Annotated in this window: 39 protein-coding genes (2 of these 39 running past the window's edge); 8 read left to right on the top strand and 31 right to left on the bottom strand. The window is 46.2% G+C overall.

Translation table 11 applies throughout. From position 1 onward, the window contains the following. The 10 genes from FHS68_RS03240 to FHS68_RS03195 all read right to left on the bottom strand — a co-directional run. Positions 1-2,061: the 5' portion of a PVC-type heme-binding CxxCH protein gene (locus FHS68_RS03240; RefSeq protein ID WP_167267165.1), read on the bottom strand. Its footprint begins 1,542 nt before the window's first position; only the first 2,061 of its 3,603 coding nucleotides appear in the window; the start codon lies at positions 2,059-2,061; the stop codon falls past the left edge of the window. A gap of 219 nt (positions 2,062-2,280) precedes the next feature. Beyond that, positions 2,281-3,297 carry a T9SS type A sorting domain-containing protein gene (locus FHS68_RS03235; protein ID WP_167267163.1) on the bottom strand — a complete coding sequence of 339 codons (1,017 nt, stop codon included), beginning with the start codon at positions 3,295-3,297 and terminating at the stop codon, positions 2,281-2,283. Between the two features lie 45 nt (positions 3,298-3,342). Next, positions 3,343-4,446, bottom strand: coding sequence for a phage tail-like protein (locus FHS68_RS03230; protein WP_167267162.1), 1,104 nt, complete (start codon positions 4,444-4,446; stop codon positions 3,343-3,345). Positions 4,447-4,609: 163 nt separating this feature from the next. Next, positions 4,610-6,604, bottom strand: coding sequence for a glycoside hydrolase family 140 protein (locus FHS68_RS03225; RefSeq protein WP_167267160.1), 1,995 nt, complete (start codon positions 6,602-6,604; stop codon positions 4,610-4,612). A gap of 79 nt (positions 6,605-6,683) precedes the next feature. After that, positions 6,684-7,775 (bottom strand): phage tail-like protein, encoded by a 1,092-nt coding sequence (locus tag FHS68_RS03220; RefSeq protein ID WP_167267158.1) that lies wholly within the window; start codon positions 7,773-7,775, stop codon positions 6,684-6,686. Between the two features lie 152 nt (positions 7,776-7,927). Then, complete coding sequence (locus FHS68_RS03215) at positions 7,928-8,929, bottom strand: T9SS type A sorting domain-containing protein (protein ID WP_167267156.1); 1,002 nt, start codon at positions 8,927-8,929, stop codon at positions 7,928-7,930. A 33-nt stretch (positions 8,930-8,962) separates the two neighbouring features. Then, positions 8,963-10,030 (bottom strand): phage tail-like protein, encoded by a 1,068-nt coding sequence (locus tag FHS68_RS03210; RefSeq protein WP_167267155.1) that lies wholly within the window; start codon positions 10,028-10,030, stop codon positions 8,963-8,965. 146 nt (positions 10,031-10,176) lie between these two features. After that, positions 10,177-11,229 (bottom strand): glycoside hydrolase family protein, encoded by a 1,053-nt coding sequence (locus tag FHS68_RS03205; protein WP_167267153.1) that lies wholly within the window; start codon positions 11,227-11,229, stop codon positions 10,177-10,179. Then, on the bottom strand, positions 11,226-12,989 hold the full coding sequence (locus FHS68_RS03200; protein WP_208408147.1) for a hypothetical protein: 1,764 nt from the start codon (positions 12,987-12,989) through the stop codon (positions 11,226-11,228). The genes FHS68_RS03205 and FHS68_RS03200 overlap by 4 nt, the downstream gene beginning before the upstream one ends. A gap of 180 nt (positions 12,990-13,169) precedes the next feature. Continuing rightward, positions 13,170-14,897 (bottom strand): hypothetical protein, encoded by a 1,728-nt coding sequence (locus tag FHS68_RS03195; protein WP_167267151.1) that lies wholly within the window; start codon positions 14,895-14,897, stop codon positions 13,170-13,172. Between the two features lie 37 nt (positions 14,898-14,934). Here FHS68_RS03195 and FHS68_RS03190 point away from each other — a divergent pair, with 37 nt between their 5' ends. Beyond that, entirely contained in the window at positions 14,935-15,087 is a 153-nt protein-coding gene (locus FHS68_RS03190) for a hypothetical protein (RefSeq protein WP_167267150.1), read from the top strand. Positions 15,088-15,481: 394 nt separating this feature from the next. On the opposite strand, the gene FHS68_RS03185 is transcribed toward FHS68_RS03190, so the two are convergent. From FHS68_RS03185 to FHS68_RS03140, 11 genes are all read right to left on the bottom strand, one after another. After that, the gene (locus FHS68_RS03185; RefSeq protein WP_167267148.1) at positions 15,482-15,799 is read right to left on the bottom strand and encodes a hypothetical protein; all 318 of its coding nucleotides are present in this window, start codon (positions 15,797-15,799) and stop codon (positions 15,482-15,484) included. A gap of 457 nt (positions 15,800-16,256) precedes the next feature. After that, positions 16,257-18,026 carry a RagB/SusD family nutrient uptake outer membrane protein gene (locus FHS68_RS03180; protein WP_167267147.1) on the bottom strand — a complete coding sequence of 590 codons (1,770 nt, stop codon included), beginning with the start codon at positions 18,024-18,026 and terminating at the stop codon, positions 16,257-16,259. Positions 18,027-18,043: 17 nt separating this feature from the next. Next, a complete protein-coding gene (locus tag FHS68_RS03175) occupies positions 18,044-21,163 on the bottom strand; it encodes a SusC/RagA family TonB-linked outer membrane protein (RefSeq protein WP_167267145.1) in 3,120 nt (1,039 codons plus the stop codon). A gap of 36 nt (positions 21,164-21,199) precedes the next feature. Continuing rightward, on the bottom strand, positions 21,200-23,098 hold the full coding sequence (locus tag FHS68_RS03170; RefSeq protein ID WP_167267143.1) for a RagB/SusD family nutrient uptake outer membrane protein: 1,899 nt from the start codon (positions 23,096-23,098) through the stop codon (positions 21,200-21,202). 20 nt (positions 23,099-23,118) lie between these two features. Beyond that, positions 23,119-26,616 (bottom strand): TonB-dependent receptor, encoded by a 3,498-nt coding sequence (locus FHS68_RS03165; RefSeq protein WP_208408145.1) that lies wholly within the window; start codon positions 26,614-26,616, stop codon positions 23,119-23,121. Between the two features lie 20 nt (positions 26,617-26,636). Continuing rightward, on the bottom strand, positions 26,637-27,725 hold the full coding sequence (locus tag FHS68_RS03160) for a FecR family protein (RefSeq protein ID WP_167267142.1): 1,089 nt from the start codon (positions 27,723-27,725) through the stop codon (positions 26,637-26,639). An 88-nt stretch (positions 27,726-27,813) separates the two neighbouring features. Next, entirely contained in the window at positions 27,814-28,413 is a 600-nt protein-coding gene (locus FHS68_RS03155) for an RNA polymerase sigma factor (RefSeq protein WP_167267140.1), read from the bottom strand. 120 nt (positions 28,414-28,533) lie between these two features. Continuing rightward, entirely contained in the window at positions 28,534-28,665 is a 132-nt protein-coding gene (locus FHS68_RS26530; RefSeq protein WP_262889569.1) for a DUF6786 family protein, read from the bottom strand. Between the two features lie 55 nt (positions 28,666-28,720). Further along, positions 28,721-29,200: a DUF6786 family protein gene (locus FHS68_RS03150; RefSeq protein WP_167267138.1), complete on the bottom strand. Its 480-nt coding sequence runs from the start codon at positions 29,198-29,200 to the stop codon at positions 28,721-28,723. Between the two features lie 32 nt (positions 29,201-29,232). Continuing rightward, entirely contained in the window at positions 29,233-30,315 is a 1,083-nt protein-coding gene (rhaT, locus tag FHS68_RS03145; protein ID WP_167267137.1) for an L-rhamnose/proton symporter RhaT, read from the bottom strand. A gap of 105 nt (positions 30,316-30,420) precedes the next feature. Then, positions 30,421-32,670: a T9SS type A sorting domain-containing protein gene (locus tag FHS68_RS03140; RefSeq protein ID WP_167267135.1), complete on the bottom strand. Its 2,250-nt coding sequence runs from the start codon at positions 32,668-32,670 to the stop codon at positions 30,421-30,423. A 106-nt stretch (positions 32,671-32,776) separates the two neighbouring features. On the opposite strand from FHS68_RS03140, the gene FHS68_RS03135 reads away from it, so the two are divergent. The 3 genes from FHS68_RS03135 to FHS68_RS03125 all read left to right on the top strand — a co-directional run bounded on the left by FHS68_RS03135 (position 32,777) and on the right by FHS68_RS03125 (position 40,077). Beyond that, positions 32,777-34,084 (top strand): UDP-N-acetylmuramoyl-tripeptide--D-alanyl-D-alanine ligase, encoded by a 1,308-nt coding sequence (locus tag FHS68_RS03135; protein WP_167267134.1) that lies wholly within the window; start codon positions 32,777-32,779, stop codon positions 34,082-34,084. A 239-nt stretch (positions 34,085-34,323) separates the two neighbouring features. Further along, on the top strand, positions 34,324-35,640 hold the full coding sequence (gene ahcY / locus FHS68_RS03130; protein WP_167267132.1) for an adenosylhomocysteinase: 1,317 nt from the start codon (positions 34,324-34,326) through the stop codon (positions 35,638-35,640). Between the two features lie 195 nt (positions 35,641-35,835). Then, positions 35,836-40,077 (top strand): M4 family metallopeptidase, encoded by a 4,242-nt coding sequence (locus FHS68_RS03125; RefSeq protein WP_167267130.1) that lies wholly within the window; start codon positions 35,836-35,838, stop codon positions 40,075-40,077. Between the two features lie 113 nt (positions 40,078-40,190). Here the strand turns inward: FHS68_RS03125 and FHS68_RS03120 are convergent, their stop codons facing one another. From FHS68_RS03120 to FHS68_RS03090, 7 genes are all read right to left on the bottom strand, one after another. Then, the gene (locus FHS68_RS03120) at positions 40,191-40,967 is read right to left on the bottom strand and encodes an SHOCT domain-containing protein (RefSeq protein ID WP_167267129.1); all 777 of its coding nucleotides are present in this window, start codon (positions 40,965-40,967) and stop codon (positions 40,191-40,193) included. Between the two features lie 136 nt (positions 40,968-41,103). Then, on the bottom strand, positions 41,104-42,465 hold the full coding sequence (locus tag FHS68_RS03115) for a TolC family protein (RefSeq protein ID WP_167267127.1): 1,362 nt from the start codon (positions 42,463-42,465) through the stop codon (positions 41,104-41,106). 35 nt (positions 42,466-42,500) lie between these two features. Then, positions 42,501-45,626, bottom strand: a complete 3,126-nt coding sequence (locus FHS68_RS03110) for an efflux RND transporter permease subunit (protein ID WP_167267125.1) — start codon at positions 45,624-45,626, stop codon at positions 42,501-42,503. Positions 45,627-45,640: 14 nt separating this feature from the next. Then, positions 45,641-46,723: an efflux RND transporter periplasmic adaptor subunit gene (locus FHS68_RS03105; protein WP_167267124.1), complete on the bottom strand. Its 1,083-nt coding sequence runs from the start codon at positions 46,721-46,723 to the stop codon at positions 45,641-45,643. A 93-nt stretch (positions 46,724-46,816) separates the two neighbouring features. Beyond that, positions 46,817-47,092, bottom strand: a complete 276-nt coding sequence (locus FHS68_RS03100; RefSeq protein ID WP_167267122.1) for an ArsR/SmtB family transcription factor — start codon at positions 47,090-47,092, stop codon at positions 46,817-46,819. Positions 47,093-47,220: 128 nt separating this feature from the next. Continuing rightward, complete coding sequence (locus FHS68_RS03095; RefSeq protein WP_167267120.1) at positions 47,221-47,607, bottom strand: helix-turn-helix domain-containing protein; 387 nt, start codon at positions 47,605-47,607, stop codon at positions 47,221-47,223. 10 nt (positions 47,608-47,617) lie between these two features. Continuing rightward, positions 47,618-47,911, bottom strand: coding sequence for a type II toxin-antitoxin system HigB family toxin (locus tag FHS68_RS03090; protein ID WP_167267119.1), 294 nt, complete (start codon positions 47,909-47,911; stop codon positions 47,618-47,620). Positions 47,912-48,060: 149 nt separating this feature from the next. On the opposite strand from FHS68_RS03090, the gene FHS68_RS03085 reads away from it, so the two are divergent. Then, complete coding sequence (locus tag FHS68_RS03085) at positions 48,061-48,324, top strand: filamentous hemagglutinin (protein WP_167267117.1); 264 nt, start codon at positions 48,061-48,063, stop codon at positions 48,322-48,324. 12 nt (positions 48,325-48,336) lie between these two features. On the opposite strand, the gene FHS68_RS03080 is transcribed toward FHS68_RS03085, so the two are convergent. Further along, positions 48,337-48,882 carry an O-acetyl-ADP-ribose deacetylase gene (locus tag FHS68_RS03080; RefSeq protein ID WP_167267115.1) on the bottom strand — a complete coding sequence of 182 codons (546 nt, stop codon included), beginning with the start codon at positions 48,880-48,882 and terminating at the stop codon, positions 48,337-48,339. A 258-nt stretch (positions 48,883-49,140) separates the two neighbouring features. Here FHS68_RS03080 and FHS68_RS03075 point away from each other — a divergent pair, with 258 nt between their 5' ends. Beyond that, complete coding sequence (locus tag FHS68_RS03075) at positions 49,141-53,697, top strand: carbohydrate-binding protein (RefSeq protein WP_229211754.1); 4,557 nt, start codon at positions 49,141-49,143, stop codon at positions 53,695-53,697. A gap of 53 nt (positions 53,698-53,750) precedes the next feature. Here the strand turns inward: FHS68_RS03075 and FHS68_RS03070 are convergent, their stop codons facing one another. Next, complete coding sequence (locus tag FHS68_RS03070; protein WP_167267114.1) at positions 53,751-54,752, bottom strand: GlxA family transcriptional regulator; 1,002 nt, start codon at positions 54,750-54,752, stop codon at positions 53,751-53,753. Between the two features lie 162 nt (positions 54,753-54,914). Between FHS68_RS03070 and FHS68_RS03065 the strand changes: the two genes are divergently transcribed. Further along, positions 54,915-55,412, top strand: coding sequence for a DUF1579 domain-containing protein (locus FHS68_RS03065; protein WP_167267112.1), 498 nt, complete (start codon positions 54,915-54,917; stop codon positions 55,410-55,412). Positions 55,413-55,608: 196 nt separating this feature from the next. Further along, on the top strand, positions 55,609-56,805 hold the full coding sequence (locus FHS68_RS03060; protein WP_208408143.1) for a peptidoglycan DD-metalloendopeptidase family protein: 1,197 nt from the start codon (positions 55,609-55,611) through the stop codon (positions 56,803-56,805). Here the strand turns inward: FHS68_RS03060 and FHS68_RS03055 are convergent. Further along, a protein-coding gene (locus FHS68_RS03055; RefSeq protein WP_167267111.1) for an arylsulfatase crosses the window boundary here: on the bottom strand, positions 56,764-57,671 show its 3' portion. Its footprint extends 538 nt past the window's final position; 908 of the gene's 1,446 nt are visible here — the last part of the coding sequence; its start codon lies off the right edge, out of view; the stop codon is at positions 56,764-56,766. The genes FHS68_RS03060 and FHS68_RS03055 overlap by 42 nt on opposite strands.

The following is a 57,671-nucleotide window of genomic DNA, read 5'->3' as shown; positions in this document are numbered from 1 at the left end:
TTTAACCCCGGCCTGAATGGTCTTATATAATGATAATTGTATTTCAGGATCGTCGGCGAACTTCGCATTGATCAGATCAATCGCTTTGTCGAGCTGGTAGGGCGAAACATGCCTGCCTATATATTCCAAATTGTTAACCAAATCCTTGGAAAGCAAATCATGTCCGAGGGTATAATCAAGGACGAACGAGGCGGCGGCTGTCGACGGTACATCCAACATTGCTTTGGTCAGCAATGCCAGCTGGCTTTCGTTCCAGTTGATACCGGGTACTTTCCACATTACACTTGGGTCTTTAAGGTTATTTCGCACACCGAGCATGGCCGTGTATTTCAAATGGCTGTCCTCGGGATCTGCATTCTGATATACCTCCATCAAAGGCACCAGATTTTCGCCGTTTGGAAAACGTGAGAGGATTTCGGCAGCGGTGCGTCTTACAAATGGGTCCGTAGCAGATAATGCTTTCAAAACGGCTGGCCTGTTTTCTATTGTCAAAGATTTTCTTTCCAAAAGGATCCGGAGCGCATGTACCTGTACTATTGGATTATGATGATTCAGCGCCTTATACAATGCAGTATTATCCAATGCATTCAATCTGTGCAATACCCACAATGCGTGTACATTCGGGATCTGCTCCTCCGCATTGGACGCCAGCGATGCCATGACAGGATCAATCGCCTTTTCTTTCCAGGTATCAACCAGCCGGTCGGCTACTTTTAGCCGCGTGTTCAGTTGAGGGTGTTTTAAGCCCGCGATCAATTGATCAATCGTGGCCTTCGACCAATCGGTTACCGGCATATCCTGATGCGGCTGATCGCCTTTGTAAGTAATCTTCCAGATCCGTCCACTCAATCTGTCGCGGCCAGGGTGGTTTAATGCGACTTCATAATGGCCAATGATCCGGTTGTAGAAATCGGCGATGTACAATGCACCATCAGGGCCCAATTTCACGTCGACGGGACGAAACCAGGGATCTTTGCTGATCAGAAATGGTTCTTCTTTTTTGGAAACCGGTGTCGAACCTTTGTAGGAAATGGTATTGCGGTCCATGCGGCAGGTTACCACGTCGCCGGTGAAAAAGCTGTTTCGATATTGTTCCGGATATTGCGTACCGGTGTAGTAAACCAGCCCGGCCAATGCGGTTGAACCCAGGTCATAGCTCATCATTTCGGGTGCAAAGCCCAGCCCGACCGGTGCTTTCTTACCAAAATGCGGATAATCGCCGCCGAATATCAATTGAGTGATCGGCTTGGTATGGCAATCCACCGAATACAAATATCCTCTTTCATCGTAAGCGTAACCAAACGGATTAACCCTCCCGAATGTAGTCTGCTCCACATGACTGCCATCCAGTTTGACCCGGAAAGTATTCCCCGAAGTCATTTTAATGGTATCCCCATCCGTTCCGGCCACATTGGAAGTATTGGAAAAACCGTGGCATACATGCAGCCAGCCATCATACCCGCGCATGAGGTTGTTGACCATCCCGTGGGTGTCTTTATGCCCGAAGTTACCTAGCAGGATACTTTTGCTATCCGCTTTGCCATCGTTATTAGAGTCTTTGAAATGGTACAGATTGGGAATGCTGTACGCAATGGCCCCGTCGGAAACGGGCATAATGCCGATCGGGATATTGAGGTTATCGTCGAAATGCGTGAAAGTTTCAGCCTTACCATCGCCATTTTTATCTTCCAGGATCGTGATCCTGTCTTTTCCGTCCCCCATTCCAGCAGCAACCGGGTACTCCGAAGATTGGGTTACCCAAAGCCTTCCGCGGTCGTCAAACTCCATGTTGATGGGTTTGGTAATGTCCGGCTCGGAGGCAAAAAGTGTTATTTCAAATCCGGCTGGAAGCTGGAAAGAAAGCTTTTCCTGTTCAGGCGTCTGGAATGTGCTGGTGCGGATGTGCTCTGCGTAAATGTCGGCCGGAGGAGTTGCGCTGGTTTTGCCTGCGGCCGGTTTGGCCGACTTATTTTTGGGTGCGCTGCAGCTTTGCGCATATAAAATCAGGGACGCGGTAAAAAGGGCAACGCCAGCATCTTTAACGTTTCGTGCTGTAAGCATAAAATCCGGGAAAAGGTATTGATTCTGAGTGTTTAGGAATATTTCTTAACAAAATTGCATTGCTAACAAAACCCGGAATGAGATGATTTTTACTGTGAGAAGTCTCGAAAAACAATCGCCCTTCTTTTTTTCAATTGCCGTCGGCTTAAGCCAACGGCAATTGAAAAAAAGAGGGGCGATTAATAAGTTCAGCTTTGTAAAATATGCTGATGAAATGCCTCAGTTCTTCACAATTTGGGTTGTTTTAAATGTTCCGTCGGCCAAAAGCATTTTGATAATATAAACACCGGCTGACAGCGTTTGCAGATTCATCTCTTTTTTGGAAGCACTTCCGGTTTTTGCTACATCCAATGTCCTCACGGTCATACCCAGCGAATTGATCACCTCAATGGATTTTACTTTCAGCCAATCATCCGTATCAATTTGAATTAGTCCTGCCGCAGGATTAGGGTAAACATTAAATGCGGAAACACTCTCAAAATTCACATTTCTGATCTGGCTGTATGCAAAGCTGTTATCATGGTCGACCATTTTGAGGCGGTAAAGGTTAACCCCTGCAAGCGGATCAATGTCCCGAAAAGTATAGGAGAGCAATTTCTTGCTGACCCCGGCCGACTCCACCTGACCCAGCGCCTCCCAATTCTTCCCATCAATACCGCGCTGTATTTCAAAGAAATTGCTGTTTTCCTCTTCCGATGTCCTCCATTTCAACGTTACCCCATTTTCTTCTTTGCTAGCCGTAAAATCCGCCAGTGTTACAGGAAGCGACGTTTTGGCGCTGACCGCAGTCAGGTTTACAAAGGTTTTGCCGACCGTTTCAACTTCCCCGACTTCGTTCAAACCTAAAGACACTGCACTACTGCCGTTTGTTGAAGTAACATAATTAGCCCCGTCCGTTTCCTTAAATGCCAGCACCAATGCGCCCTCCGTATTCCCATTCAATTCGTCGGGATCAATGTAACGGATCCCCACGTATCCCAAAGTCGTTAATGGATTGGTCAAAGTATAAACCCGCTTGATGCTTGAAAAAGGATTGCCAGGAACCGGCACATCACTTACCGTTATGGTTGTCCCTGCCAGATCCATATCAGCAGAAGGTATTAATACCAGCCCATCAATAAATAACGATGTGCCACTTTTAACACGGAAGTCGCCCGAAGAAGTGAATTGCGCCTTGATGCCGCTTGTCAGAAGCAGGTAGAGGAGCAGGCTGTTTATAATTATATATTTTTTCATAGTTGTCGTATCGTTTGTTTAAGTATGTCTCAACCAAAGTCACTGCTATTGCTTCATAATAAGCCTACCGGAAAATCTGCTGTGGACTTCTGATGTCTTTAGGTTCACAATAGGTTTATCCGAGTTATGGTATACCGAAACACTTATTTGGTCATCTTTATGAAGCAAAAAATCATGCGATATACTAATAGATTGATGTTGCAATACTGCAACTGGTAACACAGAAATAACGCCTCCTTCGGAAAATAAATCGAAAGATGATATAAAATTATACGGCTTCTTAATAATCTTAAGATACGTTTGAAAGTCATCACCTAAATCATCAGTTGCGTTCCAACCAACCGATACGTCAAAATGATAAATCCCGGTGGTAGGTACTACGAACGTATTATTTGGAGTACCATTCATATTTTTATAATTTCCTCCGAGGTCATATTCAACATCCTTAAAAGCAATTTTTTGGTGAGTTGCTGCGGGGATTATGGAAGTCTCGTACACAAGGCCAGCCACCGAAAAAGCCACCGCTCCCTCCCAGGTCGCATTGCCACTCGCATCACTCATTAGCACTTTACCTAATCCAGGAGACTGCCCGGCTCCGGCTATCTTCATTTTACCGTCCACTTCCAAAGCATTACCGAGTCCAGAAACGTTTTTCGCAAGAACGCCTGTGCCTACGACACTTTCGCCTTGCACACCCGCTGATGCAGACGCAAAACCGCGGATAGCGCCGGAGGTAGCAAATGTTTCATAATTTTCGACAGTGAAATTGACCGTTGGAGAATTTAGTGAGTTGAAGTACGGCAGTTTCAATCCAAATGTGGGCGTCCAGTTGGGCAGTGCTGGTGTGCCTGCATTGTAATAAAGTCCTGCCCCGGAACCTAAGGAGTTGCTTGTATTAAAAACAAAAAGGTTAGTGGCTGGTTTGGGAACATTGCTGTCGTCAGTCTCACTATCAAGGTAAGTACTAGGAAAAAGCACTCCCTTGCCCTTGGCATCAATATGTAACGCTGCACTCGGATCGGGCGTTGTCGTCCCAATGCCAACATTCTGTGCCAGCAGGCTTGCCCGGCTTAATGCAAAAAGGGCAACGATCATGATGAATGATGTCGCCCCTTTTCTAATTGTTTTTGATAGATTCTGGTTTTTCATTTCTTTCCTTGTTTTGTGAATGTGTTATACGATTTCCTCTTTTGTAAAAAGTTGAGAATGAAAGTATAACAGCACAAGCAAGGGAGTAGAAACGATTGATCTGCCGGTCGTTGTGTATATCAAACGGTTAGTAGTGACCGGATGCTACCGCTTTTAAGCTAAGTTAGAAAGATGTTTTTTTGTTTTTCCTTCGTCTCATCCGCCACGAAGCGATCACTAATATTAGAATACCACCTGCAACCAGTATGGGCCAAAGCCTTTTGATTCTTGTGAGTTTTGACTCACGTACAATAGTGTATTCCTGGTATGTAATGTTGATGTCCCGCTCGCCTTTGTAGATTAATTTTAATCCCCAGTCTGTTGCAGATGGTAATTCCGGAAGTTTAATAATTCCTGTTTTTCCGGAGACCAATTGGCCATCCCCCACATTGATCCAAGTACCGTTGCGTGGATTGAACCACTGAGCACTATATACGCTGTTGAGCCTGCAACCCCGGATCTCTGCTTGCGGACAACCCTTTTCAAAATACACCATAAAAATATGCTCATCCGGCGTGCGGGCACAATAAGCCCAGCCTTCATAACTCAATATGTCATGGGTTTTATTGGGCGACACCAGGTCTGCCAATGGTACAAGCTCCTGGTACCTACGCCCGATAGAAAAAGCGAAGGTTTTCAGGTATTGCATTTCTGCAGCAGACCGCCATTTGAAGGCGTCCCACATGTGAATGGGCGCTGCTGGTTCTATATCGCCGCCCCATATTCCTTCTGCCCCATACACATGACCCGCAAGTCCGCCGGAAAGAAAGCTTCCATAAGTTCCTGATCGCACAATCTCATTATCATGCTCGGTCCCGCCGTCAGCGCCGCGGGTGTAATTCACACCATCCTTTCCTCTGTTGTCTTTATAGCCAGAATAATAAGGCTCGCCATTTAGCGCAGGTTTTGGATTTTTGAGATTATAGATTTCGGTCAGGTACCAATAATTATTGTGCTCCCGTTGATTGCCAGTCTGGTGCAATGTCACCCAAGAATCTTCGCCCCAATTTTCGAGCGTGGATGGGTTGGCGTTAGCGGATAACAGGTTTTCAAACGGAAGGGGGCCAAACCTTTCTTCAACGTCTTTGATCGAAGTAACAAAATCGTCCGGGCTTACGGTTTTGGAAATGATGTCGAGATGAACCGGACTAAGTACCGTATTGTAAGCCTGATAACGTGAATAGAAGTATTGGAGAAAACGTGAATAGGAATCGGGCCATCGGTAGTATTTAAACCAGAGGAGGCTGGCATCCCGCCTGGTCGCTTCCATGAAAGGGATTATTCCGTTTGCATTGAGGTAAGCGATCTTCCTGTCGATGTATTTGAAATATGCCGGGTTGAGCCGGTCCATATCGGGGAAATAATTTTCGTAGCCGGGCACTTTCCCCGGGAACAAAAAAGGCCTTCCTCCTTCATTGTCCATGTTCTTGGCGCTGCCCGTCCCAAACTCTTCCCAGGCCGATCGTAAGGTTGTTTTGGCAGAATCAGCTAATACCATCGTGTAAGTACTGTCATCGGTCTTCCAGTTAGGATACGCGGCGATCATACTCACCCAATTGTAGCCCTGCGCCTTTCGAAGGCGGACGTAATCTTTAAACCCAGCCTTTGGACCAATGGGTCTTTTAATTTCATCATCATACCATTTGAACCGGTTGGCCCCAAGGGAAAACCAGGTATCACCAATGGCCAGGTATGGTGTACCGTCCGCGAAATTTAAAGCATGGTTGTTAGGTGATGCTTTTATGAAGCCGCGCCTTAGTGGGTTGTCCAATTTTTCTTTCTCACTCCAAGCAACAGCCGTAAAGGAACCTGCCTTGCCAGAAAGTCCAGGATCATTCGGACTCGATCCACTTTTCCAGGTCCAGTTGCCTGCTTTGGTAGCGACCAGCCGCACACGGAATGTATTGCCGCCATCCCAGAATCCGTAAATACGTTTTTTAAATCCCGGACCAGTTAGGTCTATCCATACGGTCAGCTCAGTGTATGGATTTTTATAGGTATTGATGGCAGTAAATGTAAGCTCCTGCATTTCCCAGATGTGTACAGGCACCGCCGCAGAAGTCGGTAAGCAAGCAAATAGGAGGAGCGAGGAAAGAAGTACGCGGCGTAAAAAATTCATGTAATCTCTTTTGAGCCAATTTAGTTTGAAGTTCGTCCAATTCAAAAAACAATCGCCCCTGGATCCTGCAAAGTCACTGCTATTGTTTGATAACCAGCCTACCTGAAAATCTGGTGTAGGACTCCGGTGTACCTAGATACAGAAAGGGTTCATCTGAATTGTAGTATACCCATACATGTATTTGATCATCTTTTTGAAGCAAACAATCAATCGACAAATTGAAAGATTGAGCTGGGAAATCTGGATCTTGCAACATTTCAACGGTGGCATCTTCGTGAAGTATCGTTTTTGTTGAACCATTCCTCGTTCTATCAATATTGACCATTGCCCGAAAGTTTTTTTCAGGAACAGGAAATGCAGTTGGCAACCATGATATCACTGATTCCAGATGATAAATCCCGGTGGTCGGTACTTTGAACGTACTATTCGTCCCGTCGTAATTTCCTCCCAGGTCGTATTCAACACTTTTAAATTCAACCTTTGTGTTAGTTTGTCTGGGGATTTGGAAACTCCCGTCCTTAATGCCGTTCACAGCAAAGGCGACCGCTCCCTCCCAGGTCGCATTGCCACTTGCATCACTTGTAAGCACCTTACCGACAGCAGGTAAGTGCCCGGTTCCTGCTATCTTCATTTTACCGTCTACTTCCAATGCAGCACCGCCGAGTCCAGAAAGATTTCTTGCAAGAACGCCTACGCCTACAACGCTTTCGCCGTGCACGCCCGTTGATGCCGACGAAAAACCGCGGATAGCGCCGGAGGCAGTACTGGTTTCATAATTTTCAACAGTGAAATTGACCGTTGGAGAATTTAGTGAGTTGAAATACGGCAGTTTCAATCCAAATGTGGGCGTCCAGTTGGGCAGTGCTGGTGTGCCTGCATTGTAATAAAGTCCTGCTCCGGAACCTAAGGAGTTGCTTGTATTAAAAACAAGAAGGTTAGTGGCGGGTTTGGGAACATTGCTGTCGTCAGTCTCACTATCAAGGTAAGTACTGGGAAAAAGCACTCCCTTACCTTTGGCATCAATATGTAATGCACTCGGATCAGGGGTTGTTGTCCCAATTCCAACATTTTGTCCCAGTACACTTGCCTGGGCAAATACAAAAAGGGTAGCACCCATGATGAATGATGCTACCCCTTGTCTGATTACGCTTAATTGATTTTGATTTTTCATACCCTTGTTTTGTAAATGTGTTATACGATTTCCTCTTTTTGTAAAAAGTTGGAGATGAAAGTATAACAGCAAATGGAGCGTATTAGCAATGAGTGAGCAGCCGGTCGCTGCAAATATCCAACGGTCTGATATCTTGCCATTTACCTATTTTTTCAGTTCTTCACAATCTGCGTTGTTTTGAATGTCCCATCGGTCAAAAGCATCTTGATGATGTAAGTACCTGCTGACAACATTTGCAGGTTCATTTCTTTTTTGGAAATACTTCCGGTTTTGGCAACATCCAATGTCCTCACAGTCCTACCCAAGGAATTGATCACCTCAATGGTTTTTACTTTCAACCAGTCATCCGTATCAATTTGAATAAGCCCGGCTGCGGGATTGGGGAAAACTTTAAAAGCGGTTTGGCTTTCAAAATTCACAATTCTGATCTGGCTGTATGCAAAGCTTTTATCATGGTCGACCATTTTGAGGCGGTAAAGGTTAATCCCCACAAGCGGATCATTGTCCCGAAAAGTATAGGAAAGCAAATTTTTGCTGGCCCCGGCCGACTCCACTTTACCAAGCGCCTCCCAGTTCTTCCCATCGTTACCGCGCTGTATTTCAAAGTAATGGCTGTTTTCCTCTTCCGATGTTCTCCATTTCAGCATTACCGCATTTTCTTCTTTGGCAGCCGTGAAATCCACCAGCTTTACAGGAAATACCGCATTGGCATTGACGGCAGTAACATTTACAAAACTTTTGTTGACCGTCTCCAAAACATGGTTCAGGTTAGGTTGCACGGTGCTGGTGGGAGACGTAATGTAATTGGCCCCGGCTGCTTCCTTAAATGCCAATACCAGCAAGTCTTCCGTATTCCCATTCATTTCATCGGGATCAATGTAACGGATCCCGACATTTCCGGAAATGGTTAAAGCTTGATTTAATGTGTAAACCCGCTTGATGCTTGCAACAGGTTTGCCAGGAATCGGCACATCGCTCACCGTAATTGCTTTTCCTTCGAGGTCCATATCAGCAGACGGTACGAATGTAAGCCCGTCAATAAATAGCTGCGTGCCGCTTTTCACATTGAAATGCGCCGAAGAAGTGAATTGCGCCTGGATATTGCTTGTTAGAAGCAGGAGGAGCAGGGTGGTTATGATTGCGTGTTTTTTCATGGTTGTTTGTCCGTGATGAGATAGTGAGGAAAACTAGTTTTTAACAACCAGTCTCCCCGAAAAGTGGCTGGCGGAGTCATCGGTACTAAGATCCATATAATCATAAGTATTCTGAATGACCTCGACATAAATCTGATCTCCCTGTTGCAGCTGGCAATCAATTGATAATATTAATGAGTTTACGCCATCCTGATTCGACAGAGAGGTTTCGCTTAAATTCACTTCGTCATTGCCTCTCTTCCTTATAAATCTTAAACTACTGATATATGAATCTAAACTTATTTCTATCCAGGTTATTGAAGCATTAAAATGATAAATACCGTTTACTGGTGCAATAAATGTGCTATGGGGAGATCCGTTAGAAACATTATAATTTCCTCCCAGGTCGTACTGTTCCTTTGCAAAAGCAACTCTTGACTGAGCGTCTTTTGCAATTTTCTGACTCCCTCCCCCAACGACCCCAGTCGCCGAAAAAGCCACCGCTCCCTGCCATGTCGCATTGCCGCTGGCATCACTCGTAAGCACTTTCCCTGCCGCAGGGGTCTGCCCGATTCCTGATATTTTCATTCTCCCATCCACTTCTAATGCGGTACCAAATACATTTTTGGCAAGAACGCCGATGCCGGTTACACTTTCGCCGTGCACACCTGTTGATTTCTGCGAAAAACCACGAATGGCTCCGGCAGCAGCATTATCTGCATAGTTTTCAATAGTAAAATTGACGGTTGGCGAACTTGGGGCTCTGTAATACGGTAATTTGAATTCTGATAAGGGAGTCCAGTCTGGAGAATTATTAGACCCAGCATTGTAGTAATGCCCTCTGCCAGATGGGTAAGATCCGTTGTTATTATAAATTACTAACCCAGGTGCAGGATTCGGAATTGTGGTTTTATCGGATGAATTCTGAATTGAAACGACTGGGAACAGAACACCCTTGTTATTGCTAAAAATTTGTAATGCCGCACTGGGATCAGGATTTAGCGTCCCAATCCCGACGCTCTGCCCCAGGATAAATGACGGGGCAAGTAGGAAAAAATTAGCGGTCATCAAAAATGATGCTAACGTCTGTCTGATTACTCTTAGTTGATCGTGATTTTTCATTTGATTCCCTTGTTTTGTAAATGTTGCTATACAGTTTCCTCTTTTGTAAAAAGTTGAAAAGGAAAGTATAACAGCAAGGGGTTTTGAGCAGAAACAAATGATCAGGCGGTCGTTTCAAATATCGAACGGTTTGTAGTTTCCGTAAGTTATTGCGGAATGCGCAGCGGCAATCCTATCCAGGCCAAACCAATACTCCGCTGCATATGCGAGGTACTGCTGCCTTCGACGGCATCATATAACAAAGCCAGCTTTTTACCAACGCGGATGACGGAAGGCATACCTATCGCGCCATGCGCCCACACGGAATTTTGGCTGTCCAATGCAATTGCCTTTTGGCTGGCATCCCAATGATTGATGTCCCTGGTCCAATACACCCAGATCGCGTCGGTATATTCTTCTTTTTTATCATTGATACCAATGTGGTTCGTAAACAAAAACCAGGTTTTCGTTTCCTCTTCATAATAAACGGAGGAGTTTTCGACCTGTTCGGTCAGTAGGAAGATTGGCTTTTCTTCGATTTTCCAGGAAGCATTCAGGTCCTTGGTTCGGGCGATGCCGAGCGTCCGCCGAATGACTTTGTCATCCTGCGTCGCGCCGCTAAAAAACTGAATGTATTCGCCTTTATTTTTAACAATAAAACCCGGACTGGAAGTAACGGTATAGTAGCTATTTCCCTTCGGCGGCAAAGGCGTCACATCATATTGCTTGATCCACGGCCCCCGGAGCGACTTAGCCTGCGCCTTCATCGTCAGATATGGAAATGCCGGAATTCGGTAGGGCGGCGGTGTGGTATTGGGCGTACCAATGTAGAACATATGCCAGGTATCTTTTTCCTTCACTACCCAGGGTGAAGAGGCGCTTTTGAAATCGTTCTTAGTAGAATCTCCCAATGTCAGGACAGTACCTTTTTTGGTCCAGCTGGTCAAATCCTTGCTTTCTGCGAGACAGGAAATCCAGCCTTTACTGCCCGCCCCGTCATAAAACAGATAGTAAGTATCGCCTTCTTTATTGACGACCGCTTCCCGCGCCCCGTATGTGTCGCAGCTGTCGGGTCCGTCGCCATAGTGCATGACAATTCCAGCGTCTTTGAAATCCATACGTAATGTTGCAGCAGGTCGCCCGTCGATATAACCCTGACTTTGCGCAAATAGCCATGCGGGTAAATGCAAGGCTATCAAACTAAACAATAATTTTTTCATGGCTTATAATGATAGTTAAACCTCCCGGCCGGTGCGACGTCGCCGTTGATCCAGAAATCCATGATGTTTCCCTGCTCTTGCATATTGTCGCTCCACTTAAATTCAAAATCCGGCTCGCCGCTGATAATAAGTACAGATTTAGGAATTTTTAATTCCAATTTATTCTGGTTAACCGAATATTCGACTTCGCCTGCTTTTTCCCAATTCCAGGAAGCGTCCGTTTTCTCAATGATTGCCTTTTGCCCCGGATTAAGGCGGTTAACTACAAAATCGTATCCCTCCCAGCCGGTATTTTTATCGTTATCCACATTGATAAAAAGCCGCATCCAGCCAGGATCTCCTTTGGGCGTCAGCGGCGCGGCGGTTTCTACATAGAAATAAATATTGTCGGTATCCCGCGCGATTTTGGCTAAAACAATGTCGTTTCGTCCAGTATTGTTTTTGTAAATCAAACTACCCCAGCCCGGACTGTCGCGATGGACTGTATTTCCCTTGTGCGCCGCAAAGTCAGGGGTTACCTTTTCCCAATCGTTAAATTTGCCGTCAATGGTGATGGTCGTGGCAGCCGAAGCGGGTATTGGCGCGGGTAATCCTTTGAAGCGTCGGATATTGGAAACCATCTGATAATAATAGTTATCCCCATGTCCGCCTTTCATCGGTTCAATGTCGCGGCTGCCTTCCTGGTCGAACTCGTCCGGAAAAGCATTGGTTTGCTGCTGCCAGGTATCATAACGTCCCGCAATCCATTCATTCCAGCCAGTCAGAAATACCAATTCAGGATTGATCTCCAATGCACGGTCCCATTGTTCCTGAAAATTATGGCCATAATTAACCGCTCCCGGCTCGGTAATCTGTCCTTTTGAATTGGTGTAACTCCTTCCAAAAGAACCGGGAGCATTCAATGCGGTCAAACCACGCTCTTTGTTCCAGTTTTGCGCGACACCCACGGTTGCCTGTTCGAAACCGCCGTTTTCATTTTTCTTAAAACCATGCTGGGGCGCGATTTCCAGCCAGCCCCAATGATCGGGCTTTTCAGGGCCTTTGTTGTAAACCGGCTGTCCGGGTCGGAATGTGAAGAACTCGCGCATTTCCTTTTCCGATGCCGGTTCGGCCGCTTTTCCTTTGATCGGTTCAGTGAATTCGGGGGAAGCCATGATGAAAGGTTTCCCTCTCCATATAAACCACAGGTCTTTGTACTTACCTGGTTTGTAAAGGTCATTGTAAATTTCCCTGATGATCTCCTTCCCGCCATCTGTCGTCCAAAAAGGCAGCATAAATGATATCTGAGGCGTTTTGATGCCGTCTTTACGAGCTTTTGTAAAAACTTCACAAAGCTTCATGTACGATTCTTTCCAGGTCACGTTCCCATTGGTACAATCAAAAATGATCATATCCACACCCGCATCCGCCAGCATTTCGGCATGTTTCCGCAGCAGCCACTCGTCGGTATTGACATAATACCCAAACAGCGGCTCCGCCCAAAACCATGGACTGCTGCGCTTGGGCCAGATCGGATTTTGGAAATCGTGTATCGCCTTTGGGTCCCGCGCCAGGTATTCCGTCACATTAAATGGTGGATTATTCTTCGCCTGTTGCGTGTGCCACGTCCAGTAAAACAATGCTACGAATTTGTCCTTTTTCAAATCACCTACTTCGGCGTGGGAAGGCAGGGTGCGGCCTACTGCGTCGGTAGCGGTGAGGTTTTGGGCGAAAAGAATTCCAGCAAGAAGACTGAAGGTGATTGTTAGCGTGATTTTCATTTTTGGATTTAGGAATTTTTAATTGTCATGCTGAGCGCACCGGGCCGCCGGGCGGTCGAAGCACGTCACTTGCTAGGCACCAAGCTTTTTTACATTGTGCTTCCTGCACTTCGACTGCGCTCAGTGTGACAATTGTGCTCACTTTGATAATTGTGCTCACTTTGACAAAGCGAACACCACTCATTGTGAGACAGTTAAAACAAAATTAAACCTCCCACCCGGCGCCGCATCGCCGTTGACATACCAATCCAATGGATTTCCATCTTCCTGCATGTTGTCCGACCATTTGAATTCCAGGCTGAGCGGGGTTTTTAGGTTTATTAAAAAGGATTTAGGAATAGTGATCATCATTTGATTGCCGGTGGCGACATATGCTACTTTTTTCACGTCGTGCCAGTTGCCGGCTTTGTATTGCTGTAATGTGCTGCCACCAACAATGCGGTAATCGTAACCTTTCCAGCCGGTGGTAGGTTTGCGGTCGGTATCGAGGTATAGCCGCATCCAGTTGTCCCCCGAGTTGGGCGTTATTTCGGATTTTGTTTTTGCGTAGAAATAGAGGTTTTTGGCGTCGCGCGCTACTTTCATCTGGTCGAAGTCGTTCCGGCCGGTTTTGTTGACATATATAGTGGCTGGTTCCGTCTGCGCGCCAGGGTGGTTACGCGCGTCGGTATCGCCTGTATAATCCTTGTAAACCGGGCCCACGTCGCTCCAATCTTCGAAGTTTTTAATGGTCTTGCTCGTTGACAATGGCAGATTTGCTTCCAGTCCTTTGTACTTGCTGATGTTGGCGACCAGCTGCATGTAGTAATGATCTTTCAGACCAGCGGTCAATGAAGGTTCAATGTCGCGGCTGTATTCGGGACTCGCCTGATCACAGAACCAGGAATGTTCCGGGTTTTTGTCATGACTCGCAAACTTGCCCGCAATCCACTCATTCCAGCCAGTAACATATACAAATGGTACATTCTGTTCGATGGCAAAATCCCATTGTTCCTGCATGTTATATCCGAAAGTAAGGTCCTTTTTCGGGTCTCCAGGCGAGCCTTTCCGACAGCTTCTGCCCCAATTGTCTTTATTACCATAAAATGCCGATCCGCCCATTCCTGCCGTGGGATTGGGATGCTGCGCGATAGATACATTGATGATTTCACCTTCGCCTTTGCTGTTAAAATGTACTTTCTGAGGCCGGGTAAATGAAATCCAAGGCCAACCATTGACTTTCTGCCCTTCGGTAGGCCACTGCGATTCGCGGAATGTGAAGAATGATTTATAATTCGAGCCCTCCGCTTCTTTGCTAATCCCAATAATCAAAGGTTTTCCATCCAGCTCAAACCAACATTCGGGATGCCGGTAAGGCGCACCGGATTTGTAGAACATATCGTAGGCTTCCTGCATCGTTTCGCCTGATGATGTATTGGTGTAAAAAACAATTTTAGGAGGTTTGCGTCCCTGCGCCCGAACGGCGTCCATCGCTTTCATGAGCACATCGGCCTGTTTGGCATAGGTAAGCCGGTTGGTCGCATCCATCACCAGAAAATCGACGCCCGCATCAGTAAGTAATTGAATGCTCCGCAAATGCACCCAATAGTCGTCGGCCTTGTAATATCCATAAATTGGTTGCCCCCAATAATACATACCTAAACTTTTCGGGTCGCCACCCCACTCCGGATGGTCGAAATCTTCGAGTACTTCGGGATGCTTGGTGACGATCTCGTTTAAGTCCCAATGCTTCGCAGGCGCCACATCGTGCCAGAGAAAGTAAAACATGCCTACCTGGCGGTTTGCCTTTGGGTTACCTACCTGAATGTTTTGTGGTAATGTGCGGCCGAGGTCGTCCGTACCCGCGAGGGGCTGCGCTGCAAGTTTCACGCAAGCCAGCATAATCAATGTAATGGTGTTTCTTATCATTTTTTATCGGCTATCGGCCGGATTGAAATCTGCGGTTATGAAATCGTTTGGCGTTGCAGTCGCCGGATTGAAATCCGGCGCTGTAAAATCGTTTGACATTGCAGTCACCGGATTGAAATCCGGTGCTGTAAAATCGGTCGCTGCTCTGCAGCTTGCTATGCCAGTGCCAGCGGCACGACACATTTCCTAACTCTGGGTTTCAACCCAGGGGCGCTCCCAACAAATCACCGGATTGAAATCCGGCGCTGGGAAATCGGTCGCTGCTCTGCAGCTTGTCTTGCCAGTGCCAACGGCACGACACATTTCCTAACTCTGGGTTTCAACCCAGGGGCGCTCCCAACAAATCACCGGATTAAAATCCGGCGCTGTAAAATCGGTCGCTGCTCCGCAGCTTGTCTTGCCAGTGCCAGCGGCACGACACATTTCCTAACTCTGGGTTTCAACCCAGAGGCGCTCCCAACAAATCGCCGGATTGAAATCCGGCGCTGTAAAATCGGTCGCTGCTCTGCAGCTTGTCTTGCCAGTGCCAGCGGCACGACACATTTCCTAACTCTGGGTTTCAACCCAGGGGCGCTCCCAACAAATCACCGGATTGAAATCCGGCGCTGGAAGATCGGTCGCTGCTCTGCAGCTTGTCTCGCCAGTGCAGACGGCACGACACATTTCCTAACTTTGGGTTTCAACCCAGGGGCGCTCCCAACTAATCGCCGGATTAAAATCCGGCGCTGTAAAATCGGTCGCTGCTCCGCAGCTTGTCTTGCCAGTGCCAGCGGCACGACACATTTCCTAACTCTGGGTTTCAACCCAGGGGTCACACCTGACAAATCGCCGGATTGAAATCCGGCGCTGGAAGATCGGTCGCTGCTCTGCAGCTTGTCTTGCCAGTGCCGACGGCACGACACATTTCCTAACTCTGGGTTTCAACCCAGGGGCGCTCCCAACAAATCACCGGATTAAAATCCGGCGCTGTAAAATCGGTCGCTGCTCCGCAGGTTGTCTTGCCAGTGCCAGCGGCACGACACATTTCCTAACTCTGGGTTTCAACCCAGGGGCGCTCCCAACAAATCACCGGATTGAAATCCGGCGCTGTAAAATCGGTCGCTGCTCTGCCGCTTGTCTTGCCAGTGCCGACGGCACGACACATTTCCTAACTCTGGGTTTCAACCCAGGGGCGCTCCCAACAAATCACCGGATTAAAATCCGGCGCTGTAAAATCGGTCGCTGCTCTGCAGCTTGTCTTGCCAGTGCCAGCGGCACGACACATTTCCTAACTCTGGGTTTCAACTCAGGGGCGACGATGACGCACATGTGCCTAGCATGGTGCATGCAGGGTGGTGACAACACCAACATGGGAATCCATCAATCCAGCCAACCTGGATTTTGCCAGTCGGCTCCCGACAACCCGATAACCTTATCCACCTCCGCCTGATCAATCGGATACATCAGGTATTTGTCCGAAAAAGCATTGCGGTTGACGAACTTGAATCGTTTGTACACTAAGTTGGTGCCGCCTTTGGTGATCCGCATGCCGGTCACGAAACGATCGGTCTGATCGAGGATCTTCCATCGGCGGACATCGAAAAAGCGGTGCTCTTCGAAGGCGAATTCAATGCGGCGTTCATTGCGGTATTTGGTTTCAAAAGCTGCTTTTGCCATGCCGGCCGGAAAGCCTGGCATTCCTGCTCTTGCCCGCACGACATTTACAGCCGCACGGGCGGTCAGGGATAAGGTGCCTACCTGCACTGCTGCATCCGGGCCGACAGACTGATTTGCTGATTCTGCAAAATTCATAAACAATTCAGCTAACCTGAACAACCGAATGGCACCGTCGGCATCATTGTTCTGTCCGGACCTGAAATTGTTGAATTTCCGGAGATAATAACCCGTCCGGGTGTGTTTGCGGTTGATATCAGAGATTTCCTCAGCCCCGCCTACAAATGTTTCTACCTTTTTTCCCGCAGGCTGATCCAGATTACGAATCGAACCATTGTAATAGATGGAAGCATAAAAACGCGGATCACGACCGACATAAGGATCGGTTTCCTTGTATCCCGAAGCAGCATTTACGACCGGTACCGTACGGCTTTCGTCCGAATATCCCGTGATGGGCGCCTGGCCGTTCGCCATTTCGTAGCTGTCGACGAGCTCTTGCGTCGGGCATGGGCCAGTTCTTTCCATACCAGGGTTGGTCGGCATGCCTGCATACCGCCAAACCTGCATGGCATCTCCGGCGTGGTAGATCGTCTCCTTATCTGTTGCCCGCTGATCGTTGGAGCTGGTAAAAAAGTAGAGCGCGTAGGAATTCTGTGCAATGCTCGGTGCCGGTTTTTCATCAAAAAGCCGGTATCCATTGGCAAGACATTGACCCAATGCTTCTGCATTAATGGTGGTTGCTTTTTCCCAGGTATAAGTCCCGTCCGTCCACAATGGGCTGGCTGCGTAGGTTACCGCCTGCGATTTGATGGCATAAGCAACCGCGCGGGTCATGATTCCATATTGGTTATCAAAAACGTCCCATGGTAACCCTTCTCTCGTTGCAGGATAGGACAATGCTTTGTCACAATCTGCCAGAAGGAATGTTACTACTTCGGCGAAAGTGGCTCTTTTATCCTGCGAAAAATCGTGGTCGATCGCCAGCGGCTTGTCGAAAATAGGTACGCCGCCGTAGCGTTTGATCAGCTGCAAATAATACAATGCACGCAATGTGTGCGCCTGGGCGATCCAGGAAGCCTTTTCCCCTTCCGAAACATAGACGGTGGCTGTTTTGATATTCTCAATAAAAACATTGCATTTCCTGATGCCTTCATAAAGCGTTCCCCACGGACTTCCATCCGATGAATTGGCCTTGTATGTGAGCGAAGTAACATTGCCGCCATACCAGACAATGTATCTGGAACCCGGTGTAATGTCATCGGCATCCTGGGCTTCGTCGGTGAATGACGCCCTGTCCATATAAGGTTTGGGCGTGTGGCCGTAGCAGGAATTGAGATACCCCCTGGTCCGGTTGTAGTCGCTGAAAACCTGGTCCATCGTAATGCGCCCGTCGGATGGCAGGTCCAGTTGCTCGTTGCAGGATGCGAGCATGCCGCAAATGGTAAGAGCTAGAATGAGTATTTTATATTTTTTCATTTTAATAAATGATTGGATTAAAAAACGACGCTGAGACCTGCATTGAAAACCCTATAAACCGGGAATGCTGCGTAACCACCGCCCTCCGGACCAAAATCTTTCGATTTCATCTTGTCCCAGGTAATGAGGTTCTGCCCGCTGACGAGTATCCTGATCTTTTCGGCCATAATGGTCCGTGCCATTCCTGCTGGTATTGTGTAGCCTATTTCTATGTTTTTCAGCCGGATGTAGGAACGATCGTACAGGTAATAATCGCTGGGTTCGTGGTTGACCGTTTTTCCCAATGAAAGTGCGGGCGAAGTGATCTCCGAACCGCTTGCGTAACGGTCGGCAGTCCATGCATTGCGGTGCAGCGAGCCAAAAACGCCATCGAACGAAGTTTCCCAAATCCCAAGTCCTGTTGTATCCAATGTCGAATATTTACCTACACCCTGAAAAAGAATGCTAAGGTCGAAATTCCGGTATTTCAAACCGCCCGAAACGGCATAGATCACACTAGGAAGCATGCCAGTCCCGATCGGCGCTTTGTCGCGTTCGTCAATTTTGCTGTCGCCATTTAAGTCGCGGTATTTCAGGTCGCCCAGTCTTGGCGTTCCAAAACCATAAGTAAGGTTGCTGTTATCAATCTCGGATTGGGCATTGAAAAAGCCATTACCATTGCTGTAATCGACCAGATACCCGAATTTTTGACCAAAAGAATAGCCTTCCTCCCATTTGCGGTAAACGTAATCCTCAGTTTTCAGCGCCTCATTGCGGTTAAGGATTTCGTTTTTGGCATAACTCAAATAACCGCCGCCATAAATCACCAGGTCTTTGGATAATGCTTTGGAATAATTCAGGTTAAGGTCAACGCCTTTGTTTTCAAAACTTCCCGAATTTAGTCTTGGATAATTAACCAAAGGGATACCTTGATAAAGCGGAATGGTCGAAAGCGCACTCACAATCATATTGTTTGTGCGCTCCTTGAAAACATCCACAGATAGTGTCCACGCATTGAATAAACCCAAGTCGATCCCGAAATTTTGTTTTTTAGAAACCTCCGCCTGAATGTTCGGATTGCCTACCTGGCCCTCCACGATATTGTATTGCAGTGACCCAACAGGGCCTCCGCCGGTAACCGTCACATTGTCCAAATACGCATATCTCGCCAAACCACTCTGATCATTGGCTGTTTTGCCATAAGACGCCCGCAGTTTTAGGTTGGTCAATAATGTGCTGTTTTTCAAAAACGCCTCATTGGATAACACCCAGGCTGCTGAAATGGCTGGGGTTGCAGTGTAGCGTGTAGCCCGGGCATACTGCTCGGAGCCGGAATAGCCCATATCCAGTTTGATGAGATAGCGGTTATCAAATCCATAAGTTACCTCCACGCCGGAGCTTACCCGGTTGTAAGGCAGCATCCTCGCAGAATCGTTTTCGGCTTTCGTCAGGTTTTGGTAAAACATATAAGCCATTGCGCCCACCTTATGCATTCCAAAGTCGCGTTTGTAATTCATCGCGACATTGTAAGTAAGGTGGTAGTAATAGGAATGCGATTTGGAATAACCAAGCGGCGTATCATTCTGCGCGCCTTTTTTGATAAAACCCACACCACTGGAATCGGCGGTTTGTACGTATCGCTCGTAATCCTGCCTCGTGGCGAGGCTACCCACTGAATTGGTCTGGTAAGCAAGTACGCCGGTCAGGTTCAGCCCTTTGGTCAGAAAGCCCATATCCAGGTCGAGACCGAATTGCGAGGTAATGTTAGTGACGGTGTGGCGCACATAGCCTGTGCGGTTGAGCATCCCATAAGTCGGGGATTCCACTCTTTCGGTGGTAATCACTTTCCCACCGGGATCCAGCACTTCGCCGGAACCATCCATAACTGGCTGCGTAACCGGCCCGAAAGTGGTGGAAGGGATCTGAAAAATGCTTCCGTACACGTCTGCATTGCCTACACCCGGCGTGCGCTCCCGTTTCACATTCCCGCTCAGCCGCACAAATGCTTTGAGGTACCGGTTGAGGTTCATGTCTACATTAGAGCGGTAATTGATCCAGATGTTATTGGCATTGGAACTGTACCGGTCCTGGTCAGTTTTGAACTGGCCGCCCTGGTGCATGAAGTTGATATTGGAAAAAAACTGGACTTTATCATTCCCGCCCGTAACATTGACGCTCGCCCGCTGCATGTTCGCGAATTCCCTCATATAGCGGTTGTACCAGTTATTATTGGGATAAGCCGTGCGGTCTTGCCCGGAACGGTAGCCATCAATTTGTTGCTGGGTAAAAAGATAATTGGCCCCCAAACCATCATTAAATGCTGCCTGGTTCCGCATTTCAGCATAATCCGCCGAATTATAGAATGCAGGCTTGGTAGTAACCTGCTGCATTGACTGGTCAAACCGCGTTTTGATCTGCAAAGGACCTTTTTTGCCTCTTTTGGTGGTGATGACCAATAAACCGTTTGCTCCCTGAATCCCGTAAAGTGCCTGTGTGGAAGCATCTTTAAGAATGGTTATGGACTCAATTTCATTGGCTGTAATGTAGTCTAATGTCTGGTTGCTGTTGTAGGAATTGATAATGCCGTCGATCATGACCAGCGGGCCGGCATCTCTGGCAGCGGAAAGTCCTCTGACATATAAGTTGGTTGTTGTTCGGGATAGTTCGGAGAAGGTTTCCTGTGTGGTTACGCCCGGTAAACGTCCCGCTAATGTTTGTGTCAGATTGGCTACCGGCGATTTTTCCAGCTCTTCGCCTTTAATGGTCGTGATCGCTCCTGAAATTTCGCTCCGCAATTGAGTGGTATAACCTAATTGAACGATCTCGTCCTTTTTATGCGCGTCCCATTTCAATTTTACTTCAAGTTCTTGCTTATCTGTAATCGCGATTTTCTGATTCCCATAACCGTAGAGTGAGAAGACAATGGCATTGCTGCCGTCGTCAATACTCATGGAAAACTCCCCTTTCGCATTGGTGGAGGTACCATTCTTGCCATGTTCCGATTGGATTGCAACGCCTGCCAGCGGTTTTCCAAAATCGTCCAGTACCAACCCGTTGATCGTTTCGGCCAGATCCTGCGCCGAAACGGACATTGCCAAAACACAGGCCAGCAGCAACGCAAGGGTTATTTTAATGTTGAATTTTATAAATTGTATCATAAGAATGATCGTCTAAATCGTTGAAACGGTGATGGATTACCAGCCTTTGTTTTGCCAATCGGCACCCGTGATGGACCGCAGCCGGTTGGCTTCGTCCAGCGGGATCGGTACCCATAAGAATTTGTTGGTGTAATTCTTTCTTTCTGTCCCCCGGACGTTTCTGCGCGCATAGGTAAATTTGCCGTCCGCTTTTCTGGTGATTTCCATGGCCGTAATCCAGCGATCCGTTTTAGCGAGATCGTCGGTTGGTAAAGACCAGCGCCTAAGGTCGAAATAGCGGTTTTCTTCCATCGCCAACTCTACTCTGCGTTCAGCACGGATCCGTTTGATCAGGTCCACTTTGGAAAGTGAGGCTGGCAGATTTGGAATTCCGGCGCGGGTACGGATCTCGTTCACTGCCTTGGCTGCTTCCAGCAGCTGGCCCGCTTCTGCGGCTGCCTCGGCGAAGTTTAAGATGATTTCTCCAAGCCGGAAAAGCTTCCAGTTAGCCCCAGCAATTGGGTTATCGCCGCCTGAGTTGGGGTGGAGAAATTTCCTTTCATAGTAACCGGTGCGGGTAGCGCGGCGGGTAGTAGGATGGATCCCCGTTTGTGGCTCACCATTGTAAGTAGCAATGATCCGGACACGGTTTCCAATCGGCGCAGGATAGTTTTCCACAGATTCGGGCGCTTCTGCGAAATTCCACATGGCTTTTCTTTTGGACCCATTGTAGTAAATGGATGCATAAAAACGCGGATCCCGCTTCGCGTAAGGATCATTGGGATTATACAACTTATTGGCCGTGTTGTAATTGGGCTGCAAATGCTGGTCGTCCAGATATGGTTTGTCCAGGTTGAGGATTGGCTGGCCGTCGATGGTTTCATAGGCATCCACCAATTCCTGGGTCGGGCAAGTCCCGGATTTGTAGCCATCCTGAGAACCAATGCCGTCAATGTTCCAGATATTACCCTGGCCTTCCCGGCTTTGGAAGATCGTTTCCCTGTCTACCGGACTTGCCGAGTAATTGGTGGATTGGGTAAAATACTCGTTGTAAATGGCTGTGCTCACATTTTTATCAGGACCCAGGAATGCTGTTTCGGAGAGGTACGTCTGCGGCAGGTTTACTTTGTTATAAAGTTCATAACCATTGGTCCGCAGATTTTCCAGGGATGTTTTATTAATCTGATAAGCTTCCTGCCATAGATCAGCTCCCCCATTATTCAGCGGACTGGCTGCGAAAAGGATCATTTTGGACTTAATTGCTTCGGCCAAAGCTTTATGCACACGTCCGGCTTCGCCATTGGTGGTTATTCTCCACGGCAGTTCGGCAGTTCCCAATGCTACGTCGCAATCTTCAATGATGAATTTGACGACGTCGTGATAGCTTGCTTTTTCTACGGAGGAGAAATCGTCTGAAAACTCAAACAAATCGCGTTCAATTGGCAGGACTGCTCCAAACCATTTCAGCAATTCCGAATAATAATAAGCCCTTAACAAATGCGCCTCAGCCTTCCAGCGGCTGCGATCCGCCGGATTTTTTACCGTAGCCTTGTCGATCTGATTGATAAACATCGTACAATTCCGAACCGAACTCCAGTATCTTGCCCAATAATCCCCATTGCCCGCGTCTGCACTAATGTTTGTGACCGGGTGGCTCCCCGCGGAGGCGTCCCCATTGTACATTCGTCCCGACATGATCCACGATTCAGCTTCGGCATCGGTATCCCACGATTCGTCACTCCAATTCACCGGCCCACGGCTCCAAAAGAAGTAGCGGGTTCCTTTCACGGGAATGTTGGCGTAGCAGCTGTTCAGGAATGCGCCTACCTTATCATTGTCCGCAAAAATCTCTTCCATTGTCAGCTTCCCGTCCGGCGCCATGTCCAGCACATCCTTGCACGCACTCATGGTAAATACCGTGAGCAGCAGCGCAGAAAGTATATTTTTTATCTTCATGATTTCTTTCGTTGATGTTTTTAGAAAGTAAGATTCAGACCAAAATTTGCCATTTTGGTTACCGGATAACCTAGTGAATCGTCGTTCTCCGGATCCAGATGGCTCATTTCAAGGTTGTCCCATGTAAAGAAATTCTGTGCGCTCACATATACCCGCAGCTTACTGATTCCCAGCATTTTGAGCGATCCTGTCGGCAAAGTGTAGCCCAGTACAATGTTTTTCAACCTGGTAAATGACCGGTCCATGATGAAGAAATCATTGGCATTGTGATTGGTCGTGCTGTGGGTGCTGAGCGCTGGATAAGTGATCTTGTCACCATTCGCAAATCGCTCGGGCGTCCAGGCGGTTTTGTGGTAATCAAAATAGGTTCCGCGGATAATGTACTCATACACACCCTGTTGCTGATAGTTACCCGAGTATTTTCCTACACCCTGGAAGAATGTGGTGAAGTCAAATGCTTTGTATTGGAATGTCAATGAAAGGCCGTAGGTAACCCTCGGAATGTTGGAATAGCCTATCGGCGCCTGATCTTTGTCGTTGATCACGCCATCATTGTTCAAATCCACATATTTAAAATCTCCAATGCGCGGCTCGCCAAAGCCATAAGTTGTTTTGGATAAATAGGTATCCAGTTCTTCTTTGGAATTGAAATACCCATTTCCATTGCTGTAATCGATCTTATATCCCCAGGCCTGGTTCAATGAATAGCCCGCGGAGCGAAAACGGTGCGCATAAGTTTCATCCCGGATCGACTCGTCCATAAACTTCACCGTATTATGGTTGTAGCCGTAATTTCCTGATATCATTATGTTGAAATCTTTTGAAAATGCCTTGTTATAGGTCAATTCAATCTCATATCCCTTATTATCCACTAATCCCATATTCACTTTTGGAATGTTGCCCAGCGATACGCCCTGGAATTCAGGAACGGTACCTCTTGAAATGAGGATATTGCTGCGGTTTTCGATGAAGTAATCAAAAGTGAGGCTCAGATCGCGTAGAAGCTGGAAATCAACCCCATAGTTTTGTTTCTTGGCAACTTCCCAGGTCAGGTTAGGATTACCCAAAAGTCCCTGGTTGATTGTTTGTCCCAATCCCAAGCTTGGCAAAGGGCCCGATCCCGCCATGGTAATGTTGCTTTGGTAAAGAAAGCGGGAGGTACCCATTTTGTCATTCCCAACTTTACCATAGGAAGCCCTCAGTTTCAGGTTGGTGATAAACCGGTTGTTTTTCAAAAACTCCTCATTGCTGATCACCCAACCGGCCGAAAATGCGGGAAAGAAACCGAAACGATGGCCGGGTGCAAACTGCTCAGAACCATTATAACCCATGTTTACTTCCGCCAGATAGCGATTGTCGTACCCATAAGTTGCCCTGGCCGCTACCCCCAAAACGTTGTAGGGAATTTCCCCTGCCGTCGTTTCCCAGGTATCGCGCTGCGCCAGGATCATGGCACCAATGTCGTGCTTTTCACCAAACAACCGCTGGTAATTGATTGAACCCTGCATGTTGATATTGTAGCGCGAATCGGCTCCTTTAACAAGTCTGAGCAGGCTTTCGTCGGAACGTTTGATTGCGTAGCTCAGCATATCGGTGGTAGGGTTCACTTCCGCCAGATAAAGGCGTTCGGATTTGTTACCCTGCATGGCAGTGGTGGATTTGGAATCATATGAGACCATGCCTTTGATACTTAATCCTTTTGTAACCGTGTTGCTCAAATCCCAATCCAGTCCGAAAGAAGCATTCAGGTTGGACCTTACCTCATTGCGATAACCAAACCGGTTCATGATCTCAAAAGCCGAACGGTCCATGTAACCCGGATCGACAATTTGCCCGGGTGCAACACCGAAGCCGTCAATGGTAACCGGGCCGGGCGTGATTGGGAGAATGGTTTGCGCCTGATAAAGCAAATCCCGCATCATCCAGTTCGTATCGTCACCGTAAAGCCACGCGGCAGGCATATTCACCTGTTCAATGTAGCTGCCAATATTCAGAAATGCTTTAAGCGAATTGGTAACCTTGTAATCCAGGTTGGCCCGGAAACTGTACCTGTCCATTTTCGAGGAAGGATCGTAACCCAGAACAGATTTTGGCTGTACATTGAGGTTACCTCCCTGATGCAGATAAGAACCATTCACAAAATAGGATACCTTGTCGGTTCCCCCGCTCACATTCATATTCACACGCGTTTGAGGCGCATAACGCGAGATATATTCCCGATAGTAATCGTGATCCGGATACATGTATTTCCGGATCATTGCTTTTTTCGCATACTCAGGATCATTGGGATCCAGCCCGGCCAGTGGATTGGCGTATTTGTCCATTTGTTCCTGTGTAAAAGGCAATGGCGTAATCCCATCATTTTTCGAAGCCTCATTTCGCAGGTTCATGTATTCCAATGAATGCAGGCGCTCTGGCTCCCGGGTGAAGGAAGCAAAGCTTTGTTCGGCATTGATCGTGAGTTCTGTTTTTCCTGCAGTACCTCTTTTGGTGGTGATTAATATAACCCCATTTGCGCCCCTAACCCCGAAAACGGCCGTGGCGGAGGCATCTTTCAAAATGGAAACGGACGCTACTTCATTGGCGTCCAAAGTACGGATGTTGTCCCTTGGGACACCGTCAATCAGGATCAGCGGGCTTCGTCCGTTGGTTGTTGCTGCCCCGCGCAGGTACATGGTAGCATCGTCCCGTCCCGGCTGCCCCCCACCTGACTGGATCGAAGTGAGGCCCGGAAGGCGTCCGGATAAGGAATTGGCGAGGCTTGCTGATGAACTCTGCTGCAAAATTTCCGAGGTAACTGACGATACAGCCCCTGTTACTGACACTTTCTTTTGTTCACCAAAACCAACGATCACGACTTCTTCCAAAGCCTTTTCGTCTACTTTGAGATTGATATCCAATGTCGCTGCCGAACCGATCGCGATTTCCTGACTGATATAACCTACAAAACTGAAAATGAGCGTCGTACCTGTTTCTGGAACTGAAAGCTGGTAGTTACCATCGATGTTCGTAGAGGTTCCCTGCGTGGTACCTTTCACCACAACGCTTACACCGGGAATTCCCACGCCTTTGTCGTCGGATACCTTGCCTGTGATATCCTTATCCAGCTTTTCAGTCGCCGGGGTAGATTCTGTTTGCCGGGAAGTTTTCTTTTCAGGAGTCTTTTTTAATAGAATGGTTCTTTTTGAAACCTTATATTCAATTCCCAAGGGATTCAGCAGCGTTTCGAGGACCGTATCGAGCCGCTCGTTCTGGCTTTCAAAAGTCACTTTGCGGTCGGCATGGATTACTTCGGCGCTGTAAATGAACCGGATCTTGGTTTGTCCCTCAATTTGTTCAAGCACTTTTTCCATATCCATATCATTAACTGTTATAGATATACGTTGGCTTAAAATCTCCTGTGCCCGCAGGTCATGCGCCGCGGCGATCTGCATGAAGAACATGGCAAACAAGCATTGGACAGCGGTAATTTTCATGAGTTGAGGGATAATCTCTTTGGAATGTCGATGTCTTTTCATAGGTTTTTAGTTTGTTGAGTTTATTCGCAGCCTCCGGATGTGACTGAAATCACACCGTTCCTGGATTCAAATTTTGCATTTACAACAGCGCAGATCATTTCAAGCTTCTCCGTAACAGGCTCATCGCCCAACTTGGCGGTAATGGTACAATTGGAAACTGCGGCCTTATCAAACCGGATCGTCAGGCCGTAGGTCTTTTCAAGTGCAGCGAATACCTCATTCAACGGCGTCCGCTTGAATTCGAAATCCTGTTTTTCAACTGACAAATCGATGAGTACCGGCTGCGCAACCATTTTTGTGACCATGCTCAGGCTCTTCCGGTTGAATGTTACCTGTTCATTGGGTTTCAAAACAATCTTTCTGATTTCCTTGTGGGCTTTTATCCGATCCGGATCGTTTGCCGAAACTTCCACAATACCTGTTTTCACCACCAATTTTACTTCCTCATCTTCATCATTGGCACGAATGCTGAAACTGGTTCCTTTCACTTTAGTGACCATTGATCCGGTATAGACCAGAAATGGTTGCTCAGGATTTTTAACGACCTCGAAAAATGCTTCACCGGTCATGGATACCTCCCGCTTATCTTTGTCAAATTGCTTAGGATAGGAAATACGGGCGTTTTTTTTCAGGATCACCGAGCTACCATCGGGCAGGTTCACCAGCCTGATTGTACTCGTTTTGTTCACCACTTCCAGCATTTGCGGTTTTTGATTGTCCCTTATTCCGGTCGACGATAGTGGCAGGAACTGTGCAGAGAAGTTTTTCCCTTTAAAGAATACCATCCCAAAGCCGGTCATTACCAGGAATATGGCCGCCACCCTAAGCCAGTTTCCACTCCACCACGGCAGAAAGGGTTCTTTTTCCTCATTGGGAATTGCTTCCAGGATTCTTGCAACGCGATATTTTACTTCTTTTTCAGAAATTAGATCTTGTTCTCCCCTCACCGACAGCAAGGTTTCCTTTGCCAGTTCGATATTGGCGACCTGCAAAGGGTTGTCGCGCAGGAAATTTTGCCAGAAATCATCCGACTCTCCATGATAAACCCAGCGTTGGAATTTCAAATCTTCAAGCCAGTCACGGACTTCAAAGCTTTTATAATTATTCATGGATTTTATTAAATTATTTGCTTCGATACGATGAGTATCTTGTCAGCAAATAGTACCCATGAACATTTAAATATTTTTTAGTTTTTTTCTAATACCAAAAAAGGAAGGCGGAGGCTGCCAGAGAAATGACGGCATGCTGTAAATATTCGCGGAGCTTCTGGATACCGTATTGGAGATAGTTGGCCACGGCCTGGCGTTGCAATCCCATCACGGAAGCGATTTCGTCGTATGACAGGTTTTCGTAATATTTCAGATAAAGTGCTTCTTTTTGCCTTTTGGGAAGTGATTCAATCGCTTTTTTGAGCCGGTTCGCCGTAAGCTGGTCGGTTTCGTTAATGATCCAATCCGATTCAGGCGACAGTTCATCACATGGATCATTGTCCTTAATTTCTGAAAATACCGATTGTCTTCTGACGCGATGTATCAGGTTGTTTCGAAGGGATTGAAAAAGGTACGGCTTGATGGCTGAAATGTAAGAAAGGGATTCGCGCTTTTCCCATATTTCCAGGAACAAGTCCTGCAAACAGTCTTTGATCATGTCCCGGTCGGCCGTAAAACGGGTCCCGTAGTGATAAAGCGCGGCGTAATTGTGCTCTGTAATTTCACCGAAGGCGCTTTTGTCGCCTTTGCATAACTGCTGCCAGCGACTGATCAGATAGGTTTCAGGTAAACGTTCTGAATGCTTCACGGAGTTAAAGGGCAAAATCGTTGATAATTTGTTCCACTTCAATACATCCAATTAATTCTTGCTATCGGAATGTAAATATCAACGATGCCTATCCGTCAACTATCCTGCGCTATCATGCTTTTATTTAAATATTTCTCCGATTTGATCAATGTCAACTCCGAGCACTTTTTTGGCAATCGTATTAAGTGATGCTTTGTCCCCTTCGAAGTGGTAGGTGCGCTGGGTATGCGTCAGCTTTTCATTTTTCTTCAAAAGCTTTGCCCAACATGGAAATTTTGCGGTCAATGGTAAAAGTCAATGCGTTTCCTTAATGGTTTTCCAGCTTCGCTTTCTTCTGAAAAGTGACCGAAGCTGAATCGGATGAAATGACTTCAAAAGGCTCTGAATCAATGACGGCAGGCGTTTGCCAATTATCAAAATCCAACTTTGTGCCTTTTTTAAAATAAACCGAAAACTGGCCGCCTTCCGGAGAAAGCCAGAAACGTTCTTCGCCGCCAAATGCATTGATATGGGGTTGAAGTTGATTGCTTTCAATCAATTTGTAGTTGATCCAGCCATAACTATTTCCTTCTCCGCCGGTAGCGGTACTCGTCATGACCCTGCCCTGATAGTCAGGGATAATGATCGCCTGTGAGCCTTTTTCATCGGGTGCAGTCAATACAATAACCGATTTATGTTTTTTCAAAAAGGCAAGATCGTATGCAAAAGTGCCTTGTATGGATGTTTCTTCCACTTTGTTCTGATCGTTTTTGGTATTTTGCTGACAACCTGTGAATGTCAGGATCATCAAGAAGAGAGCCGGGTGAAGCTTTTTCAACATTATTCTCTCAAATAATTGCCATAACCTACGATCAGAACTGAAAGGATAATCACCAAAATTCCGATCAGGATTGTGTTAATGGTTTTGCGGCTGACGGACTTCCATTCTTTCAAAATTAATCCCCAGGAATTGGCAACCAGGATAATAAACGCCATGTGCAATATCCACGAGCTCGGACCATTACCCAGCTTGCTTTCGCCCATCCCGTAGAAGAAAAATTGCAAAAACCAGGTGGTCCCTGCAAGTGCTGAAAATATGTAATTGGAAACCAGCGGCGTAGCAGCATTAGTGTAATCGCCGAATGTTCTGTTCCGCGCATTCAGGATCATACACCAGATAAAGTTGGTGGTTAACCCTCCCAGCAGGATCACCACATAAGTCACATTATTTTGGAACAAGAAATTACCCTGGTCCGAATTGGCCGCTTTCCAAATCTGGTTTGCTTCTTCCGCCATCACTTTTCCGGCATCAATTCCAAATGCAAAACAGGCGCTCAAAACGCCAGAAATGATGGAGACGGTAAGGCCCAGCCCAATCTTAAATTCTGTTTTACTATCTTTTCCAAGACCGCTTTTTTTCAAATCACTATCTTTCATCGCACCCGCTTTCCCGCAAATAATAATACCAATCACGCACACCAGCAGGCCCAGTAAAACCATCTGTCCCCAGCTGTTTGTGAACAGATCTGAGATGGTATCTTTTCCTGGTCGGGGTGAAAACTGGTAATAAATAGAAGGTATCAATGCCCCGAAAACGGAACATAAGCCAAGAATGATGGAACTGCCCAATGCTACTCCCAAATACCTGACACCCAGACCATATGTAAGTCCTCCAATGCCCCACAAAACGCCAAACATATAGGTAAAGAGCAGGACGCCGCCGTCGGTATGTGCAATGATTTCGGTAAAACCAGGAATGGTGAGGTAAGCAGCAAGCGGCGGAACGATCAGCCAGGAAAAAAGGCCACCCACGATCCAGTACGACTCCCACGCCCAGCCCTGCACACGCTTGTAAGGGATATAAAAACTTCCGGAAGCAAAACCGCCGATAAAATGGAAAATGACGCCAAGAAGAGCCTGCATGAGTGTGGGATTTTAATCATGTAAAGAATATTCGGGGGGTATCTACTTGCGGCAGGGCCGACTTACAAAGTCTTCAAGACTTGGCAAGTCAGCCCCGCCGTCCGGCTACCGTCCGGTAATAATCTTTTTTACAACCTTCGTTTCGCCGCTTTGCAGCACCACCAAATACAGGCCAGCCGGCCAGTTGGAAGTAGAAATTTCCGTTTCCCGAAATGCGGTTATGGACCGATCCGCAAGGTATTGCTGACCATTCAAATTGAAAACCTGCAAGTCGCCACTTTTGGACGAAAGAATTTTAAAATGACTGGAAGCGGGATTGGGATATGCCTTAAAATCTCCGGCAGCAGGCGGCTCAACGCCGGTAATGGTGACCGGCAATACATTGGTTAGCAATCTGATACCTCCTGAATTACTACCAATCGCTAAATCAGGTTTCCTATCCCCATTCAAATCACCAATAGCCAGTGAGAGATAATTTCCAAAACCCACCGCACTTCCTTTTCCGTTGATTTGAACGAACTGATCTTCACGTTCCGTCCACTTTCCCCATTCGGCTCCATGAAAAATGCGAACGTTACCTGTATGATCCACGGTTGCCAGATCGGCGAGGCCGTCCAGATCAAAATCCGACACGGCAAGCTGCGGCGAGCGGCCAGCAAAACTGATTCCTACACCTGCGAATGCATCGGTTTCGAGCTTGAAAGTGAATTGCTTATTGGTGCCTGTGTTGGTATAGTAATAAATATTTCCCTGTCCTTTTCCTACCAATAGATCCAGATCTCCATCGCCATCTGTATCGTAAAAATAAGGCGAATCACCTGTCAGGGATTCGGAGGGCATTATTATAGTCACCGCGTCGGCAATATTCAGTTGGGCCGGCACACCTGCCGCAGCTTTGTTGGGAATGTAGCGGTATTCCATCTTAAGGTTTGCGAGAGAAGTCGCTGCAAAACCAAGGTCTTCAATGCCATCCCCATTGAAATCAGCCCATTGCGGCTTGATGTTGTAAATAGCAAGTGCGGAAAGTAAACCAAGATAGTCTTCCGATTCGACGGTAAATTTCGGTTCGGTTGATGTTCCTTCATTTCTTAGTAACCATAAACTTCCTTTAAAACCTCCTGCAACCGGCGTTCCCCCGGTGCCGATCAGCATATCCAAATCGCCATCGCCGTCGATATCGAAAAAGGTAGGGGCAGAATTTTCGCCAACATCCAGCATTTGATCTTGCAGGAAATTTTTCTGTGACAATTTAAAATCTGGCTTAATCGTCGTGCCCGCATTGTGATAGAACCAACCGCTTGATTTAAAGTCAGTCTGGTTAACGTCATTGGACGGAACGCTCGGCGCAATTAAAAGATCTTTCACGCCGTCAAAATCAACATCTTCCAGGAATGCAGCGGGGAAAATGTGCATGGAAACTGGATTAACAGTAGGATAAATGTTTGTGAAACTTACGAAATCTCCCACAATTCCTGCTTTTGAATTCGTAATAAGCGAGATATGCTCGTTACTGACATGGCCTACCAGCAGATCTTTTTTTCCATCTCCATTTAAATCCTGTAAAACAATGGAATTCCCTGCATGCATTACCCTGCCACCAAGATTCGATGCCACGCCGCAATCTTCCCCAAACACAAAATCCTCGTTATCCCCTTTGTGAAAATTCCCCCAGCAATCTCCATTGCGTTGAAAGACAGGTGCTTTCTGATTTCCCAAACTATCCGGAACACTAAACTTTTCAATACTCAGATTCTGGTGCAACTCAATGAATGTACCGGAGAAATCAAATGCCAAAAGATCCAGATCGCCGTCGTCGTCAATATCAGTTATACCCGGAATGTCCGTTCCAGAAACCTGTAAATTGATATTTCCTGAAAAACCTTTGGTGTAGAGCGCGTCCTGCATCAATTTGAATGTCCATGCATTGGCGACCTTGACCTGTTTATAAACCGTAATCCCAAGTGACGTGCTGGTGAACAAATCTTTCAGTCCGTCGCCATTGTAATCGGCGAGGATAATCCAGTTATCTGCTGACGGGAAAAGGGTTTCGTAATAAGGGGCGTGAACAAATGTCTTTTTGGCGGGTTTTGACGGATCTGCCGCAGCCAGAAATGTGGTCACTTTACTATTCGTGCGATCATAAACGACCAGGTCTTCATCAGCATCATTATTCAGGTGCATTTTCAAAAACTGCGAAGCATTGAGGCCACCTGCCCATGGATTGACGAGTTTCTGGCCTTTTGCTGTCACAACCGTGAGGGTATCAGGCTTAAACCAAGCCTTCTGGGAATTTGCGCGAAAGAGTATTAGTGTAAAAAAGATCAGGAAGAGTAAGGAGGTATATTTGGTTCGCATCGTTGAGGAATATTCTATTAGATTTGCAGGTTTCACGGACGCCGCGCGGGGCGCTCTCAAACCTAACGAAATAAGCTTCCCTAACTTTATAACGAAGGAATAATTCATGTATACTTCCACGGAAACGCTTTATCAGCTGTTTAGCCAGGGCGCTAAAATATCCACAGACACCCGCCAGATCACACCTGGATGCATTTTTTTTGCGCTGAAAGGAGATAAGTTTGATGGTAACCAATACGCTGCGGATGCATTGGAAAAAGGGGCAGGATATGCGGTGGTGGATGACGAGAAAGTGGTTGCTGACAAGCGGTTTTTATTGGTTGAAGATGTATTGTCAGCCTTGCAAGATTTGGCGAGGCATCATAGGAAAACATTTACATTTCCAGTAATCGCATTAACAGGTTCTAATGGCAAAACAACCACCAAAGAGCTGATTGCAAAAGTGTTATCGATGAAATACAATACTTATGCAACCAAAGGAAATCTTAATAACCACATTGGGGTACCGCTCACGATCCTATCCATCGACACAGCAAAGCATGAAATAGCCGTGGTCGAAATGGGTGCGAACCATCAGGCGGAAATTGCATTGCTGAGCTCCATTGCATTACCCACGCACGGCCTGATAACCAACATTGGAAAAGCCCATCTCGAAGGTTTCGGCGGCGTAGCGGGGATTATGAAGGGAAAGGGGGAATTGTTTGATTTTCTTTCCAAAAAGAAAGGGACGGTTTTCGTGAATTCCACGGATGATACGGTGATGGATATGGTCAGCAAGCGCCGCGCCTTTGGCGAGATCGTATTTTATTGTTCGGAAAGCAGTAAGGTAAACCCTGAACTTTTGCAGGAAAACCCTTTTGTGATTTATAAAAGCAACGGAAAAACCATTTCCACGCACCTTCCGGGAAGCTACAATTACGACAACATTTGTGCTGCGCTGGCTGTTGGGAAGCATTTTAAAGTTTCAGATGAGGATGCGAATGAAGCGGTTGCGAGCTACCAGCCCGATAATAACCGTTCGCAAATCGTAAAAAAAGGCAGCAATACCATTTTCATGGATGCTTATAATGCTAATCCTTCTTCGATGGCGGCAGCAGTCGCCAGTTTTGGGAGGATGGAAGCGCCCAGGACAATGGTGATACTAGGAGATATGTTCGAATTAGGCGAGGCGGCGCCTGAGGAACATTTGGAGCTCGGCAAGCTGATCGCAGCCGAAAAATTTGATATCGTTATCCTGGCAGGAAGTTTAATGCAACATGCCCTGCCTGCACTCCCGAAAGCCTACTATTTCCCTGATAAATTCTCCCTGCACAACTGGGTGATGGACAACCCGCAGGAAAATACGTACATCCTGATCAAAGGATCGCGGGGGATGTCGCTGGAAACGGTGTTAGACAGACTTGGTAAGTCTTGAAGACGGGGTCGCCCAGACTTGCCAAGTCTCGCCCCTTTTTTTCCGACCCGGACAAAATATCTTTAAGAACAGGGTTAATTCTTGTCTATTAATGTCAAAGCGTCGCCTGATTAGCCACTAGCAGATATTTTATCCAATTTTAAATCACAAATCACAATTTGTATCTACTTTTCTTCCCTTCAGTGGGTTTTCTACTTAGTTTTGTATCATAATCAAGATAATAACTAAACTGTAAAATAATGGCAACGTCAACTGACACGTACATTCCTTACAAGGTAAAAGACATCTCGCTGGCCGAATGGGGCCGCAAAGAAATTACACTGGCAGAAGCAGAAATGCCAGGTTTGATGGCGATCCGCGCTGAATACGGACCATCACAACCACTTGCAGGTGCACGTGTGGCAGGATGCCTTCACATGACAATCCAAACTGCGGTTTTAATCGAAACTCTGACTGCATTGGGTGCAGAAGTGACCTGGTCATCCTGTAACATCTTTTCTACGCAAGATCACGCAGCAGCAGCAATTGCAGCAGCAGGAATTCCGGTTTTCGCTTGGAAAGGAATGAACGAGGAAGAATTCAACTGGTGTATCGAGCAAACGCTATTCTTTGGAGAAGATCGTAAGCCTTTGAATATGATACTGGACGACGGTGGAGACTTAACCAACATGGTTTTTGACGAATATCCTGAGTTGATCGAAGGCATTAAAGGGCTTTCGGAAGAGACCACAACCGGTGTTCTTCGCTTGTATGATCGTTTGAAAAACGGCACATTGCATTTGCCTGCAATCAACGTAAACGACTCTGTTACAAAGTCTAAATTTGATAACAAATATGGTTGCCGCGAATCGCTGGTAGATTCGATCCGCCGTGCAACCGACCTGATGCTTGCTGGTAAAGTTGCTGTTGTGGCAGGTTATGGAGATGTAGGTAAAGGTTCTGCTGAATCTCTTCGCGGCGCAGGTTGCCGGGTATTGGTTACCGAAATCGATCCAATTTGTGCGTTACAAGCTGCAATGGACGGATTTGAAGTGGTAACAATGGACGAAGCTGCCGGCCGCGCAAATATTTTCGTAACAGCGACTGGTAACTACAAAATCATCACATCCGCTCACTTCCTGAAAATGCGCGACAAAGCGGTAGTTTGTAACATCGGCCACTTCGACAATGAAATCGATATGGCTTGGCTGAACAAATCTTACGGATATACCAAATCGCAGATCAAACCACAGGTTGACATTTACAACGTTGAAGGCAAAGACATTATCATTCTTGCCGAAGGACGTCTGGTAAACCTGGGCTGCGCAATGGGCCACCCATCATTCGTAATGTCGTGCTCATTCTCAAACCAGACATTGGCCCAGCTTGAACTTTGGACTAACACTGCGGCTTACGAGAAAAAAGTATATGTTCTTCCAAAAGCATTGGACGAAAAAGTAGCTGCATTCCACCTGGCGCACGTTGGCGCGAAACTGGAAGTGCTGACAGACGAGCAAGCCGCCTACATCGGGGTTTCAACAGCCGGTCCGTTCAAGACCGAGACTTACAGATATTGATTTAGATTTAAGGTTCATAAGTACCAAACGCCTGCTTCATCATTTGAGGCAGGCGTTTTTTTGTGCACATAACTCAAACTTATAGTATACCGCCTAATCAATCTGTCCACCGCCTGATAATTCCTTTCCTTTAATAAAGCCGATTTCGGCAAATTTCTCTGGTAAATATTTACGTGAACCTTGATCACACTTACCATGAGAAGCATTTTGCTATTTTCCCTTGCATTCATTTTTTGCAGTCTCGCGACGTTCGCCCAGAACAGCCGCCAGCGGGACATCGACGCATTTGTCGCTCAAACGGGGGCGGTTGCCACAACAGATAGGGCTACTAACTCGCTCAACTATCTGCGATTTCCAATTGGGCAAGCGCTAAGCCTGGAAGGGTCGTCACCCGAACAAAAGGCATTTTCTTTCATGGCCAAGTATTCTGGCCTGTTTGAAATGAAGACCCCCAAAGATTCCTATCTGGTTAAAGAAGTGAAAAGGGACAATTACGGCCTGGATCATGTGGTGTTACAGCAATATTACGAGCGCGTACCTATTTATGACGGCGTTTTGAAATTTCATTTCAATAAGGAAGGTGGCTTAACATCCATGAATGGAAATTTTGTGATCGCCGAAAAATTGAATGCAACACCAGCCATATCTAAAGAAGAAGCCGGGGAGAAGGCGATCAAACTTGTCACAGGACAGAAAATGGCCAAGTTTACAGCACCTCTAAAAATTAACAAAAACAATCTTTTTGTATTTCAAAAAGGGCTAGCTCAGGGCTACCAGGGGCCGTTGCATTTGGTTTACGAAGTGGAGGTACGTAATGATGCTGATGTTAGAGAATTTCTTTATATCGATGCACACACCAATAAGTTGGTGGAGCAGTTCACAGGGATGCACGGCATTGATAGAAAATTGTACGAAACGTCTGTTACTGCACCAAATCTGAAATGGCAGGAAGTAGATGGCATAGCCAGTCCAAAATTTACCGCTTTGGATCAATGGCAAAAATCCGAAATTGAGTCCGCAGGGCATATATATAATTTGATGAAGAATGCATTTGGCTATAATTCCTATAATAATGCGGGGGCGACGATGGTAACAGTAAATAACAACCCGAATATAAATTGCCCGAATGCAAACTGGAATGGAGTGACTGCTAATTATTGTACGGGTGTTGCTTCTGATGATGTTGTCGCACATGAATGGGCGCATGCCTATACTGAGTACACGAGCGGACTGATTTATGCCTGGCAAGCCGGGGCGCTTAATGAGGCTTATTCTGACATTTGGGGTGAGACGGTGGATCAACTGAATTCTTACATGGATAATGGCGAAAGTAATGTTTTGCGAAATGGCTGTGCCAGTTCTTCCAGATGGCAAGTTGGTGAACAAGCCAGTGCCTTTGGAGGAGCGATACGGGACATGTGGGATCCAACCTGTAAAGGCAACCCAGGCAAGATTTCAGATCCTCAGTATAATTGCTTTCCTGGTGATCATGGAGGTGTACATAATAATTCAGGCATAATTAATCATGCATTTTCACTGCTAGCCGACGGTGGAAATTACAATGGGCAGAATATCACTGCCTTGGGGCTCACAAAATCCGCCCACATTTTTTGGCGTGCCCAGTCTACTTCAATCACTTCGACCACTGACTTTGCTGCCCTGGCAGATATCCTGGAAGCATCATTAACAGAATTGCTGGGAATTGACTTGCCTAAACTTTCCACGGCAGCAGCACAAGCAGGCGCATCAGGTATTAAGATTACAGCCGCCGACTTATTACAGTTAAAAAAAGTAATACTGGCGGTCGAGATGAGGGCAAACGGCTGTATTCTCAATCCTAATTCAAAGCCCTTATTCGAAACATTGACACCGATCTGCAAGGGTGCAATTCTCGGAAATGCATTCTTTTACGAAGATTTCGAAAATGGACTTGGAGCCTGGACGGTTGCTAACAATGGAGTATCCCCTAGCTGGACAAGTCGTAATTGGATTCTCAATAATACGGCTCCCGGTGGAAGAAGTGGCAACGTTGCTACTGCCGGCAACTTTGAAGGTGGTGATTGCGTAAATAATTTACAAAATGGTATAATGAGCCTAACTAGTCCACAGATAACAATTCCACCTAGTAAGACAGGTCCCTTTTATCTTGCATTTGACCATTATGTATCACTTGAAAAAGATGCAGACGGAGGTAATATTCAATATAAGTTCGCAGGAAGTCCATGGCTCGATATTCCCAAATCCGCATTCGTAGGAAATCCCTATAACGCTATTTTGTGGAATGACAATCCACTGGTCGGGCAGGAATGCTTTTCTGGAGGAGACGGGGGCTCCCTAACTTCACATTGGGGACAGAGCCGGATTGATCTGAATGTCATCGGAATTTTAGCCGGTCAATCTGTTCAATTTCGTTTTAACTTAGGGAGTGATGGATGTGGTGCCTGGGCCGGCTGGTTTATCGACGATGTCAGAATTTATTCTTGTACAACACCCACTGTTCAATTTGTATCATCTGGTGCAACCGTTAATGAAGCTGAGGCTGACATAGTATCTGGAATACCAAACACTTGCTTAACGTATGTTGAAAAAAAAGTTACTATAAAAATTAATCAGGCTCCATCTCAGCCAGTTCTAGTAACGCTAAACAATCCCGTGGGCACAGCCAAATCAGGAATTGCAGAAGACTATAGCATTACTCCGAACAGCTTTACCTTGCAAGCTGGCGCGTTATCTAAGGATATCCTGGTTAAAATTTACAATGATGCTAATGTAGAAGGTAAGGAAACGCTCACATTGAGCTACTCATTAACCAATCCCAGTGGAGGTAATGCAAGCCCTGAATTATTTGATCAACAGTATACCCTTCTAATTGATGATGACGAGTTGCTTCCAGAGGTTAACACGTTAAACCTTTTTGAAGCTGATTTTAATATTGGCCTTCCTGCGGGCTGGAATGTCGCAGGTGGTGGCAATTTTCCTGAAACCTGGGATGTAGTTGATTATAAGAACTATCAGAAGCTTGATCCTGCCGGTACACCCTACCTATATGTCAACAGTGGCTGGGGCTTTCAGGCTCCTGATCAATTAGATAGGATTATCGAAACCCCTGCGTTTAATTCGTTGGAAGCGAAATCTTTGAACATTTTATTTCAGGAATTTTTTTTCCCGACAACAGGTATAAAGGACTTTAATGAGCAGGCTATGATAGATGTTTGGGATGGCACTAACTGGCATACCATTCTAACTCAAAATCAAGCCACTGGTGAGTCAGGAATTTGGGATCAACCCGCCAATCGAAATATCGTTATTCCATTAGCTTACCGTAGTTCCAGGATGAAAGTTCGATTCCGATATATCGCAGACTGGAATGGTTTATGGGCTTTGGATAATGTTAAGATTATTGCAACCTATAACAACAACATTCAAACCGCCATTTCCCAAACCCCCGACAGCCAATACCTCGGCCCCAACGCAACCGTCTACTTCCACGACCCAACCTCCGGCAATCTAATCGCCAAAATAAAAAACCTATCCGCACACGATTACGGCTGTACATCCGTCCAGGTCGACCGCGCAGGCAACGACGCAACCGCATGGGTCGGCGCTCACAAAATCACGAAAAAGACTTTTAAAGTTACCCCCACGAATAATAATCCGGCAGGAAAGTATGAGATAACGCTTTATTACAAAGCCTCGGAATTGGCGAATTTTAATGGGGCGACCATTAAATCAATGGGGAAAAGCGAAGGTGGTATAATGACTGGAACCTTGGCAAACAGTTCTTCGGCTCCGGTGCAGATGTCAGCTTTTAATTCAGATTTCGCATATACCGCAACTTTCAATACTGGTTTCAGTGGTTTTGGCCTGTCGGATGCAACTGCCAGTGGCTCGCTTCCGGTAACTTTATCCCGATTTGAAGGGAAGCATACGGTTGAGGGTAATGTGCTTTCCTGGGAAACTACGGCAGAAGTGAACAATGATTATTTTGTTGTTGAACGTTCCACCGACGCCCGAAAGTTTGAAGAAATTTCCAGAATACCTGGAATTGGAACATCTGCGATTCGAAATACCTATTCATTTACAGATATCCATTATAAAAACGGGCTCACTTATTATCGTTTAAAACAAGTTGACAAGGATGGGACATTTGCTTACAGCCGGATGATTTCCCTTGAAGGGTCCGGTATGAGTGAACTGAAATTTTTCCCCAATCCTGTGCAATCAGTGCTGAACATTACATTGCCAAATACAGAAATGAAACATGGCAATGTTAAAGTTATCAATTCCGCAGGCCAGATTGTGCTGACAAAATTAAAAGTCAGATCTGACCATGGTGCAATGTCGCTGGACGTCTCGAAATTGGTGACAGGGGTTTATGAGGTTGTGGTGTCTGAGGGAGGGAATGTTTACAGGTTTTCGGTTGTGAAGATGCCATAAGGGATTTTGACCGGTGAAGGAAAAAGGCTTTCTCAATTCACATGAATCATATGCCCCATAACAAACAAAACCCGGAAAATTCCCGGGCCTTGTTTGTTTCGCTATAAGTCAGCTTACAATCGTGATAAAAGCTCCTGTTTCTTTGTTTTAAACTCTTCCTCCGTGATTTGTCCCTTCTCAAAAAGCACATTGATCTTTTCGATCGTTGAAATGATAATGTCCTGTGGCGAATGCGAACTCTCGGGAGTTCTCAGATCGGCCGTTGAAGTCACATCATAAGGAATTTCGGGTGTAGCCTGCATTTGCTCACTAGGCTCTGAAATAACCGACAAATTGCTAATATCTACCGGACCATCCTGGCTGGTAAACTTATAAGAACTTCCCGAACCTTGTTGCTGGGAAATACCGGTAATCTGGTGATGCTTCGTGTCATAAATGGTCCGCTTCCCATTTTCTTCAATCACAAGACGTCTAACTGGCCCGAAATAGGCATATTTAAAATTATTCTGGGAACCGCTTGATGTAGGATTTCCAAATACCGATGGCCATGAACTGCCTGAGTGACTTGAAAAGTTGCCGTTTGCGTGATGTTTTTCAGTCGGTGCTTCCTTCTCCTCAAATAACACTTTTGAAGTAACAATGCCAGCCAATTCGGTCGCAAGTTTATCTACGGTCGCTTTTAACGAATTATTAAACATATCCCCTACCATGGTCATGCCGCCTTTCATCCATTGTCCCGAGCCACCTAATTCGGAAATATTGAACTGCGCCATGGTGCCATTTCCGTTAATAACGGCTTTAAGCATGGTTTCAACCGTTTCTGTTTTCAGGTTATATTTCGCAGCTAAGTCTTCGACGTATTGCTGCCCTTCTTTTGTTAATGCTTTCATAATATCTGATTCTTTTCCCTATACGTCACAAAAACAATGCCATTGTATTCGCATAGCGCAATTTAACCGGAGCTACTGCCACTTCTGTTGCAGTTCGGACTGGTTAATAACAGATTCTTATCGGTAAGACAAAACGTTACAGGTTGGTTTTTACATTTCCAGTAACTCTATCCAATTCTATTTTTGCTGATAGATAATCAAAAACAGATTCCAGATAATTTGCTTTTGCGGTAGTTAATGCCAGTTCGGAATCCGTCAGTTCCAACCGCGATGCTACCCCTTTTTCGTACCGGTATTTGGTAATGGAATAGCCAAGTTCGGCGGTCTTGGATACACCTTGCTGCGTTTTTATTCTTTCTGATGTTTCGATCAGGCTTGCCAGGATTTGTTTCACCTCGGTTTTTAGCTGCTCCTGCGCATTGTCATAAATCAGGTCGGCCTGTTGCCTTTCAATCTTTCCCAGCGCAACGCGGTTAACATGTTGATTTCCGCTAAAAATCGGGATCGCAAACTGAATTCCAGCAAAGAAAACCGGCGGATAAGCTGCATTTCCAAAACGGAACTGATTGGTTTGTGTTTGTATCTGATATTGGCTTATGAAATTCACAACCGGTAACCTGGCTGACCGGTACAGGTCAATTTCCTTGTCAGATATTTCTTTATTCAATGTCAATATCTGCAAATCCGGACGTTGTTGAACCGATAACTTGTACGTTCCTGATTCGGTGGGAATGGCTTCTTCCGGACTCAATTCCAATGAATCGGAAAGCACATATGCGGTTTCGGAAACATCACCCAGCAGATTTCTGAGCTGCTGCTGACTGATCTGCACGGCATAAGTAAGTCTCAAAACATCCGGTTCCAGGTTCTTCACCAGGGTATAAGCCCTTAATGTATCCACCCGCAACGCTTTTCCCTGAGCTAACAGATACCGGGAATCGGCCAATGCTTTCTGGTTACGAAGAATACTTTCCTTTTGAAGTTGGAGCCGCTCATTGAGTACCAATTGCCGTACATAGTTTTGTCTGACTTGCGCCACAACATCTATTTCTTTTTGCTGATAAATCAGCTGGCTTTGCTTTTCAACCAATTTTCTTCTCTGGATTTCATGTCTGGCTCCCGAATTATAAATCGGCTGAACCAGTGAAAGTTGGGCGCCAGCCAGGTCTTCCCCGCCAAACCGGGCATAATCAATCCTTTCCGAAGTTGAAGAGTTACCATTCAAGCCAAAGAAAACCGGTTTTTGAAAGTAATGCTGAAATTGTCCGGCCAGGCTAATGTTTGGCATCAACAATCCTCGGGTAACCGCTGTTTGCTGAGCCGATTTGCGGATCCCCATGGAATCGATCCGGAGGTCGCGATTATGGCTCTTAGCCGTTTCAATAGCCTGGTCCAGCGATAAGGTCTGTTTTTGTCCCCACAAAAGAAGGGGGCTCAAAGCCAGGATAAGGCTTAGTAACTTTATCCTGGTGTATCGGTTTAAAATTGCGTTTTTCATGATTTCAATGTGGTATTAATGTTGCCTCTCGGGAATTAATGTGTTTGGAGCAATGCTTCTTCATCCTGCGAAATTGTTCCTGACTCGTCGTGTTTCCGCAATGGTCTGGATAAGTAGGAGTAGATGGACGGAATCACGTAAAGAGTGAGTACACCTGCAAAAATCAACCCGCCAACGACCACGATTCCAAGTGATTGCCGACTTCCTGAGGATGTTCCAAGTGACAATGCAATCGGCAATGTTCCGAAAATCATCGCCAGTGTCGTCATCAAAATCGGGCGGAAACGGGATACTGCTGCAATTTTGGCGGCTTCGAATGTAGAGGTGCCTTCTTCTTTACTTTGGTTCGCAAATTCCACAATCAGGATACCGTTTTTCGTGATCAGACCGATAAGCATGATGATCCCGATCTGGCTGAAAATATTGACCGTCTGATCTGTAAACCAAAGGCTTAACAACGCTCCCGTCAAAGCCATCGGTACCGTGAGAAGAATGATGAACGGATCGACCAGACTTTCAAACTGGGCAGCCAGTACCAGATAAATCAGCACAATTGCGAAGATGAATGCAAAGATCAGACTGGAACTACTTTCGGAGTAATCACGGCTTTGTCCAGCCAATGCAGTACTGAAACCGTTCGGAAGCTCTTTGGTAGTAATTTTATCCAATTCCTGAATTGCTTCTCCCAGACTTACCCCAGCCGCAGGCGTCGCCGAAATAGTTGCGCTATAAGACTGATTGTACCGGTAAATCGCCGGTGGACTGATGCCTTCATTTTGTTTCGTCAAATTATCCAGCGATACCATTTCTCCGCTGCCAGATTTAAGGTACAATGATTTCAAATCATAAGGCGCAGAACGGTCTTCGCGGTCCAGCTGGCCGATTACCTCATACTGGCGATCATTGTGGATGAAGTAACCATATCTCCTGCTGCTCAATGCTAATTGCAATGTCTGGCCAATATCTTGGGTCGAAATTCCCAATTGTGCAGCTCTCTGGCGGTCAATGCTAATGCTGATTTCCGGACGGTTTATTTTAAAATCTGCGTCAGCAAAATTCAACTTTTTATTGCCTCCAACTTGTGTCATTAGTTTCGGCATCACATCAATTAACCCTTTCAAGCTTGGCGCCTGGATCACATATTGAACTGGTTGTGTATTTCCATAACCGCCAATGGTCGGTAATTGGATCGGAATGATCAGCACATTTCTGAACTGCTGGGTCGCCATGACGAGTTTCATGAAGATCTGAGATTGCGTTAACCCGCTTTTTCTGTCTTTGGGCTCATTCAAAAATATCCATTGAAAACCTCCGTTAACCGGCTGGGCCAAAGTACCACCGGCTGCTGCAATGGCTGTATAAGTGCGTTCTGCATTCAAATCCGGAATGGAATCGGCGATAAAGTTGCCGATTTCCTTCATGCTCGCCTCCATGCTTTCGTAGGAAGTGCCTTCCGGCGCAATCACAGCGAGACCAATCATCGACCTGTCTTCCAGTGGCGCGAGTTCGGAAGGAAGCTTGGGCGCCAGCCAATAGGCAATGCCAAAGGATACCAAAAGCAACACGATACCCAGCCAGCGCACCTTCATAAATGCTGACAATGAGCGCGCATATGCATTGTTCATGGCTACGAACCAGGGTTCCGTTTTCTTGTAAAGCCAATTGTGCGATGTGCTGGGTTTGAGCAAATAAGCACTCATCATCGGTGTTAGCGTCAGCGCAACAAAGGCTGAAACGGTCACCGAGCCCGCTACGACAATGGCAAATTCCTTAAACAACCGGCCTGTTAACCCCCCCAAAAATAAGATCGGCAGGAACACAGCTACCAACGTGATCGTGGTAGAAATTACCGCAAAGTAAATTTCATTGGAACCTGCCCTGGCTGCCTGGATGGGTGACATACCCTGCTCGACCTTGCTATATATGTTTTCCAAAACAATGATCGCATCATCAACGACGAGCCCAATTGCTAAAACCAGCCCCAAAAGTGTTAAGACGTTGATGGAGAATCCGGCAATGTACATGATGAAGAATGCCGAGACGATGGAAACCGGAATGGCCAGCAGCGGGATTAAAGTACTCCGCCAGTCTCTCAGGAACACGAAAATGATCAGGGAGACCAATGCAAAAGCAAGTAATAATGTTTCCTCGACTTCTGATAATGAGTTTCTTACAGGAACCGTGAAGTCTTTTCCCAAAGCAATTTCATATTCTTTCGGGGTCGTTTTCTGGATTTCTTCAAAACGTTTTTTGAATTCATCCACAATGGCCAGCGAATTCGCTCCACGCTGGGGACTCACACCCGTCCCAACACCGTAGTCAGCCCTTTTTCCATTATAAATGATCATGGCCGTGCGCTCGTTCTGCGATGCCATAACAGCCTCGCCGACATCTCTGAAACGCACAATCGCACCTTCGCTTTCCCGGATAATCATGTTATTGAAGTCATCCGCTGTAACAAGTCTTCCCTGCGTACGCAGCGTAACTTCGGTATTCTGACCTTCAATCCGGCCGCTGGGCAAATCCACGTTTTCACGTTGCAATGCTTGTTGGATATCCGCAGGTGTCAGGCCATAAGCCGCTAACTTCACCGGATCCATCCGTAACCGCATCGCCCGTTTTTTTCCTGCGTAGGAATCTACAAGACGTACGCCCGGGATGGATTGCAGACGTTCTTTAATATTGATATTGACAAAATCCGTTACATCTTCCAATGTTTTGGTCTTGCTCTGAACGGTAAGAAATACCAGAAAGTCAGCAGGACCCGCTTTTTCAACAATGGTAGGCTCGATATCCGTCGGCAATTGCTGACGTGATTTTGAAACTTTATCACGCACATCATTGGCTGCGGCCTCAAGGTCGGTATTCAATTCAAATTCTACGGTGATAATGCTCACCTGTTCGCGGGATGTGGAAGAAACGGCCCTGATGCCATTGGCTTCTGCGATGGCTTCTTCCAAAGGTTTGGTAACCTGGGACGCGATGATATCTGCGCTGGCACCCGGATAGACCGTAGTTACCATTACGATCGGGGAATCTGTTACCGGATATTCCCGGGTTCCCAGAAAGGTGTATCCAACGATACCGAAAAGTATAAGCAGTACAGACATTACCCCGGCCAAAACAGGCCGGGAAATACTTACTTGTGAAATTGCACTCATGATTGAATTATATTTTAATGAACAGATACCAATTGGACGTCAGCACCAGGTGTTAACCGGAGCATATTGCTGGTAACAATTGTGTCGCCGGGCGCAAGACCTTTGAGCACATGTACCGAATACGCACTGCGCTGACCGACTTCAATGGATTTAATATTTGCTTTGTTATGATTGACCACAAACACGCTATAACCTTTTGAGGAAGGAATCAAAGCCTGATTTGGAATCATTAATGCGTTACCGGTATTGCCTAAACGCAGCGTCAATCTTGCACTTTGGCCGGGAAGCAATTCACGGCTGCTGTTATTGCTCACGGCGCGCATCAGCAATGTCCTGGTTTTCTGATCCAGACCAGCTTCGTGGGCAATGATGGTCGCTTTGTAAAGTTTCTCATCAGATTCTACATGATACTCGACCTGATCGCCGGTTTTCAAAGTGTTGGCGTGTTTTTCAGGAATTGCAAAATCTATTTTAAGTCGGCTGTTGTCCGTAAGCTGGGCAAGCGGGGCGCCTGGCGTTACGTATGCACCAGTATGAACATTGACGATTCCCAGGTGGCCGCTAAAAGGCGCACGAATGCTTGTTTTGGAGATCATGACTTTAAGCTGATCAATTTTTGCCTGAATTACTTTGAGGTTTGTAAATGCCTCGTCATAATCCTGCTGCTTTGCGGCTTCGTTATCAATTAGTTCTTTAAACCGCTTTTCATTCAGGATAACGAGTTTTTCCTGTTGTTTCAATTGTTCCAATTCGGCGATCAGATCCGCGTCATCGAGTTTAAAAAGCAGGGTACCTGCCGAAACGGCTTTCCCTTCTTTTGCAAGAACCGAAACTACCTTGCGGTTCAGTTCACTGGTAATACTCACTTCCTGAAAAGCGAGTAACGTTCCTGAAACAGTCATTTCGTCATTTAATGATTCTGAATGCAGTACCTGCGCATCGACAGGCACACCCGTAGCGGCAGGAGTCTTAGCAACTTTCGCCTTTTCAGGCAGGCCATCTTTTGAGGTGTACCCTTTGAAGAGTACAGACAGCAATATCACGCCGGTAATGATAAGCCCAGACACGATTTTTGTGGAGTGAATTGTTCTTTCCATGGATTGATTAATTTAAGTATTTGAATGTATCGATTGATTTGGTAGAAGACTTTCCAAGTTTTTTTTAAACTTGGAAAGTCTTGTATCTAAAATTTAAACTTTAAGCGTATTCAAAAACTGAACGTATTCATCGAGAATTGTCGAGTTGAGTTTGTATTTAACGTTTCTTCCTTCTTTTTCTACCACGATCAGATCAGCGTCTGTGAGTTGTTTGACGTGATGTGAAATGGAAGGCTGGGTAAGGTCAATAAAGTCGGCTATTTCATGACAATACAAACAGTCTTCTTTTTGACGCAATTGTTTCAAAATCAGGATGCGGCTGGGATCACTCAACGCCTTCGATATCCGCTCCACTTGTCGAACCTCCATGCCAGATATATAGATAGATTTGAATATATTGATAAACTGTACAGTGCCTACATTACACCGTCAAAAGCAAAATGATTCCCGGAAGTTGCAAATATTTTAGGTTGGTTTAAAATTCTGATGCAGTACGATTACAACCGCTCCAAAATAAAGTTACCATCAATGCCCAATTTTTGATGCAATGCTTTTAAAAAGGCCACATCCGGCTCCCGCTTGCCGTTTAATATCTGAGATATCTTTGCAGCTCCCATTCCAAACATTTCTGCCAATTTCCCTTGCGTAATGTTCATTTCAGTAATTTTTTGCTGCACAACTGAATTGATTGTTATTGTCAGAGGCATTATTTTGAGATCATTATCCTCATAATGCTCCGCTAGTAGCGTCAATTTTTGCAATTCGTCAGATTCCCTCTGATCGAGGGTAAGAAACCCTCCGCCGTCTGTTGCTTTTTGCAGGTAATTTTCAATCAGTGCCATCACCTGATCGTACTGTTTTTCATTTCTTATTTTGTCTATCATAAATGATGTATTAAACAATTGAGCAAATAATCCTATCATAATCCCCATGTGTACCTATAAACCTGATGTAAACGGTTCTTTTATCAAAGTGAATCATCGCTACGATCCTGTAATTATTACCTTTTATATTAAATACATATCTGTCATTGCCGACTGCATCAACTGCATTGAAGGTATCCCGCATACTATTAAAACATGACCAATTGCAGCGTTTAACGATCCTGTACCACTGATTTAACGGCTTCGCAGCATTGGGATGTATCTTTGAAAATGCCGATAGTACAGTTTTGGAAATAATAACCATCAAGCAAAGTTAATAATATTTTCAAATTTTGAAATAAATTTCGAATATCGAAATATCGATCTTTGGATTTGATTTTATTCGAACTTTTGCGGCACAGTTCTTTTAATATCCGCGTACCAGTCTTTGAACCAAATCAACAAACGAAAACCATGGATATTTACCAAATTGCCAGCACCTGGGATCAGTCATATGCTAGTGCAGATCCCTTCGGTCCGGACGAAACGCCGGCGTATGATCCACGTCCCGAGGTACCATCCCCCGATATTCCGGAAGAGACACCGCCATTCGAAAGAGATCCTGAAACCCCGCCCGTGGAACCTAGTCCTGAGTTACCTCCCCTACAACCTGTCATTCCAGAAGTAGAACCTTTGCCGCAGCCCGGCGGTGAGCCGGATATTCCCGCCTTTAACTAATCTGAATACAGCCTAGCTTCCATTCCCTGAGCGTTGAACTTCTGGGAATTTGGCGAGGTGCAGGTAATTTTCCTGATCAAAGCAAACAAATATCACCTGCTCAGGAAGGTCATTTTCTACCATATAACCCGAGACTGTGGTTACCGCAATTTCTGCGGCCTCATCTTTTGGATATCCGTAAATCCCCGTGCTGATATTTGGAAAAGCAATGCTCTTACATCCGTTCTCGTTAGCAAGCTTCAATGAATTCCGATAGCAATTTGCGAGTTTTTCTTCTTCTCCTTTGTTTCCTCCTTGCCATACCGGCCCGACGGTGTGAATAACATATTTAGCAGGTAATGTCCCCGCAGTTGTAATCACCGCTTCCCCGGTTGGGCAGCCTCCTTGTCGTGCCACTATTCTTCTACAATCATCTAAGATAGCCGGGCCACCGGCCCTGTGAATGGCGCCATCTACGCCTCCCCCACCCATCAAAGATGAGTTAGCGGCATTCACAATTGCGTCCACATTCAAACTTGTAATGTCTCCTTTTATGACTTCAATATTCACTGGCTGCATGTTCTAAGTTTATGCAGCTTATGGAAAAAATCATTCCTGATAGTCAACCAGATGTCTGATCACTCTTTCAGAAAATCAAATTTGTTTGGCGGATACCGTAGGAATTTTCGCCTGTTCTATACAATTTATTCCACTGATTTATGAAGGTTTGCGATTTGTAGACCTATTTTACTCACAAACACAACATAGTAATTTCTATTTTCCTATATCTCAATCTCGAATAAATACTATCTTAGAAGTGAATTTAATCCTTCCTCTATGAAAAATAGTTTACTTTCCTTGCTGTTGCTCTTCAGCTTTAATTGCATTGCACAATCTTATCGCCCGCTAACTGCGAAAATCGAAGCCGAAAGTTTTGATGCCATCCAAGGCGTCGGCACTGAGGCGTCAGAAGATGTAAACGGAGGATTGGATGTGGGCTGGATGAACGACGGAAGCTGGGTGGAATACAATGTAAATGTAGCTTCCGCTGGCTATTATTCCTTCAAGTTGCGCTTTGCCAACGGATTCAGCGACAATGCCACCATTCAATTAAAAGCTTCGAACGGAACGGTACTAGGACAAAAACTCCTGCCAAGAACGGGCGGAATGCAAGGCTGGGCCGATATTACAATGCTTGCAGCTTTGCCGGCAGGTAACCAAACAATCCGATTCTTTGCCGAACATGGCACTTTTGCATTCAACTGGTTTGAAGCATCCGCACCATCGGTAAACTTACCTGGAAAAGTGGAAGCGGAAAGTTTTGACCTTGCCAGCAATGTCAGAAATGAAGTTACTCAAGATGCGGGCGGCGGCATGAACGTGGCCGACATTGACGACAATGATTGGATGGAATACAATGTGAATGTTTCTTCATCAGGCACTTACACTTTCTTTTTCCGCGTGGCCAATAGTTGGGGAAATGGAAAAATTGAAGTCAGGAATGCAGGTGGAACTGCTCTGGGAGACGTGAATGTGCCTAGGACTGGCGGCTGGCAAAATTATGTCACGGTTAGCACCACTGCAAGCCTTCCGGAAGGAAATCAAATCATCCGGATTTACGCCCAACAAGGTGCTTTTAATTTCAACTGGTTTGAGGTTGCGGGTGAGGTGCCTTTGCTGACCAAAAACTTGCCTGGCAAAATCGAAGCCGAAAATTTCAGCAACGCCAACAACATACAAACCGAAAACACGGGAGATACGGATGGTGCTATGAATGTTGGAAGCATCGACGATGGAGACTGGATGGATTACCACCTCAATGTGCAAACTGGCGGGCTATATAATTTCAAATTCCGTGCGGCCAGCGCGAATGGCAACGGACTGGTACAAGTTAAGAATGCTGCCGGAAATGTGCTTGGGCAGGTTGACGTTCCCTGGACTGGCGGCTGGCAAAGTTATCAGACATTGGGTACACCAATTACGCTACCCGCAGGACATCAGGTGCTCAGGTTATTTGCCAATAAAGGTGGTTTTAACCTGAATTGGTTTGAAGCGCTATCTGCTGGGGTTTCAATACCTGCAAAAATTGAAGCCGAGGCATTTGATTTAGCGAGTAATGTGGGCAGCGAAACCACGCAGGACGCGGGCGGCGGAACGGTAGTATCCAGTATCGACGATAACGACTGGCTCGAGTATAATGCCAATGTTGCTGTGGGCGGTACTTATACTTTCTTCTTTCGGGTAGCGAACAGCTGGGGAAATGGCATGATCCAAATCAAAGATGGGAACGGACCTACAATTGGCCAGGTAAGTGTTCCGAGAACTGGCGGCTGGCAGAATTTTGTGACCGTGAGTACTACTGCAACCTTATCAGCCGGAAACCACAATATCCGCATTTTCGCCCAGCAGGGCGCATTTAACCTCAATTGGATTGAGATAGCGGGAGAAATTCCTTTATTGACGAAACAACTCCCTGGTAAAATTGAAGCGGAAGATTTTGATGGCGCAAGCGTGATCCAGACAGAAAATACGGGTGACGCAAACGGTGTTTTGAATGTGGGCAGCATTGAAGACGGTGACTGGATGGATTATCATGTAAATGTGGCCAATGCAGGCGTACATACCTTCCAGTTCCGAGTAGCTTCTCCAAATGGAAACGGTCAAATTGAAATAAAAAAAGCCTCAGGAGAGGTTTTAGGCAGCATTATTATCCCATGGACGGGCGGTTGGCAAAGCTATCAAACATTGAGCACCACAGCGACTTTGACCGCCGGACATCAGGTATTGCGACTTTATGCTGATAGGGGGAATTTCAATATCAACTGGTTTGAAGCCCAGCCTGGCAATAACATACCGAAGCCACAAGCTGTCATCAGTTTCTCAGCACTTTCTGCGAAAACACCCGGCGAGCCAGCCTTTAACATTAATGCGACCAGCACGAACAATGAGGTACCTGTTACTTTCTCATCCTCCAATACTTCCGTAATTACCGTATCCAATGCTACCGGAAACTGGAAAGCTACCATTGTGGGCGAAGGCACTTCGGTGATAACGGCATCCCAGGCTGGAAGCACCTCATTCGCAGCCGCTGCCGACGTTACGCAAACGCAATTGGTACACCCAAATTCTCCCTCAACACCGCTAGTGAAAATTTCGCTCGACCCGAAGCGCTGGTATCAGCTGACCAATGCAACCAGCGGGTTAGATGGACTTTTTGACGGAAATACACAGGTTAATGTGAACACCGGCTGGGGTAAGGTCTTGAACGAATACGAAGCTTACTACCCATTGCTCGAAGGAGAGCAAATCACCATCGAGGCCATTAAATTCTTTGATTTTGAAGGTTCCGCACCTGACAGTCCAATGAGTCTTTCTGTGATTACCGACCAATGGGAGCGCATTCAGATCGCGACGTTCAAAGGATACGAATATAATAGCTGGGTGGGGCCCAACCCGGATAGCCAGGTTCCCGGTGAGGCAAAATTCAAGCTCAATGCGCCGGTTGGCAATTTTAAATACCTCGTTTTAAAGGTTCAGGGTGTCCTGCCAACTGAAATGGAGTTTTACGGAACCTACACACCTCCTACTCAGACTTTCGGACCTGTTCCACAGAAATCAGCACGGCTTGGCGATATGTTTGGGGTGAATGGTTATGAGTGGAATTTTGAGTTGGGCAGCAACCCCGGCCAGATCAACGAGCCGCTGATGAATATGGCCAAAAGCTTCGGTGGATTTCGCCACTATATGGATTGGCAAAAATTGGAGCCGGAAGAAGGGGTTTACACCTACAATCCAACTATTTACGGAGGCTGGAATTACGATGCCATTTATGAACGCTGCAAAGCAGAAAATATAGAAGTACTGGCTTGTTTAAAAACCTTACCTAACTGGATGCTGGACAGCTATCCGGCCGGTGAGCAGGACAATGAAAACGTACCAGTGCGGTTTGGAAAGGATTTTAATGATCCGAATTCTTATAAGGAACAGGCAAAAATGGGTTTCCAATATGCGGCAAGATATGGAAGCAATACCAATGTAGACCCGGCTTTATTAAGCACCCATAACACGCCAAGATGGAACGGAGATGTGCCTAACTCGGTGAAAATCGGTCTTAATTTGGTGAAGTACATTGAATGTGATAACGAACGGGATAAATGGTGGAAGGGGCGCAAAGCTTACCAGACTGCCCGCGAATATGCAGCGAACTTATCTGCTTTTTATGATGGTCATAAAAACACGATGGGTGCTGGTGTGGGCATTAAAAATGCCGATCCTAATATGAAAGTGGTGATTGCAGGATTGGTAAGCGGTCCGGATTACATTAAAGGAATGGTCGATTGGTGCAAACAATACCGCGGATACAAGGCTGATGGGACGGTTAACCTCTGCTGGGACATCGTGAATTTCCACCTTTACGTAGATAATGCTACGATGAACCAAAGTGGCACTTCGACGCGCGGCGCAGCTCCGGAAGTCACAAATGCCAAACAGATTTTGGATGATTTTATGAAGACATCGCATGAAATATCCTATGATATGCCTGTTTGGATCACTGAAACGGGCTACGATGTAAATCAGGGAAGTCCCTTGAAAGCGATACCGATTGGAAGCAAATCAGCATTGGTTACCCAGGCGGACTGGGTTTTGAGGACTTCCCTTTTTTCGGCGAGAGCGGGCATTGAGAAAGTATTCTTTTATCAAATGTATGATGATAACACCGGCTCAGGTATGTTTGGAACTTCCGGCTTACTCAATGCCGACCAGACCCGCAGACCAGCCGCGGACTATATCAATCAGGTGAACAAACAATTTGGCAACTACCGCTATAAGGAAACTTTAAATAACGACCCGATCGTGGACCGATACGAATTGAATGGAAAGTCGCTTTTTGTACTGACCGTCCCGGATGAGGTGGGCAGGACAGCTGAGTATGAGGTTAATCTCAATGAATCTGGCATTGCCAAAATATACACTCCTCTTGCCGGTAGCAGCAATATGGACGTTCAGGAAAAACCAATTGTAGATGGCAAAGTAACCGTCACGGCTGGGGAAACGCCCATTTTTGTTATCGCAGGAAATGCATCCAATGCAAGAACGGCAGCGATTGAGAGTGCTGCAATGCCAATTGAAACCCTACACGCAGATGTGAAAATTTATCCAAACCCTACCTCTGATTTTATCAGTGTAGACCTTGCAAATAACAGCATTGGAAATGTAGAAATTAAACTGTTTGAAGCAGGTTCAGGACGTTTGCACCAGACAATCCGTGTTCACAAAAGCGGGGATAAATTCTCCCATAAACTGGACATTTCGCACCTACCTGCCAGCATGTACATTGTGGAAATAAGTCAGGAACAGCAACATGCGTTCAGGAAAGTTGCTAAGCTAAATTAAGCCCTCTAAAAATCAAGAAACCCGGCGAGTAACCGGGTTTCTTGATTTTACATCTAGGCTGACTTCCTTTCAAGTCGATTGGTATTTTCGAGCCGGGCAATGTTGAATTTGTCGCGGTATTCTTTTGGGGTAACCCCCGTGCTTTTTTTGAATAGCTGGCGGAAAGATTTTAAATCATTATATCCCGAATTCAACATCACTTCCAGGACGCTCTGATCTGTTTGAGCAAGCAATTTTTTGGCCGCTTCTATTCTGGTACGCTGGAGATATTCAATCGGCGTAACGCCAATTGCTTGTTTGAACCTGCGTACAACATTTCGTCTGCTTGCGGGAATGTCCTGGATCAAAGTTTCAATGGTGCTGCCCTCCTGGTATTCTTTTTCTATCTTTTGCTGCGCCATGTTCACAAGTCCGTCACCATGATTTTGTGAGGGTGAGAATGTACCGAAGTACGTTTGCTGCTCCCGATCCATATCAATCGCAAACATTTTAGCGGTCTTGAGGGTAAGCTCCTTACCGCAACGCCTCTGAATCAGATAAAGCATAAGGTGAAAGCTGCTGGTAGCACCTCCGCTGGTATAAATTCCCGAGTCATCTGTGACGACCGCGTCGCTTTTCATAATGATTTCTGGAAAATTGGAAGCCAATGCCTGGGCAGAATCAATGTGTGTGGTCGCTTCTTTGCCATTTAATAACCCGGCAGCGGCAAGTAAAAATGCCCCTGTACAAAAACTGGCAATCTCAGCCCCCTTTTTGCGCTGTTCCCAAAGCCAGGGAATAAACATTTTGTTACCGGAAACCGAAATTCCAAGATCTCCGGCACCAAAAGCAGGTACTAAAATTAAATCCATTTGTCCTGAATTCTGGATCGATTGCATAGCATAAGACCCGTAATACGCGCCCGGTTGGTTATCGGAGGAGAACAGGTTAATGTTAAAAAAAGCCGGCTCATTGATTCTTTCATAAAAACTGTTGACTGATTCAAATACGTCCAAAAGGGCTGCTACACTTAATAAACGGTGCTTGTTTGTAATCAAAAGACCTAATTGTACCATGTTGATGATTTTGAATTGATGAAAGCGGATAGCAATATAGGACTTTTTTGGCTCGAATACCCCTTTTTAGGGGGCCACGAATGCACTAATAGGCACGAATAATACCAGAATTTAATAAATTCGTGCACATTCAAGTATTCGTGGCTAAAAATTTAAAGCACTGTGAGCAAAACCAAATTCGAAATTTCGCTGGAATCCGGCATTCACCAGCACATTCAGGCCTTTGTCGGGAGTTGGGAAGGAAACACCAAGACCTGGTTTGAACCCAACGTTGTTGCAGATGACTCACCCATGACCGGTACGATCCGATCTGTTCTCGGCGGCCGGTTTATTCTGCACGAATACCGAGGCAGCCTGAGCGGCGAACCATTTGAGGGAATTGCCATTTACGGATTCGACATTTCAAATAACAAATTTCAGTCCTCCTGGATCGACAGTTTTCACATGAGCACCGGAATTATGCTGTCTGAGGGTCATTCCATCGACCAGGGGTTTTCGGTTTTGGGAAGTTATGGCAGCCCGGATTTTCCCGAGCCCTGGGGCTGGCGAACCACCGTCCACCTCGCCAATCCCGATCAAATGATCATCACCGCCTACAACATTTCGCCGGAAGGCCAGGAGGATAAGGCGACGGAGACCGTTTACAGGCGGGTTGGGTGACGCTGTTAAACCTAAAAATTCGAATGTAAAGGGGGATTTGATAATGTCGGAGATAGTGACTCTCTCCGATTTCCTTTGAACATCCAGCGAAAGTTTCTCCGAACCCGCATTGTGAACAATAGCAAATTATTGCAGCCTTTCATTTTCCCAATGGCATGGATTTGTTAGCCTGCGGTTGACTAATGACATTGAACGGATGAAGCACATTATCAATAACATACTCTGTATTATTGCGATTTTCTGGCTGGCATGTTGCAAGCCGGTACCGGTATCGCACTGGTTTCCCGTTACACCACAGGAACATTATGAAAAAGAGCTCTATAAAGACAAACTGGAAAAAACCATAGCTGGCCAGACCTGGTTTAGGGTCGGGCAGGAAGTGCTGAATGATTCAGTATTTTCAATTGCGCCCTATCAGGAACGCTTTTATCTCGGGGACTCTATTCCCGCGCAGGCGATCCGTCTGCAAATTCCGGAAGGCAGAAGACTTGTCATCACGCCGCTCCGCGATCAACAGGATACCGTTTCCCGGCTGTTCGTAGAGTTATATAAAATCAAATCCAACGGCAAAACACAGCGAATCGATTACCTAGGTGAAGGCGGACAGGTTTTAACTTATGACAATTACGAAAGTGACACCTTACTGCTCCGACTTCAAACTGGGCTGAATGACAAACTTTCCGTAACACTCACATTATCAACATTGCCCTCATTGGGCTTTCCAGTTGCGGGTTATAATATGTCGAGCGTGATCAGCTATTGGGGCGCCGAACGTGACAGAGGAATAAGATCTCATGAAGGCATAGACATCAGCGCCAAACGCGGGACACCGGTAATTGCTTCGCAGAGCGGTTTCATAACACAGACAGGCACAAATAATTTGGGCGGAAAAGTTGTTTTTATGTCCTCACTCGGAACTCCGTACTCACTTTATTACGCACATTTGGATAGTCAGCTAGTAGCAGTAGGTCAGAAGGTTACCAGGGGCGACACACTAGGATTGGTGGGAAATACCGGTAATGCAATCACCACCGCGCCACATTTGCATTTCGGGATTTACTCCCGTAGCTCTGGTGCGGTCAATCCGCTGCCGTTCATTAATGATCGGAAGGAGAAGATACCAGGTCTGCCGGAGCGTTCGCCTTGGCTGGGTGATACGGTTCTTATTAGGAAAAAAACGAGTTTGTTTACTTCTGCACAATTTCAGGAATCCGAACAAATCAGATCATTGCCTTCCAATACACTGGTTAGAATATTGGGTGAAATTCCCAAAGGATATCGTGTTCAATTGGAAGATGGAACCAAGGGCTATATTCCCACGGTAACAATTCAAAAGTATCGGAAGACTATTTCAATTCGTCGCAAGGCTTCCGAAGGGGAAAATAGCCGATGACACATGTGCCTTGTTCATGATCTGACCCAATTCCTTTGCCTTATCAGGAAATTGCGGAGTCAGATTGGTCGTTTCCGAGGGATCTTTGGACAAGTCATACAATTCTACCAATGCATCCGGATTCCCAGCCGCTTTTTGGCGCACGGCTTTCCAATTTCCTTGCCGTACGGCTTGCCTCCCGCCCTGTTCATGAAATTCCCAATACAAGTATTCGTGTTTTTTCTGGGTTGGCATTCCTTTCAATGCATCTGTAAATGATATCCCATCAATGTTTGTTGGTGCCTTCGCATTTGCAAGCTCCGCAAATGTGGGAAGGATGTCCCAGAACGCGCCAATAAAGTCGCTTTTCGAACCTGGCTTAATCGTGCCCGGCCAGCGCGCCGCAAATGGCTCTCGCATGCCTCCTTCATAAAGGTCCCTTTTCACACCGCGAAATCCGCCGCTGCTATTGAAAAACTTCGGATCGGCCCCACCTTCAACATGCGGACCATTATCACTTGTGAAGATTACCAACGTATTTTTATCTAGGCCCTTTTCTTTCAATTTTTGTAATACCTGCCCTACATACATATCAAGACGGGAAACCATGGCAGCAAAAGTTGCGTGTGGGAATTCCTGAGATGCATAACCGCCGCCAGTTGCCCCGGGGCCATAATCTGCCCCTTTGAAAGGTTTCTCTTCAAATTTCCCTTTGTAGTATTGGAAAATACTGTCGTCGGGAACAACCAGTTCCGCGTGAGGAAGGATATAAGGCAAAAACAGAAAAAAAGGCTGCTCACCATCCTTGCTATCTATAAAAGAAAGCGCTTGTTTTTGGATCAGGTCTGGCGCGTAATCCTTATTATAAATCAGGTTTTTGTTGGCTT

Source organism: Dyadobacter arcticus (assembly GCF_011762185.1).
Lineage (GTDB): Bacteria > Bacteroidota > Bacteroidia > Cytophagales > Spirosomataceae > Dyadobacter > Dyadobacter arcticus.
This window is presented reverse-complemented; position numbering and strand designations above follow the sequence as displayed.

Excerpts from the sequence above, each read along its gene's own strand:
- FHS68_RS03100 (WP_167267122.1), bottom strand. The coding sequence starts at position 47,092 with ATGGAGGTTCGACAAGTGGAGCGGATATCGAAGGCGTTGAGTGATCCC.
- FHS68_RS03110 (WP_167267125.1), bottom strand. The coding sequence starts at position 45,626 with ATGAGTGCAATTTCACAAGTAAGTATTTCCCGGCCTGTTTTGGCCGGG.
- FHS68_RS03060 (WP_208408143.1), top strand. The coding sequence starts at position 55,609 with ATGAAGCACATTATCAATAACATACTCTGTATTATTGCGATTTTCTGG.
- FHS68_RS03120 (WP_167267129.1), bottom strand. The coding sequence starts at position 40,967 with ATGAAAGCATTAACAAAAGAAGGGCAGCAATACGTCGAAGACTTAGCT.
- FHS68_RS03210 (WP_167267155.1), bottom strand. The coding sequence starts at position 10,030 with ATGAAAAATCACGATCAACTAAGAGTAATCAGACAGACGTTAGCATCA.
- FHS68_RS03070 (WP_167267114.1), bottom strand. The coding sequence starts at position 54,752 with ATGGTACAATTAGGTCTTTTGATTACAAACAAGCACCGTTTATTAAGT.
- FHS68_RS03095 (WP_167267120.1), bottom strand. The coding sequence starts at position 47,607 with ATGATAGACAAAATAAGAAATGAAAAACAGTACGATCAGGTGATGGCA.
- FHS68_RS03170 (WP_167267143.1), bottom strand. The coding sequence starts at position 23,098 with ATGAAGATAAAAAATATACTTTCTGCGCTGCTGCTCACGGTATTTACC.
- FHS68_RS03125 (WP_167267130.1), top strand. The coding sequence starts at position 35,836 with ATGAGAAGCATTTTGCTATTTTCCCTTGCATTCATTTTTTGCAGTCTC.
- ahcY (WP_167267132.1), top strand. The coding sequence starts at position 34,324 with ATGGCAACGTCAACTGACACGTACATTCCTTACAAGGTAAAAGACATC.
- FHS68_RS03115 (WP_167267127.1), bottom strand. The coding sequence starts at position 42,465 with ATGAAAAACGCAATTTTAAACCGATACACCAGGATAAAGTTACTAAGC.
- FHS68_RS03075 (WP_229211754.1), top strand. The coding sequence starts at position 49,141 with ATGAAAAATAGTTTACTTTCCTTGCTGTTGCTCTTCAGCTTTAATTGC.
- FHS68_RS03230 (WP_167267162.1), bottom strand. The coding sequence starts at position 4,446 with ATGAAAAACCAGAATCTATCAAAAACAATTAGAAAAGGGGCGACATCA.
- FHS68_RS03195 (WP_167267151.1), bottom strand. The coding sequence starts at position 14,897 with ATGATAAGAAACACCATTACATTGATTATGCTGGCTTGCGTGAAACTT.
- FHS68_RS03200 (WP_208408147.1), bottom strand. The coding sequence starts at position 12,989 with ATGAAAATCACGCTAACAATCACCTTCAGTCTTCTTGCTGGAATTCTT.
- FHS68_RS03225 (WP_167267160.1), bottom strand. The coding sequence starts at position 6,604 with ATGAATTTTTTACGCCGCGTACTTCTTTCCTCGCTCCTCCTATTTGCT.
- FHS68_RS03165 (WP_208408145.1), bottom strand. The coding sequence starts at position 26,616 with ATGAAAAGACATCGACATTCCAAAGAGATTATCCCTCAACTCATGAAA.
- FHS68_RS03085 (WP_167267117.1), top strand. The coding sequence starts at position 48,061 with ATGGATATTTACCAAATTGCCAGCACCTGGGATCAGTCATATGCTAGT.
- FHS68_RS03235 (WP_167267163.1), bottom strand. The coding sequence starts at position 3,297 with ATGAAAAAATATATAATTATAAACAGCCTGCTCCTCTACCTGCTTCTG.
- rhaT (WP_167267137.1), bottom strand. The coding sequence starts at position 30,315 with ATGCAGGCTCTTCTTGGCGTCATTTTCCATTTTATCGGCGGTTTTGCT.
- FHS68_RS03175 (WP_167267145.1), bottom strand. The coding sequence starts at position 21,163 with ATGATACAATTTATAAAATTCAACATTAAAATAACCCTTGCGTTGCTG.
- FHS68_RS03080 (WP_167267115.1), bottom strand. The coding sequence starts at position 48,882 with ATGCAGCCAGTGAATATTGAAGTCATAAAAGGAGACATTACAAGTTTG.
- FHS68_RS03135 (WP_167267134.1), top strand. The coding sequence starts at position 32,777 with ATGTATACTTCCACGGAAACGCTTTATCAGCTGTTTAGCCAGGGCGCT.
- FHS68_RS03220 (WP_167267158.1), bottom strand. The coding sequence starts at position 7,775 with ATGAAAAATCAAAATCAATTAAGCGTAATCAGACAAGGGGTAGCATCA.
- FHS68_RS03150 (WP_167267138.1), bottom strand. The coding sequence starts at position 29,200 with ATGATCCTGACATTCACAGGTTGTCAGCAAAATACCAAAAACGATCAG.
- FHS68_RS03105 (WP_167267124.1), bottom strand. The coding sequence starts at position 46,723 with ATGGAAAGAACAATTCACTCCACAAAAATCGTGTCTGGGCTTATCATT.
- FHS68_RS03160 (WP_167267142.1), bottom strand. The coding sequence starts at position 27,725 with ATGAATAATTATAAAAGCTTTGAAGTCCGTGACTGGCTTGAAGATTTG.
- FHS68_RS03180 (WP_167267147.1), bottom strand. The coding sequence starts at position 18,026 with ATGAAAAAATATAAAATACTCATTCTAGCTCTTACCATTTGCGGCATG.
- FHS68_RS03190 (WP_167267150.1), top strand. The coding sequence starts at position 14,935 with ATGAAATCGTTTGGCGTTGCAGTCGCCGGATTGAAATCCGGCGCTGTA.
- FHS68_RS03090 (WP_167267119.1), bottom strand. The coding sequence starts at position 47,911 with ATGGTTATTATTTCCAAAACTGTACTATCGGCATTTTCAAAGATACAT.
- FHS68_RS03215 (WP_167267156.1), bottom strand. The coding sequence starts at position 8,929 with ATGAAAAAACACGCAATCATAACCACCCTGCTCCTCCTGCTTCTAACA.
- FHS68_RS03140 (WP_167267135.1), bottom strand. The coding sequence starts at position 32,670 with ATGCGAACCAAATATACCTCCTTACTCTTCCTGATCTTTTTTACACTA.
- FHS68_RS03205 (WP_167267153.1), bottom strand. The coding sequence starts at position 11,229 with ATGAAAAAATTATTGTTTAGTTTGATAGCCTTGCATTTACCCGCATGG.